Origin of the sequence: Bradyrhizobium sp. BRP23, assembly GCF_020194135.1 — a bacterium.
GTDB lineage: Bacteria > Pseudomonadota > Alphaproteobacteria > Rhizobiales > Xanthobacteraceae > Bradyrhizobium > Bradyrhizobium yuanmingense.
The window spans coordinates 1-56,104 of the sequence record NZ_JADYVW010000005.1 but is presented as its reverse complement, the minus strand read 5'-3'; the positions used below and the strand labels follow the sequence as shown (position 1 = coordinate 56,104).

Sequence of the window (56,104 nt, the reverse complement as noted above, 5' to 3'; positions counted from 1 at the left end):
CACAATCGGCGCTCGCGTTCCCGGCGGGATGGTCTATAAGGCCCTCCGATCCCGACGAAATTCATTCCTTCGGCCGATGGCTCCATCGCAACAGGCGAAATCGCTCAAATCTGTCCGTGGCTTGCTGGCAGGGCTGGCTGCTGGCCTTTGCCTGCTCGGCGGCCTCACCGAGGCGAACGCGCAAGCTCCCGCCAAGCGGCCTCCGGCTGCGCCACAGACCACCCCTCAGGCGGCGCCCCAGGCCGCCCCGCAGGCGGTGCCCGGGTTCTGGGACCCGCGCCGGCGCCCCGAACGGCCGGACCTGTCCCGCCTGACCGTGATCCGCTTCCTGACCGAGACCGACTATCCGCCGTTCAACTACACCGGTGCGGACGGCAATCCGGCCGGCTTCAACGTCGATTTCGCCCGCGCCCTGTGCGAGGAGATCAAGGTCACCTGCACGGTGCAGATGCGGCGTTTCGAGACGCTGGTCGATGCGCTCACCTCCAACCGGGGCGATGCCATCATCGCCTCCATGGCGGTGAGCCCGCAGCTGCGCGCCCGCGTCGACTTCACCGATCCCTATTATCGCGTGCCGGCGCGCTTCGTCTCGCGCAAGGATGCGGTGATGCCGGAGATCCGCCCCGAATATCTCGAGGGCAAGAAGGTCGGCGCCATCGCCGGCTCGGCGCACGAGGCGTATCTCAAGGCGATGTTCACCGACGCCGAGCTGCACGCCTACCCCAATGACGATGCGATGCGCGCAGCTCTGCGCAGAGGTGAGGTCGACTTCATCTTCGGCGACGCCATCTCGCTGGCGTTCTGGATCAACGGCACGGATTCGGCCGATTGCTGCGCCTTCTCCGGCGGCCCATTCGTCGAGAGCCGTTTCTTCGGCGAAGGCATCGGCATCGCCGTGCGCAAGGGTAACGACGTGCTGCGCCAGGCCCTGAACTGGGCGATGTTCCGGATCTGGGAAAAAGGCCGCTACACCGATCTCTGGCTACGGTATTTCTCGGTCAGTCCGTTCTGACCTTTCGCCTCTCCGCCTGCAGCGGGAGTGCGGACGATCGCAGAGATCATCACGCGCGCGTCATACCCATTCACCACGCCTGAAATTCCCGGTCCCGCCCGCCCGCGAATTCCGCTATTGAAGGACGCGGCAATCGTTCCGTCCTCTCCGCGAGCATTCCGCGTTCGTCGATCCGTCTCGCCGGTGCGCAGGTTCAATGCAGCTTTACCTCCCAATCGCCGATCTTCCGGTCAACGTCTTCCTGGTGCTCGCCATGGGCGCTGCGGTCGGCTTCGTCTCCGGCATGTTCGGCATCGGCGGCGGCTTCCTGATGACGCCGCTTTTGATCTTCATCGGCATCACGCCGGCGGTCGCGGTGGCCTCCGTGGCGAGCCACATCGCGGCCTCCTCCTTTTCCGGCGCCCTCTCCTATTGGCGGCGGCGCGCGATCGATCCGGCGCTGGCGAGCGTCTTGTTATGCGGCGGCGTGACCGGCACGACGCTCGGCGTCTGGACCTTCACCCAGCTGCGCGCGCTCGGCCAGCTCGATCTGATGATCGCGCTCTCCTACGTCGTGCTGCTCACCACGGTCGGCAGCCTGATGTTCTCGGAAGGATTGCGCGCCTTGATGCGGACTCGGCGCGGGGCGCTGCCGCCGCGCCGCACCCACAACTGGATCCACGGCCTGCCGCTGAAGATGCGGTTCAAGCGCTCGAAGATCTATCTCTCGGTCATCCCCGTGGTGATCGTCGGCATCGTGATCGGTTTCATCGGCGCCATCATGGGTATAGGCGGCGGCTTCATCCTGGTGCCGATCATGATCTATCTCTTGAGGGTGCCGACCTCGACGGTGATCGGGACCTCGATGGTTCTCACCGTCGTCACCATGCTGTTCGCGACCATGCTGCACGCGGCGACCAATCACCTCGTCGATGCCGTGCTGGCGCTGATCCTGATGGTCGGCGGCGTCACCGGCGCGCAGTTCGGCGCCCGTGCCGGCCAGAAGATCCGCGGCGAGCAGCTGCGGCTGCTGCTGGGCTTGCTCATCCTCTCGGTCGGAATCCGCTTCGCGATCGAGCTGGTGATCCAGCCCTCCGATCTCTTCACCATCCGTGAGCTCGGAGCGAGCCGATGAGGCGCATGCTTCTCGCGATCGTCCTCGTCCTGCTGCTCGGCGGCGCCGCGCGGGCCGAGCGGCTGATTGTGTCGGTCTCGAATCACCGGGTCACGGTGACGCCGAACTATTCCGGCGAGGAGCTGGTGCTGTTCGGCTCGGTCGAGAAGGATGCGACGACGCCCGCGGACCGCACGGCCTACGACCTCGTCGTCACCGTGATGGGCCCGCGCGCCGACATGGTGACGCGGCGGAAGGAGCGCACCTTCGGCATCTGGATCAACACCGACTACCGCCAATTCCTGCAGGTGCCGAGCTATCTCGCGCTGTTCGCCAACCGCCCGCTCGACGCCATCACCTCGCCCGAGATCGCGCGGCGGCAGCAGATCGGGCTCAACAACGTGCTGCTGACGCAGCGGGTCAGCGGCGACTTTGCCGACGTGGTGCCCAACGATGCGTTCCGCTCGGCCTTCATTCGCCTGCGCACCCAGCGCGGGCTCTACCGCGAAGACGGAAGCGTGGTCACGTTCCTGACGCCGACGCTGTTCCGCACCGGCATTCCGCTGCCTGCGGAGGTGCCGATCGGCACCTATGAGATCGAGATCAAGCTGTTCGCCAACGGCGCGTTCATCGGCAAGACCGAGACCGCGTTCGAGATCGTCAAGGTCGGCTTCGAGCAGTTCGTCGCCACCACTGCCCGCCAGAATGGCCTGATCTACGGCCTCGCCACCGTTGCGATGGCGCTGATGACGGGGTGGATGGCCTCGATCGTGTTCAGGAAGGACTAGCCCCCCGTCATTGCGAGCGCAGCGAAGCAATCCAGACTGCCTCCGCTGCGGCAGTCTGGATTGCTTCGTCGCAAGAGCTCCTCGCAATGACGATAGTGAACAGCGGGGCCTCCACCTACACCACCGCCTTCGCCGGCCGCGTCACCAGATAGATGCCGAGCGCGACCGGAATGATGCCAAGCAGGTCGCGCGCCTCGATGTGCTCGCCGAGGACGAGGAATGCGAACAGCATGCCGAGCGGCGGCATCAGGAAATGATAGGCGCTGGCGGCGGTGGCGCCACACGTCTTCAAGAGACGAAACCAGAGCCAAGAAGCGATGATCGAGCCGCCGAGCACGAGAAAGGCGAAGGCGCCGATCAGGCTCGGCGTATAGTCGATCGCGTCGACATCGGCGAAGGTGAGCGCGACCGGTGTCAGTACGATGCCGGCCGCGAGGTTCTGCACGCCATTGCCGATCCACAGGGATCCCTTCGGCGCCAGCAGCTTGAACAGGATGGTGCCGGCCACGATCGAAGCGAGCGAGGCCAGCGTGAAAACGATGCCGTGCAGCGAATCGGTGCCGACCGACAGGCGGTGCCAGACGATTGCGGTCACGCCGATGATGCCGAGCAAGAGGCCGCTCGCCTTGCGCCAGGTCATGCCTTCGCCGAGCAGCAGCGCGGCAAGGCCCGCGGTGAACACCGGATTGGCTGACACGATCAGGCCGCCGAGGCCGGCGGAGACCGATTGCAGGCCGGTGTAGCCGAGGCCGAGATAGAGCGCATTGTTGGCGATGCCGAGCAACGCGAAGATCGCGGCATCGCGCCACGACAACGACCAGGCTTCGCCGCGGATCAACGTGGCGCCCAGGATCAAGATACCCGCGAGCGAGAAGCGCGCGGCGAGCAGGATCAGCGGCGGGCAATGGGTGACGCCGATCTTGCCAGCGATGAAGGCGTAGCTCCAGAGCAGGCAGAACAGGCCGATCGCGAGCGGCAATGTGTTGAAGCGGCTGCGGGGGGCGGGAAGCGAGCTGGCGAGCGACATGAGGGGCATTCTCGGATGTTTTTTTCTGCCCTCGATCTAGGGAGGCCGCTTGCCATTTGGAAATTAAATGATTAACTCGCGCCCAGTGGATTTCTTAATGGAGGCGGCCGTGCTCGATCTCGAGCTGCTGCGCAGCTTCGTCTCGGTGGTCGAGGCCGGCGGCTTCACCCGCGCCGGCGAGCGCGTCCACCGCACGCAATCGACCGTGAGTCAGCAGATCAAGCGGCTGGAGGAGGATGTCGGTCAGGTGCTGCTGCACCGCGACGGCAAGGACGTGCGCCCGACCGAGGCCGGCGAGCGGCTGCTGTCCTATGCGCGGCGATTGCTCTCGCTGGCCGAGGAGGCGCGCGACGTGCTGCGCCAGCCTGATAGCGAAGGCGCGATCCGGCTCGGCATCCCCGAGGACTTTGCCGCGTACCGGCTGGCAAAACTGCTGGGCGCGTTCTCGCGCTCGCATCCGGGATTGCGGCTGGACGTGCGCGCCGACCAGAGCAAGCATCTCGCCCGCGATCTCCAACGCGGCGAGCTCGACCTTGCGCTCTACAAGCGCGAGGCTGGCGCGAAGGACGCGATCGCGGTGTGGCCGGAGCGGGTGCACTGGGTCACCAGCAAGAGCCACCCGGTCGACGTCAACGTGCCGTCGGTGCCGCTGATCGGCTTTCCGCTCGGCTGCATCTACCGCGCCGGCGCCATCCACGCGCTGGAAACGGCCGGCCGCGCTTGGCACACCGCCTACACCTCATCGAGCCTCGCCGGCATTCAGGCCGCGGTCGCCGCCGGCATGGGCCTTAGCATCCTGTCGGAGATGGCGATCCAGACCGACCACCGCGTGCTGACGGCGAAGGACGGCTTTGCGCCGATCAACAAGACCGAGGTTGCACTGATGGCTTCGCCGGATGCGAGCCCGGCGACGCTGCGGCTTGCGGACCGTCTCGCGGAGTTTTGCGATGCGGTGCAGAGCAAGGCGGCTTGAGCTCGCCAAAGCTCCTACGGCTCTCAATTCGCTGCGGATATCAGCTTGTCGCCGCACGCGCTTGCGTAGAACTTGCCGCCGCATTGGCGCTTGATCGCAGCGCAGCGGGCTGCGGGCGACGCCTTCTGCGGCGCTGTGAAGCCGCAGCTGAGGCCATCGGCGCTGCGACCGGTCGTGCCGGCGGCAAACGCCGCACTGGTGGCGCTGATGCAGACGACGAGCAGGGCCGCAGTGGCGATTTCGATCAGCAGTCTCACGGTCCGCTTCTCCACACTGATGGCTGAATCTTTCGTAATCTAGCACCGAATCTGGGTTTCTCCGTGCTCCTCCGGGTTCCCAATTCGGCCCATTCCTTGCATAAATTTGCGCCAGCGCAGTGCACGGCCACGCGGGCGACAGTTCCGGTGCAAGGGCAGACGCGTAGAGTTAAGAGTTGTTTCGACCTAGGAAGTAACGGCTTTGCAGGATTCATCGTTCCAGCCCAGTTATCCGGCCCCCGGGCAGCCCATCGACGAACTCGCGCTGGCCGAGATCAAGGGCGCAATCCTGGCGAAGCTGCGCCTTGCCATCGGCAAGGACGCTGGCATGGCGACCAGGCACGATTGGTACCAGGCCGCGGCGCTCGCGCTGCGCGACCGCATCGTGCATCGCTGGCTCACGGCCGAGAAGCACAGCTACGACGCGGGCCGCAAGCGGGTTTACTATCTCTCGCTCGAATTCCTGATCGGCCGGCTCTTCACCGACGCGCTCAACAACATGGGCCTGCTCAAGATCTTCGAGGTCGCGCTCGGCGATCTCGGCGTCTCGCTGCCGGAGCTGCGCAAATGCGAGCCGGATGCGGCGCTCGGCAATGGCGGCCTCGGCAGGCTCGCCGCCTGCTTCATGGAGAGCATGGCGACGCTGTCGATCCCCGCGATCGGCTACGGCATCCGCTACGATTACGGTCTGTTCCGCCAGATCATCAATCAGGGCTGGCAGCAGGAATATCCCGACGAATGGCTGAGCTTCGGCAATCCCTGGGAATTGCAACGGCCCGAGGTGATCTACGACGTCAATTTCGGCGGCGGCGTCGAGCATGTCGACGACAAGGGCCGCGACCGCTCGATCTGGCATCCTGCTGAAACCGTGCAGGCAATCGCCTATGACACGCCAATCGTCGGCTGGCGCGGCCACCACGTCAACGCGCTGCGGCTGTGGTCGGCGCGCTCGCCCGATCCGCTCAAGCTCGATGCCTTCAACAAAGGCGATTACGTCAGCGCCAGCGCCGAGCAGGCGCGCGCGGAGGCGATCTGCAAGTTCCTCTATCCGAACGACGAGAGCCCGGCGGGCCGCGAGCTGCGGCTGCGCCAGGAATATTTCTTCGTCTCCGCCTCGCTCCAGGACCTGGTGAAGCGGCATCTCGCCTCCGACGGCCAGCTGCGCAACCTCGCCGGCAAGGTCGCGGTGCAGCTCAACGACACCCATCCGAGCCTTGCCGTCACCGAGCTGATGCGGATCCTCGTCGACCTCCACAATTTCCGCTGGGACGAGGCCTGGAAGATCACGGTCGCCACCCTCTCCTACACCAACCACACGCTGCTGCCGGAGGCGCTGGAGACCTGGCCGGTCGAGCTGTTCGAGCGGCTGCTGCCGCGGCATCTGGAGATCATCTACCGCATCAACGTGCAGCATCTGGCGCTCGCCGAAGCGCGCTGCCCGGGCGACATCGACTTCCGCGCCTCAGTGTCGCTGATCGACGAGAAGAGCGGCCGCCGCGTGCGCATGGGCCAACTCGCCTTCGTCGGCTCGCACCGCATCAACGGGGTCTCGGCGATGCATTCGGACCTGATGCGCGAGACCGTGTTCCACGACCTCAACCATCTCTATCCCGGACGCATCACCAACAAGACCAACGGCATCACCTTCCGACGCTGGCTGATGCTGGCGAACCCGAAGCTGACGGATTTGTTGCGCGAGAGCTGCGGCGATGCCGTGCTCGACGATCCGACCCAGCTCTCGCTGATCGAGGCGCGCGCCAGCGACGTCGAGTTCCAGAAGAAGTTCCGCAGCGTCAAACACCACAACAAGGCCCAGCTCGCCCGCCTGATCGGCGAACGGCTCGGCATCAGGGTCGACCCGGGCGCATTGTTCGACGTGCAGATCAAGCGCATCCACGAATACAAGCGCCAGTTGCTCAATGTCATCGAAACGGTCGCGCTGTACCAGGCCATCAAGGACGAGCCCAACGGCAATTGGGTGCCGCGGGTGAAGATCTTCGCGGGCAAGGCGGCCGCGAGCTATCGCTACGCCAAGCTGATCATCAAGCTGATCAACGACGTCGCCGAGATCGTCAACAACGATCCGGCGATCGGCGGCAAGCTCAAGGTCGTGTTCCTGCCCGACTACAATGTCAGCCTCGCCGAGGTGATCATTCCCGCCGCCGATCTGTCCGAGCAGATCTCCACCGCGGGCATGGAAGCCTCCGGCACCGGCAACATGAAGCTGGCGCTGAACGGGGCCATCACCATCGGCACGCTCGACGGCGCCAATATCGAGATCCGCGACCATGTCGGCGCGGAGAATATCGCGATCTTCGGCATGGAAGCCGGCGACGTGATGATCCGGCGCAAGCAGGGGCTGGATGCTTCCGACGTGATCCGCCGGTCGCCGAAGCTGCAGCGTGCCATCAACGCGATCGGCGCCGGCGAGTTCTCGCCCGGCGACCCCGGCCGTTTCGAATCCATCGCGCACGCGCTGCGTTACCTCGACCATTACATGGTGAGCGCCGATTTCGATTCCTACTACGAGGCGCAGCGCGCGGTCGATGCGCGCTGGCAGGTGGCGCCGGCCTGGACCCGCGCCTCGATCCTCAATGTCGCGCGCATGGCCTGGTTCTCCTCGGACCGCACCATCCGCGAATATGCCGAGGAGATCTGGAACGTGCCGGTCAATCCGACCACGCCGCTGCTGCCGAACCTGCGCGACGCCGCGGGCTGATTTTCCGCGGCGTGGAAGCGGCCTTACCTGCGAGGTTATTGCATCCTTCGCGAGGGATGATGATATGATCGTCATCATCCCCTAAGCGGCGTTGTGACACGACGCCGCAACCTCAACCGCCGTCATTGCGAGCGCAGTGAAGAAATCCAGAATCTTTCCGCGGAGACAGTCTGGATTGCTTCGCTACGCTCAATGACGGCTGTGGAGGCATCGAGGACCAACAATGCACGCCAAGCTCCCGCATCCCTTCGACGAGGCCACGCGCGTCACCGCCGGTGACTCTAGCTGGCAGGGGCACACCAGCGACGATTACTGGGCCTTTGTCGGCCCGTTCGGCGGCGCCACCGCCGCGACCATTTTGCGGGCGCTGATCGAGCATCCGCAAGCCGCCGGCGATCCGCTCGCCCTCACCGTCAATTATTGCGCGCCGATCGCCAAGGGTCCGTTCGATCTCGACGTGCGCCTCGTCAAGGCCAACCGCTCCAGCCAGCACTGGAGCGTCGAGCTCAGCCAGGGCGGCGGCGAGGTCGCAACGCTCGCCACCGCCGTGTTCGCCGAACGCCGTCCGTCCTGGGAGCACAGGGTAGCGCAATATCCGGACGCCAAGCCGTTCGAGGAGACGCTGCCATTCCCGAAGATCTCGGCATCCTGGGCCAACCAGTACGAATTCCGCTTCGTCGAGGGCGAGATGCGGATCGGCCCGCCGCAGGCCGAGCCCGCCAGCACCTATTCGAAGATCTGGATCAGCGACCGCACGCCGCGCAAGCTCGACATGCTGTCGCTGATGTCGATGTCAGACGCCTTCTTCGGCCGCATTTTCCACGCAAGGCGCGAGCTGGTGCCATTCGGCACGGTGTCGCTGACGACCTATTTCCACACCGACGCCGAGGAGCTCGCGGCTGAAGACATCACGCGCGTGCTGGCGACGGCCGATTCGAAGATCATGCACAAGAGCTACGCCGACCAGAACGCCGAGCTGTGGTCGCCGAACGGCCGGCTGCTCGCGACCACGACGCAGATCGCGTATTTCAAGGCGTAGCTGCTTCCGCGAACTCGTCATTGCGAGCGCAGCGAAGCAATTCAGAGATCTTTCCGCGGAGGCGGTCTGGATTGCTTCGTCGCAAGGGCTCCTCGCAATGACGGTGGAGGGATCTCGCCACAAGCAAAAAAGGGCGGCCGCGAGGCCGCCCTCTTCGCATCCAAGACCGAGCGACCTTACTCCGCGGCCAGCTTCACGTCCGGGGCAGCCGCGCGCACCTCGGCGTCCACCTGTGCTTCGAACTTGGCAAAATTCTTCTGGAACATGCCGACCAGGGCGCGGGCGGTCTTGTCGAACTCGTCCTTGTCCTTCCAGGTGTTGACCGGGTTGAGGATCTCGGCCGGCACCCCCGGCAGCGCGGTCGGGACCGCAAAGCCGAAATACTTGTCGGTGCGGAATTCGACGTTGCGAAGCGAGCCGTCGAGCGCGGCGGTGAGCAGCGCGCGCGTCACCTTGATCGGCATGCGCGAGCCGACACCATACTTGCCGCCGGTCCACCCGGTGTTGACCAGCCAGCAATCGACATTGTGCTGGGCGATGAGGTCGCGCAGCATGTTGCCGTAGACGGATGGATCGAGCGGCAGGAAGGGCGAGCCGAAGCAGGTCGAGAATTCCGGCTGCGGCTCGTTGCCGAGGCCGCGCTCGGTGCCGGCGACCTTGGCGGTGTAGCCGGACAGGAAGTGATACATCGCCTGCGCCGGCGAGAGCTTGGCGATCGGCGGCAGCACGCCGAAGGCGTCGGCGGCCAGCATCACCACGTTCTTCGGCTGCGGCGCGCGGCCGGTGCGCGAGGCGTTCGGGATGAAGTCGAGCGGATAGGCCGAACGCGTGTTCTCGGTCTTGGAGCCGTCGTCGAAATCGACGACGCGGGTGTCCTCATCGAGCACGCAGTTCTCGAGCACCGCGCCGAAGCGGGTCGAGGCGGCATAGATCTCAGGTTCGGCTTCCTGCGACAGCTTGATGCACTTGGCGTAGCAGCCGCCTTCGAAATTGAAGACGCCGTTCGGGCCCCAGCCGTGCTCGTCGTCGCCGATCAGGGTGCGGTTGGGATCGGCCGACAGCGTCGTCTTGCCGGTGCCCGACAGGCCGAAGAAGATCGCGGTGTCGCCCTTGGCGCCGACATTTGCCGAGCAGTGCATCGGCATCACACCGCGCTCGGGCAGATAATAATTCAGGGTCGTGAAGACCGACTTCTTCATCTCGCCGGCATAATAAGACCCGCCGATCAGGACGATCTTGCGGGCGAAATCGATCGCGACCACGTTCTCCGAGCGGCAGCCATGGCGTTTAGGATCGGCGCGGAAGCTCGGCATGTCGATGATGGTGAGCTCCGGCACGAAGGTCGGCAGCTCGATCGCCTCGGGGCGGATCAGCAGCGTGCGGATGAACAGCGAGTGCCAGGCGAGCTCGGTGAAGACGCGCGTCTTGATCCGGTAGGCCGGGTCGGCGCCGCCATAGAGGTCCTGCGCGAACAGGCGCTTGCCTTCGGCGTGCTTGAGGAAGTCCTGGTAGAGCGTCTCGAATTGCTCTGCGGTGATCGACTGGTTGCCGGCCCACCACATCTTCTTGTCGGTGGTGGCGTCGCGCACCGTGAACTTGTCCTTCGGGCTGCGCCCGGTGAACTCGCCGGTGTCGGCGCAGAGCGCGCCGTCGGCGGAGAGCACCGCCTCACCCGCTGCCAGCGAGTATTGATAGAGTTGTGGCGCACCCAGATTCCAGTGAACCTGCTTGAGATTCTTTAAGCCGAATTTGTCGGCGCCGAAGGCACCGTTGCGCACGCCCGTCTCTTGCACGAAAAATCCCTCCTAGAACCCGCGACATCAAGCGCGGCCAAGTTTGGCGCCGTCGCGATCACCGTGAATATGGGCCGTTCGGCCTCGGCTGAACGACCTAATAATGATGAACGCAGGCGTTGCCAAGCTGATCCCGCAGGATTTGGTTTATTCAAGGACCGCGCCAAACGCCGCGCATGTCAGCTCTGTAAGGCCGCATCGAGAAAGTGCGGATGATCGCGCAACCAAATGCACATCTGCGCGTTATGTCCGGTTATTGCGACGCACAATCACTGCGTCAACACCCCTATCTTACCTCGCCCTCTCCGATCAACGCGAACGGTCCCCACATCGCGGGATAAGCGTTGCGCGGCGACGAGGCGTCGTCGAGATAGGTTAACATCGCGCGGCGCAAGGCTTCGGCGCGGCCGAGCTTTGGCTCGTTCTTCAGCAGCTCGAACGTCGACGTTGTCAAGCGGGTCGCAGCCTCCGAATCCACGGCCCAATGCGACACCAGGAGCGCGCGAGCACCTGCGTAGAAGAACGAGCGCGCCAATCCCGACAACGCCTCGGCACCGGGCTTGTCGCCCGCGATGGTGTTGCAGGCAGACAGCACAACCCAATCGGCATTGAGCTTGAGCTGGGCCACTTCGCTCGCGGTGAGAAGACCATCGTCGAGCTCCGTCGGCTGGTCGGGGATGGAGAGCGCCAGCGAGGGCTCCCCCAATCCCTTGACATCGCCGGCGACGAGGCCGTGGGTGGCAAAGTAGATGATGCCGTATTGGGCAAGCGCTGCACGCTTGAGCGTCGTTTCGCTGGCGTCGCGGCCGAGATGGATGTCAGCCTCGGCAGCGCCGACGTCCCTCGCCACCGCGTTCAATTCGTCGGCGGTATCGGGCAGCTGCGGCAGCGCCTGGGCCAGCCGCGCACGATCCACGCCCGCGCCGCGCCAGAAGTCGGCATAGGCGATCGTCGCGATGCTGCGTGCGGCGACCTTGCCGTTCGCGGCACGCCGGTCGGCAGGCCCTTCGGCTGCAGGGTTGAACACGGGATCGCCGAAACCGGTCATCGGCTTGACGCTTTGATCCCTGCGGGCAAAAGCGCGCAGCGATTTCAGGCTGATCACTGACGGCAGGACCGAAACGGCCTGACGCCGCAGCAGCCAGGCAGCACTGCGATAGCCCTCGAGCCGGTCCGGGATCGCAGCCTGTGGCTTCTCTGTGACCAGCAGATGAAACGGCAATGCGGTCAATGCCGCCGACGGCACGACCAGCAGGTTGCGCTTGTCCTTGGTCAGCGCCTCAACCGGGCCGAGCAGCGCGACATAGAGCTCGTTGGCAAGACCGAGGTCGAACAATCCCGATTTGCCGGATGCATCGCGCGCCTTGCCGACATCGAGCCCCCTGCGGAAGGCCGTGACCTTCTGTGCGACCGCGTCCGCTCCGAGCGGAATCTCCTTCCAGTCGACGCTCTCGCGCGTGATCGCGACGACATAGCTCCGCCTGTCGACGACGGAATAGACCACCATCGCCTCGTCGGACGCCAGCAGCGGCTGGATGTCCTTGACGGTCAGCGGCAGCGGGTTGGATAGCGAGGAATAGTCGGGAAACTCGACGGCGAGCGTCTTCTGCAATCCATTGCGCGCGCCCGCGATCGCCGCAATCCGCACGCGGCTGCGCTGCTCGGCCGCGACGTCGCGCTGCGCCGATGGCTTCGACACCGCAGCGATGATCGCCTTGTCGAGCGCTTCCGACTCGGCCGCGAGATCCTGATCCTTGCGCACGAGCTCGGCGAGCCGGTCGCTGCCGGCGGCGAGCCGCACCGCGAGCTTGTTCACGGCAGAAGCGGCAGAGGATTGCGTGCCGCGCTGGATCGCAGCAAGCGCATCGTCGAGCGCCTTCTCGCTCTCCAGCAGCGATTGCTGCCGTGCCGCGAACAGGATCGGCAGCACGACGCGCAGCTGCGCACGATTGGCCGCAAGCGTCTTCTGCGCCAACGGCAAGGCATCCGCCGTCCGCCCCGTCGCCTGCAGAAAGTCGGCAAGATTGCTCGTCGAAGTCGCAACATCAGGGTGATCCGGCCCGAGCGCGCGTTCGCGGATCGCCAGCGCGCGACGATACAGCGGCTCGGCATCGGCAAAACGCTGCTGGTGCTGGTAGAGCCCGGCGAGATTATTGAGCGAGCGCGCGACGTCGGGGTGTTCAGGCCCCAGCACCTTTTCGCGGATCGCGAGCGAGCGCTTGATCGGCGCTTCGGCACCGGCGTCGCGATTGAGGTCGCGCTCGACCTGTCCGATGTTGTTCAGGACCGTGGCGACCGCGGGATGCTCGGGACCGGCAGCCTTCTGATAGATCGCGAGCGCACGGCGGAACAGTGGCTCGGCATCGGCCGGACGCTGCTGCTTGGCGTAGAGCGTGGCGATATTGTTGAGGGATTGACCGACGTCGGGATGCTCGCGCGGCAGCGCCTTCTCGCGCACGGCAAGTGCACGCTTGAACAGCGGCTCGGCCTCTGCGAAGCGACCCTGCCGCTGATAGAGCGCGGCAAGATTGGTCAGCTCGGCCGCAACCAGGGCGTTGTCGGAGCCGAGCGATTTTTCCATGAGTGCGATCGCGCGCTTGTAGAGCGGCTCAGCCAGATCGTCCCGTCCCTGACCGGCATGGACCTGGCCGAGATTGTTCAACGCGCCCGAGAGATCGCGGCCGTTGTCCTTCTCCAGGCTGGCGACCATCGCCTGCGCCAACGGCAGCGCTTCCGAATATTTTCCGGCACCGATGAGCGCGGTGAGCCGCGCGCTCTCGGCGGCGAGACCTTTCTGCGCAAGGGCTGGCGTGGCGAGCAAGGTGGTGATGGCGAGCGCGAGAGCCGCCGTCCATGCCAAACGTTGACGCGTCATGACCCCTCTCGCTGCGAGCCCGAAAACCATCACGGTCATGGGTCGCGGCGATCGGTAGCCGCGTTCAAGCGGTTGCGCCCTGGTCCACCTTCGTGCGCGCTTCGCCAGCGAGACGGACCAGCATCTTGCGAAGCGCCGTGCCATCCGTCACCCGCTCCGGGAAGTCCAGCCGCAGCGTTGCCTGGCCGACCTGCATGTCGAGGCCTTCAGGATCACAGCCGGTACAGCGCCAGTCGCCCTCGGTGGCGCCGAGCAGCTTCGTGGCATAAAGATTGAGGGCGTCGCGATGGTCGGCGTTCATGTGCTCGACGGCGCCCTCCTCCGCCGCCAGCAGGTCCTCGGCGCCGGTGAGGTCCGTCAGGAATTGCTCCGGCTTGAGGTCGACGATCCGGCCAAAGCCGGCGACCAGATGTGTTCCCGTGGGCCGGATCCGGAAGAAGGAGAAATCCTTAAAGGAAACAAAGCCTTCTGCCGAGGGATGAGCACTCAGATACCGTCGCTGGAGCAGATCCTTGTTGGAATCGGCCTCCTCGGCCCGGCCGGACAGCATGATCCGGGCGCCTTCCAGGGGATCGCCGGCCGCGCGCTCGTCCAGCATCAGCGAGACCCTGGAGTCCGCGAGGACGTTCTTGGTGTGCACGGCGAGGCGCGAGATCAACAGGATCGGCGAGCCGTCGGGATGGCTGGCCAGATTGACCAGGGAACAATAGGGATCGCCGCTGCCGGCCATCAGCGTCGCCAGAGCCCCCTGCCGGGACCGCCTCAGCAGCGATTTGGCGAGCTTTGCGGGGTCGAAATCGGGGGTCGGTTGCATCGGCTTTCTCGGCTCAGGTGGTTGCAAGGAGGGTCTTTTTTCGGGTAAACGGGGGCCCGGTTATGGGTCGAGATGCGGCGAATCTGCCGTGTTTCGTGGAACTTGGTCACACTTCAGCCCAGCTTGCATTGCTCGGTGACAAGGTTCGAACGCCACTTCGGCACCCATGTATGCGGCGCATCACTGATTGCTCGCCGTTTCAAGCCACGACCCAAACGGAAAGCAGAAAGCAGAGAGGCTCATGCCCACAATCGCTTTGGTCGACGACGACCGCAACATTCTCACATCCGTCTCGATCGCGCTGGAAGCCGAAGGCTACCGTATCATGACCTACACCGACGGCGCTTCCGCGCTCGACGGTTTCCGTACCACCCAGCCCGATCTCGCCATCCTCGACATCAAGATGCCGCGCATGGACGGCATGGAGACGCTGCGCCGTCTCAGGCAAAAGTCCGACCTGCCGGTGATCTTCCTCACCTCCAAGGACGAGGAGATCGACGAGCTGTTCGGCCTCAAGATGGGCGCCGACGACTTCATCCGCAAACCGTTCTCGCAGCGTCTGCTGGTCGAGCGCGTCAAGGCGGTGCTGCGGCGCTCGGCGCCGAAGGATCCGACCGTTGCGCCGAAGGAGAACGACGCCAAGGCGCTCGACCGCGGTCTGCTGCGCATGGACCCCGAGCGCCATACCTGCACCTGGAAGAACGAGCCGGTGACGCTCACCGTGACCGAATTCCTCATCCTGCAGGCGCTCGCGACCCGGCCCGGCGTGGTGAAGAGCCGCAACGCGCTGATGGACGCCGCCTATGACGACCAGGTCTATGTCGACGACCGCACCATCGACAGCCACATCAAGCGGCTGCGCAAGAAGTTCAAGGTGGTCGACAACGAGTTCGAGATGATCGAGACGCTCTACGGCGTCGGCTACCGTTTCAAGGAAGCCTGAGGGCGCCTCCTCCACGGCGATCGAGAGCATCTCCGGTTCTCGTTCCATCGGGACGAGGATCGCTCTAGGATGCGGGGACCTTCGCACGGGCCGTCCTAACGCGGGCGTAAGCATTGCTTGACCGAACGCAGCCTGACCCTAACCAGAGCGCCGGGGATATCGCATCCGACGGCGTTCAGGAGCACGTTGCCGACAACAAGCCGCAGGGCTTCCGGCCGCTGAACTGGTTGAAACGCGCCGGGCAGTTCTTCTTCGCGCTGTCCTTCTCGAGCCTGACCCGCCGCATCGTCTCGCTCAACCTCGCCGGCCTCGTCGCGCTGGTGGCGAGCATCCTGTACCTGTCGCAATTCCGTGCCGGCCTGATCGATGCCCGCGCCCAGAGCCTCCTGGTCCAGGCCGAGATCATCGCCGGCGCGATCGCGGCCTCTGCCACGGTGCAGACCAACGCCATCACCATCGATCCCGACCGGCTGCTCGACCTCAAGCCGGGCGAGACCTATGGCGGCTCGGACGAGTATTCGCCGCTGGACTTCCCGATCAATCCGGAGCGCGTCGCGCCGGTGCTGCGCACGTTGATCTCGCCGACCAAGACGCGCGCCCGCATCTACGATCCGAACGGCAGCCTGCTGCTCGACAGCCGCAACCTGGAAAACGTGCTGCGCTTTCCGCTGCCGCCGCCGGCCGAGCAACCCGGCATCATCGAGCGCGGCAAGGTCGCGGTGCGCACCTGGCTGAACCGCGGCGACCTGCCGCTCTATCGCGAGCTCGGGCCCGAGAACGGCAACGGCTATGCCGAAGTGGGCGACGCCCTCCAGGGCCAGAAACGCTCGATGGTGCGGGTCAACGCACGCGGCGAGGTGATCGTCTCGGTCGCCGTCCCCGTGCTGCGCTCGCGTGCGATCCACGGCGCCTTGATGCTGTCGACGCAAGGCGACGACATCGACCAGATGGTCACCGCCGAGCGCCTCGCCATCCTGAAGGTCGGCGGCGTCGCCGCCGCCGTCATGATCATGCTGTCACTGCTGCTGGCGAGCACGATCGCAGGTCCGGTGCGCCGGCTCGCCGACAGCGCCGAACGCGTCCGCCGCCGCATCAAGGCCCGCATCGAGATTCCCGATTTCACCCGCCGCCGCGACGAGATCGGCCACCTCTCCGGCGCGCTGCGCGACATGACCAGCGCACTCTACAGCCGCATCGAGGCGATCGAGATGTTCGCTGCCGACGTTGCCCATGAATTGAAGAACCCGCTGACCTCGCTGCGCTCGGCGGTCGAGACGCTGCCGCTGGCGCGCAACGAGAACAGCCGCGCCCGCCTGCTCGAGGTGATCGAGCACGACGTCAAGCGGCTCGACCGGCTGATCTCCGACATCTCCGACGCCAGCCGCCTCGATGCCGAGCTGCAGCGCCAGGATGCGATCCCGGTCGATTTGCGCCGGCTGCTGACGACGCTGGTGTCCGTCGCCAACGAAACCAAGCTCGGCCACGACGTCGCGGTCGAAACGCGCTTCGAGGGCCGCAGCCCGACCGATACCTTCGCCGTGAGCGGCCACGATTCCCGGCTCGGACAGGTCGTCTCCAACCTGCTCTCCAACGCGCAATCCTTCTCCGATCGCGGCAGCAAGGTGCGCCTCACCTGCCGCCGCGTTCGCTCCGAGATCGAGATCGTGGTCGACGACGACGGCCCCGGCATTCGCGAGGACGCGCTCGAGCGCATCTTCGAGCGCTTCTACACCGACCGCCCGCATCAGGGCTTTGGCCAGAACTCCGGCCTCGGCCTGTCGATCTCCAAGCAGATCGTCGACGCCCATGGCGGACGGATCTGGGCGGAGAACCGCCCTGGCCCGCCGGACGCCGACGGCACTCCGACAATTGCCGGTGCGCGCTTCGTGGTCAGGCTGCCGGCGCTATGAACGAAGGCGGGCCCAGCGTTCACGCCTCTGCCGTCAAGGTCGGGCCTTACGCCGTGCTGATCCGCGGGCCCTCGGGGTCCGGCAAATCGCGGCTTGCCTTCGATCTAATCATGGCGGGGCGCTCAGGCGTCGTGGAAAGGGCCGTTCTGGTCGGTGACGACCGTGTCCATCTGGCGACACTCGGCCACGAAATTGAGGTCCGCCCCGCGCCTCGCTTGGCGGGCTTGATCGAGATCCGGGGCCTCGGAATCCGCCGCTGCGACTTCGTGGAGCATGCGACCGTCGGTCTCGTGGTCGATCTGGCTGCAGCCGACGCGGAGCGCCTGCCGCCGGCTGAAGCCCTGAAAACCAGCATTTTTGGTGTCGAAATACCGCGAATCCCTGTTGCCCGCGACTATTCGCCCCTTCCCCTGGTTGTTGCGGCCTTGACCACTACCAAGAGTTCATCTTCCGTTAACCCATCAGGCGATTGTTTGAAGGGAAATGGTAACCATATGAACCCCACTATCGCGACCGAATAGACCGGCGCAGCTCCCCTCATCCATCCGTCTAGATTCAGGGAGATACGCAACATCCCCTCTTGCGCGGGGGCTCTGGATGGTCAAAGTGGCGCGTTCGTGCGGTGCACCAAAAGCGCCCGCGAGGAGTTTTCCGATGATTGGTCTAGTACTTGTGACCCACGGGCGCCTTGCCGACGAATTCAAGGCAGCGCTTGAGCATGTCATGGGCCCACAAAAGCAAATCGAAGCGATCACGATCGGCGCCGAAGATGATTCCGATCTCTGCCGAAGCGACATCATCGAGGCGGTCAACCGCGTCGATTCCGGCGACGGCGTTGCGATCCTCACCGACATGTTCGGCGGCACGCCGTCGAACCTGGCAATATCCTGCATGAGCCGGCCCAAGGTCGAAGTGCTCGCGGGCATCAACCTGCCCATGCTGGTCAAGCTTGCCAAGGTGCGCGAGGAGCGACCGCTGCCCGACGCGATCGCGATGGCGCAGGAAGCTGGCCGCAAATACGTCACCATCGCCAGCCGGGTGCTCGCCGGCAAATGAGCGAGGAGGCGCCACAAGCCGCGACCGGCGTGCCCGCGGGCGCGATCTCCAAGGATCTCCTGATCATCAACAAGCGCGGCCTGCACGCCCGCGCCTCGGCGAAATTCGTCCAGGCGGTCGAGCGCTTCGATGCGCAGGTGTGGGTGACGCGCGGCGGCGAGACCGTCGGCGGCACCTCGATCATGGGCTTGATGATGCTCGCCGCGGGTCCCGGCACGACGATCACGGTGGCGGCGGCAGGGACCGACGCCGAAGCCGCGCTCGCGGCGATCACGGAGCTCGTTGAAAGCAAGTTCAACGAGGAAGGGGTTTAGGCCCTTCTCTCACCACGCGGCCAGGTGCGCTCCCTCGCCCCGTACTTGCGGGAGAGGTGACGAAATCATTTCCCCGGCGGCGCGAAGTAGATGTTCCAGCTCATCGACGGTCCGGCCTTGCCGTTGGTGAAGCGGCGCGTTGTCATCACGATGCGCTCGGCGTTGGGCGCGACGTCCGACACCCATTTCTCGAACGCGGGCAGGCGGCCGTCGGTCGGATCGAACACGCCAATGAAGCCGTACTTCCTGGCGTCGTCGCGCGAGGTCAGTCCGGAATCCCAAGCCTCCAACGGCAGCAGCGCGGACGGATGATCCGGGCTGTAGAACACCAGCGGCTGGATCTGCTCCATCGTGCCGGCAACGACGGCCCAGCGCGAGCCGAAGCGGGTGTGCCAGGCCTGGGTCAATTCGCGCGCGAGCTCCGAGCGCGCGCCATAGATCTGGGCATTGCCGGCATTGGCCGCCATCTCGCGCGCGGCGATCCAGGGCGAAGCGGCGAGCGTCGCGGCGCTGAGCACGAGCCAGATCGCGGCGATGTTGAACAGCGCGGCGCTCTGCACGCGCAGCGTCGGGATCGCGACCAGAGCGAGCGGCACCAGGAAGAACAGCGAGATGCCCCAATCCGTCTTCATGTAGATGCTGAAGGCGAGCGCGCCGAGCGGCGGGCCGACTGCGACGATGACCTGGACGATCCAGACATTCAGCGCCTGCGAGACATTGACCCCTGCATTGGCGCCGCGCGCCCAGGCGCGCGTGACGATGCGCAACGGCGCACGCAGCAGCAATCTGCCCCATGGCGGCACCAGCGCCATGGCCAGCGCCGCGAGCGCCACCGGCAATGCCAGCAGCGCGAAGTTGTGCAGCACATAGCCCGCGACGAGCTGATGCACCTGGGCCTTGTCCTGAAGGCTGTAGGTGTCGCCGGCATAGGTCAGCGGCACGAAATGCGCATCCGCCAGCCAGACGAGGTGCGGGATCATCGCCGCGACCATCGTGGCAATCGCGACCCACGGCGCGGGCGACGACAGGAAGCGCAACCGGTCGGGATGGATCAGCGCGGCGAGGCCGATCGCGCCGATCATGGTCAGCACCCAATATTTGGTCATCAGCGCCAGCGCGCCGGCAAGCCCGAGCAGGATTCCGGATTGCCAGCTCCGCTTCTCGAAGGCGTTGAGATAAGCGAGCACCAGGAGCGGCAGCGTGACGAGCTGCAGCAGGTCCGGGTTGTACTTGAAGCCCTTGAAATTGAAGATCGGGTAGAGCGCGATCATCACCACGACTAGGAACGCGCGGCGCGCATCCACCACGCGCAAGGCGATCAGCCAGCAGATCACCATGCCGACGCTCACCGTCGTCATCGCCAGCGCATAGGTCGCCCAGTCCGCCGCCGGGAGCGCCTTGAACCAGAGGCCGGCCACCCAGCCCGACAACGGCGGGTGCTTGCCATAGCCCCAGAGGAATTTCTGTCCCCAGCCCCAGGCTTCTGCGACGTCCATATGAACGTCCTGCGCCGTCTTAAGATTGATCAGGATGAAGGTCCAGAGCACTGCATGCAGGATGGCAAATTGGATCACCAGCCACAGGCGCGCCTCGGGGCGGACCGCACAGGCAACCAGGAAGGCCCGGAAGCGGTTGTAACTCAAGCGGGTCTTTGCCCGCGCTCCGGCAGTGGGAAGAGAGGTCGTGGACATGGCCGTGCGTAGCGCGTTTTGGCCCGTCATGGAATCAGCTTGGCGTCAACAAAGGCCCTGAAAATACAGCAATATGGTTGCCGCACGGGGATGTGAGTGGTATCCCGCGCCCATGACGACCGTCCCTATTTCCAACATCCGCAATTTCTCCATCGTCGCCCATATCGACCATGGCAAATCGACGCTGGCCGACCGCCTGATCCAGATGACCGGCGGCCTCTCCGACCGCGAGATGGCGGGCAAGGAACAGGTGCTCGATTCCATGGACATCGAGCGCGAGCGCGGCATCACGATCAAGGCGCAGACGGTGCGCCTCGCCTACCGCGCCAAGGACGGCAAGGACTACATCTTCAACCTGATGGACACGCCCGGCCATGTCGACTTCGCTTACGAGGTCTCGCGGTCGCTGGCGGCCTGCGAGGGTTCCCTGCTCGTGGTCGACGCCAGCCAGGGCGTCGAGGCGCAGACGCTCGCCAACGTCTACCAGGCGCTCGACAACAATCACGAGATCGTCCCGGTCCTGAACAAGGTCGACCTGCCCGCGGCGGAGCCCGAGAAGGTCAAGCAGCAGATCGAGGACGTCATCGGCATCGACGCCTCGGATGCGGTGATGATCTCGGCCAAGACCGGCCTCGGCGTGCCGGACGTGCTGGAAGCCATCGTCACCCGCCTGCCGCCGCCGAGGGGCGATCGCGACGCCACGCTGAAGGCGCTCTTGGTCGACAGCTGGTACGACGTCTATCTCGGCGTCGTCGTGCTGGTGCGCATCGTCGACGGCACGATGAAGAAGGGCCAGCGCGTGCGCATGATGGGCACGGGCGCGGCCTATGACGTCGAGCGCGTCGGCTTCTTCACGCCGAAGATGCAGCAGGTCGAGGAGCTCGGCCCCGGCGAAATCGGCTTCATCACCGCCGCGATCAAGGAAGTCGCCGACACCCGCGTCGGCGACACCATCACCGACGACAGGAAGCCGGTCGCCGAGATGCTGCCGGGCTTCAAGCCGGCGATCCCGGTGGTGTTCTGCGGCCTGTTCCCGGTCGACGCCGACGACTTCGAGACGCTGCGCGCCGCGATGGGCAAGCTGCGCCTCAACGACGCCAGCTTCTCGTTCGAGATGGAGACGTCGGCCGCGCTCGGCTTCGGATTCCGCTGCGGCTTCCTCGGGCTGCTGCACCTCGAGATCATCCAGGAGCGGCTGTCGCGCGAATTCGATCTCAACCTGATCGCGACCGCGCCGAGCGTCATCTACAAGATGAAGCTCACCGACGGCCAGGAGATCGAGATCCACAATCCCGTCGACATGCCTGATGTCGTCAAGATCGCCGAGATCGACGAGCCCTGGATCGAGGCGACGATCCTGACGCCCGACGAATATCTCGGCAGCGTCTTGAAGCTGTGCCAGGACCGCCGCGGCGCGCAGAAGGAGCTCACGTATGTCGGCTCCCGCGCCATGGTGAAATACGACCTGCCGCTCAACGAGGTCGTGTTCGACTTCTACGACCGCCTCAAATCGGTCTCCAAGGGCTACGCCTCGTTCGACTATCATCTCACCGACTACAAGCCGGCCGATCTCGTCAAGATGCAGATCCTGGTCAATGCCGAGCCGGTCGACGCGCTCTCGATGCTGGTCCACCGCACCCGCGCGGAAGGGCGCGGCCGCGCCATGGTCGAGAAGATGAAGGAGCTGATCCCGCCGCACATGTTCCAGATCCCGATCCAGGCGGCGATCGGCGGCAAGGTGATCGCGCGCGAGACGGTGCGCGCGCTGCGCAAGGACGTCACCGCGAAATGCTACGGCGGCGACATCACGCGTAAACGAAAACTTCTGGAGAAGCAGAAGGAGGGCAAGAAGAAGATGCGGCAGTTCGGCAAGGTCGACATCCCGCAGGAAGCTTTTATTGCCGCGCTGAAGGTCGACAGCTGAGGCGAGGCTCAGGACGGGCCAGCCGGGTCGCCGTGGCCGGCAAACAGGCGCTCTCCCGACGGCAAACAAAAAAGTGCGAAAACAACCCCATGCACAGTAGCCGCCCTCTTGGCGGCATTGTGCTTTTTCGATTTTACGAAGTCGGTTTGACCCGTCGGGCAAAACAGGGGTATGGTGGCATCATCGAACGCTTGCCTCTCAGCCGTGTATCTATTCCTCGCCCCTCTTCGCGATCCTGATGCCCTCGATGATCCGGTCGCTCGGGTGCAACACGACGCGATCACCTGCAGCTAGTCCGGAGAGAACTTCGGCCACGCGGTTATTCCGGTGGCCGATGCGGACCGGGACAGTTCTTGCACGGCCGTTCTCGTCGGCGAAAACCGCCCATTGGTCGCCTTTTCGGAACAAAGCGCTCACCGGCACGGTCAGCGACTCGGTCGCGCTCCATGTCGTCACGTGAACGATAACACGATAGTCGTGCCCGAGCGTGCCCCACTTCTCGGGCGGGTCGGTGAAATCGATGGTCACGCGGACCCGCTGCTCCTCGGTGCCGAGTGCGGAGACTTTCAGGAAACCGGCCGGGTCGACCCGGACCACCTTTCCCGCGATGGGCTGACCGCCCCAGCCATCGATCCGGACCGGCGCGCCGACCTTGATCTGGACCGCGTCAGTCGAGAGCAGGTCGGCCACGACCTCGAGATCGAACGGGTCGCCGATATCAACCAGCGGCGTCCCGGGCAGAACCGTCGTCTCGCTGTCCTGGATGATCTTCAATACCCGTCCGCTTGTCGGCGCCAGCACACGGATGCAGCAGGTCGGCTCCGCGGGAGGGATAGCGCTTGCCGGGTCCATCAGCCGGGCCGCCAGGCTGGTCCGCACTGCGCGGCGCATCTCGACCTGGGCCTTGGCACCTCTCAGGGCGGCCTCGTTGGTGGCGACCTCGAATTTCGCCTTGTCGTAGGCCTGGGCCGAGGTGGATTGCGTCCGCAACAGCGTCTGCACCCGCTGGAACTCGGTCCGCGAAAAATCCAGCGCGGCTTCGATCCGCTGCACTTCAGCTTCCTGCTGCTGGATCGCGGCGTCTGCGGCCAGGACCTCCGCCTGCAGCTGATCGCGCGATCGCGCATCGATGAAGCCGGGCAGCGTCGGTTGCATCAGGGCGACGGTCTGGTTAGCGACGACGTCGTCGCCGACATGGAGCGAAGGCCCCTGCTCGCCGAGCGGATGCGAGATTCTCAAGACCTTGCCCGCGATCGGCGCCGACACCGTGTAGACGTGGCGCACGCGGGTCTTGCCGTCGTCGTCCGCCGTGACCTCGATCGGCCCCTTCGCGACGGTCGCGAGATCGACCAGAACCGGTCGGGGCCAGGCGAACCAAGCGAGCCCTGCGAGGATCGCAGCAGCGAGCGCGGCGCCGATGATGCGTTTGGTCCAGTTGGCGGGCATGGCTAATCTCGCGTCTTGAGGACCGCAACAAGGTCCAATCTGTCGATGCGTTCTCGGATCACGGCGGCGGAAACGATGGCGGCCAGCACCACGACGGACGTGGCGATCACGTAAGTCGAGTGCTCGACGACGAGGCGGACGCGCATCAACTCGCCGGCAAGGTTCGTTTTCATTACCCAGGCGAGGCCGTAGCCCATCAGCCAACCGGGCGGTTGGGCGATCAGGGTGAGGATGGCGAGCTCAAGCAGCAGGATGCGCAGCACCTCGCCGCGCGTGAAGCCGAGCACGCGCAGGCTGGCCAGTTCGCGCGCCCGTTCGGACAGCGAAATGCGCGCATTGTTGTAGACGACGCCGAACGCGATCACGCCGGCAAGGCCCGTGTAGATACTCGCCATCGTGGTGACGAGCAGCGCGACGGTCTTGCGGAAGTTCGCCAGCGAAACGCGCTGCAGCGCCACGCCGCCGACCGTCGGTATGGACTTCACCGCCGTGTAGAAGTCCTCCGTCCGGTTCTCGTCGAGGCTGAGATTGACGCTAGTGACGACGGGCGCCTCGCGCATCAGCTTGTGCAACGCCTCGATCTCCATCATGCCCCTAATCCCGAAGTAGTCCTCGACGGTCGCGACGACCGGCACCGTCACGGATCGCCTGGCGCCCTCCAACAGATCGACCTCGACGCTATCGCCTGGTCCGACGCCGAGGATATGCGCGAGCATGCCGGAGATGGCGAGGCCCGTCTCCGGCAGGATGACCGGCCGAAGCTCGACGTCGATGATGCGCCTGAGGTGGGCAGCAGCCGGTCGGCCGCTGATGACGATGCGCCGTTCGACGTTGCCGTGGCGGATCCGGACCGGCACCTCGCGGAACGGCTCGGCGGCGAGAACGCCCGGAAGCCGGCTCACCTGCTCCACGACATTTGCGATCCGCTTCTCGGCAAAGCCGATGGTTGCGTCCTGCCGGTCGGCGAGGAAGTAGGTCACATCGGTCAGATGCTCCATGCTGTCCCGCGTGAACAGCGAGACGACTAGGATCGCGGTGGCCAGCGCCATGCCGAGCGCCGTGAAGAAGGCCCGTACCGGATGCCGGGCGATGTTGCGGATCATCATCAGCGTCGGCTGCGACACGATCCGGTCGAGCTGGATGCGCGCCGAAAGCAGCCGGCGATAGACCGGCGGGGCCGGCGCCTGCATGGCGACGGCCGGGGGCAGCTTCACCACCTCGCGCAACGCACGGAATGCGCCGATCGCCGCAGCCGCCGCGCTAAGCGCACCTGCCGTGAGATAAACGTCCGGTGCCCTCGCGAACACCAGGAACGGAAAGTGGAAGAAGTCGCCGAACAGCGCGGTGACGTGCAAACCGAGCCAGGTGCCCACGATGCCGCCCAACACGATGCCGACCACGACGATGAAGGCAACGAACTTGAAATAGTGCAGCACGATGCTGCCGTCTGAATAACCCAGCGCCTTCAGCAGGCCGATCTGCTCGCGCTCGAGCGCGACCAGCCGGGTCAAGGTGAGATTGACGAGGAAGGCCGCGACCAGCAGGAAGATCGGCGGCAGCGTGCGGCTCATGTTGTTGAGCATGTCGAGTTCATGATCGAGCCAGGCGTGCGAGGTCTGGTCCTTGCGGCCATGCGCCGCCTGCCCGCCATAAGGATCGAGCAGGGCGTCCAGTCGCCGGACCACATCGCGCTCGGAGGCGCCGGGCTGCAGCTTGACCGCGACCGCCGAGAAGGCGCCGTCGAGATCGTAGGCAGCGCTAAGCACCTTCTCCGACATCCAGACGATGGCATAGCGGCGATCGTCCGGCATCAGGTCGCCCGGTCCGACCGTGTAAACGAACTCGGGCGACAGCGCGATTCCGACGATGACGAGCTCGCGCTTCCTGCCGTTGAGGATGGCGGAGAACCGCGCCCCCTCGACGAAACCGTGCGCCCGAGCGAACGGCTCGTTGACGACGACCTCTTCAGTCCGTCCCGGCGCCGGGAACCGCCCGGAGCGCATGTAGAGCCGGTTGAGATGTTGCTCACCCGTGTCGGCCAGCGAAACGAACTGCGCGCTGGCCGGCGCGGAGAAACCGGGAATGTCGAGTAGCGCCGGCTTGGCGATACGGGTGTCGATGGCGGCGACTCCTGGGATCTCGCCGATCCTGTCGGTGAGCGCCTTCGGTGCCCGCTTCGCCTGCGCGAACACATCGGCAAAGCCGTAACGCTCGTAATAAGCGATCCGGGTCTCCTCCAGCGATCGGTGCGAGCCCACCGCGAGCACCAGCGTCGCAACCCCGCCGCCGACGACCAGCGCGACCGCGAGCACCTGCGCCCAGAGCCGTCTGACGTCACGAAGCAGCTTGATGTCTAGCACCTTCATGTCGTCACCAGGTGAGCTCGGCGGCCTCCCGCCGGGCCTCGTTGGTCCGGATGCGGAAGATGCGACCGTCGGCGAAGAACAGCACTCGGTCAGCGACCTCCTGGATGCTGGCGTTGTGGGTGATGATGACTGTAGTGGTCCCGAGCTGCCGGTTGACGCCAAGCAGCGCCTCGATGACGCGGATGCCGGTCTTCGAATCCAACGCCCCGGTCGGCTCGTCGCAGAGCAGCACCGCCGGCCGCTTCGCGATCGCGCGGGCGATGGCGACGCGCTGCTGCTCGCCGCCGGAGAGCTGGGCGGGAAAGTGATGCATCCTCGCTTCGAGTCCGACCAGCGCGAGGGCGTCGGCCGGCCGCATCGGATTCTTGGCGACTTCGGTGACCAGCGCGACGTTTTCGTAGGCCGTGAGGCTGGGCACCAGATTGTAGAACTGGAAGACGAAGCCGACGTGATCGCGGCGGTACTTCGTGAGTTCGCGGTCCTCCAGATCCGTTAGGTCCAGATCGCGGAAGAACAGCCGGCCGCTGGTCGGACGGTCGAGGCCGCCCATGATGTTGAGCAACGTCGTCTTGCCGCTGCCGGAGGGGCCGAGCAGCACGACCACTTCCTTCTCGGGAATGTCGAGGTCGACCTCGTTGAGGGCATGCACCATCACCTCGCCGGAGACATAGATCTTAGTCAGCGCCTTTGCGGTGAAGACGGGAACGCTCATTGACGTCCTTTAAAGCTAGCGCCGTTTGCAGGCATCTCCTCGCGAAGGTCAGCCGTGACGATAGCCGCCAGAAGAGCTATGACCGGATCGCCGGTTGAGATGGGGAATGAAGGCCGGCACCTGCGCGGCATACCGGGCATAGGCCTCGCCGAACTCGCTCCGGGCCTCACGCTCCTCGTCCCCGGCGAGCTTCACGTACATGACGGTCAACACCGGAAACATCGCCAAGGTCAGAATCGTCGGCCATTGCAACAGGAAGCCGAACATCACCAGCACGAAGCCGACATATTGCGGATGCCGGACGTAGCTGTAAGGACCGGTGGTGGCGAGGCTCCGGGTCTGCTGCGCCTCGTACAGCGTCCGCCAGGCGAGGGAGATCAGGATGAACCCGGCGCCGATGAAGATGAAGCTGAGGACATGGAACGGCCCCGTGTGGGGATTGGTCTTCCAGCCGAACATCATCTCGAGCAGATGACCGGCGTCGTGCGAGAACCAGTCGACGTTCGGGTAGCGCGACTGCAGCCAACCCGACAGGAAATAGATGGTGAGCGGAAAACCGTACATCTCCGCGAACAGCGCCACCAGGAACGCGCTGAAGGCGCCGAAGGAGCGCCAGTCGCGCGAGGTCTGCGGCTTGAAGAAGCTGTAGGAAAACAGGATGAACACCGCCGAGTTGACGGTGACGAGGCTCCAGAGGCCGTAAGCAGGCGGAATGTCGTGCATCACGCGCTCCTCGAATCGTTTGGCCGGCCGCCACCGTGACGGTGACCATGGTCGCCATGCATGAAGAAATGCATCAGCGGACAGGCAAGGAGCGGCAGCCAGACCAGGAGCCCCAGCACGTGAGCCCTGTGCTCGCTGAACAGCAGCACGCCGGCGATGGCCAGGAATCCGATCAGGACCAGGCCAGCCTTGGCTCTCATGGACATGCCCGCGGCATGCCGCTGTCGATAAGCGGAATGATCCTGCACCGGCATGGGCGCGCTCCTCTCGATCCGCGCAGCATAGGAGCACCGCCGCCATCGCTTTTGACGCAGATCAAAGGCTCGCGGGAGCTGAGCGCGCGAGACAATTAGCAACCGATCGTACCTTGAGATTCGTCAAGACCGACGTTGCGCCGATGCGTATCGTGGACCTTCGCAACCTGGAGGACCGAACATGATCACCAAGACGCTTCTCGCCACAATCGGCATTGTTTCCCTGCTGGCCGTACCCGCCACGGCTCAATCCACCGACAAGGAAAAGAACGGCCATCACTACAGCGGCGGACCCAAGACAGAAGTTCCGCACCACATGGGCAAGAAAGAAAAGACCGGCACCTCTGCCAACGCTCAATCAGGCGGTCATCACTACACGGGCGGCCCCGGCACGTCGTCGCCTCATCACATGGGCAACAAGAAATAGTTCGATCTTAGCGGCACGCGAAGGCAAGAAGAAGATGCGGCAATTCGGCAAGGTCGACATGCCGCAGGAAGCTTCATGGCCGCGCTGAAGCATGGCACCTGCATCGCAGCGTGTGCGATGCAGGCATCCACGTTCGCTGCTAATCGATCACGATTTCCTCTTTGCCTCGACGTATCGCGCAAAATTGTCGAGGATCGCCTGCCAGCCGCCCTGCTGCTGTTCGACCGAGTGCGTTGTTTCGGCGTCGAAGACGACACGGACGACAACACCCTTCGGGCCGGGCACGAACTCGACCTCGGCCTTTCGATCGCCGAACGCGTATTCGATCCGCTTGTGCTCGACGATCTTGGTGTAGATGCCGGCGAAGTCGAAGCCGATGCTGCCGTCCTTGGCCTCCATCCGCGACGAGAAGGCGCCGCCTTCCCGCAGGTCGACCGTCGCCCTGGTCGTATGCCAGTCGTCGGACGCGGCATTCCACTTCACGATGTCGGCTGGCGTCGTATAGGCACGCCAGACCTGATCGATCGGGGCGGCTACGCTGGCTTCGACGGTGATCCTCATGGGCATTGCTCCAGTTGCGACTTTGACGCTCGAATTGACGGAATCTCGCCACGTGTGCCGGGTCCATTTCCAGCACGTCCGGGACGTGTCGACCCGAGGACGATCGAGACCGGCCCATGCCGACATGGTCCGGCGTCAATGTGCAAAAAAGTTGGAGAAGTTGTGGTGTGGGCAAGCGAAGTGTGCCTGCGCGCACGCCTCGTCCTTCGAGACGACGCTGACGCGTCTCCTCAGGATGAGGCTCATTCGGCGTCGGTGCCTGTTGGAACTGCTGCCGCGGACTCCGCCCTCATCCTGAGGAGCCCGCTCAAGCGGGCGTCTCGAAGGATGGCGCAGGAAAAAACTCTCTAATGCGATAGCCCTGCCCGCCAGCTTCGCTCTTCGAGCTGTGGCGGCCAAGTCGCACTACCGTCCCGCGCTGGTCTTCAGATCGGCCTGGTCTTTCCTCGAATGGCCATTGACCGTTTCAGGACCTGCTGGGCATCGGCATAGCGGCCTTGATACTTGTAGAGACCGGCGAGGTTTTCCAGAACGCCGGCGAGATCCGGATGGTCAGGGCCGAGGGTTTTCTCGAAAGTGGCCGCCGACCGCTTGAACAGCCGCTCGGCCTCCGCGTTACGGCCCTGGCGCCCATAGAGCGCAGCCAGATTGTTCTGTGCCTGGGCGATGTCGGGATGATCCGGGCCGAACGCCTTCTCGGTCACCGCCATCGACCGCTTCAGCAGCCGCTCGGCATCGGCATAGCGATTGCGATTGATATAGGCGTCGGCCAAATTGTTCATCAGCACCGTGGCTTCGGGGTCGTCGGGACCGAGCGCCTTCTGCAGCACGGCGAGGCCTCGCTTGAACAGCGGTATAGCCTCATCGTATCGGCCCTGATGGCTGTAGACAGCGCCCAGATTGCTCAACGCCATCACGATCGATGGATCACCGCTTTTCTCGTGAATGGCGATCGACCGCTTGAGCACCGGCTCCGCTTCGGCGTAACGCTCTTCCGCACGGTAGAGATCGCCGAGATTGTTCAGCACCATCGCGACTTCGGCATGATTCGGACCGAGTGTCTTCTCGTCAATGGCCAGCGCGCGCTTGTACAGCGGTTCGGCAACGGCGTATTGGCCGAGATTGTAATGGATCGTGCCGAGGTCGTTCAGCGGCGTCGCGACCTGCGCATCATCAGGGCCGAACTCCTTCTCGCGAAGGGCCAGCGACTTCTGGGCCAGAGGCAGTGCTTCCATGTACTTCCCGGCCCGATAAAGCTGCTTCATCTGCCGGGCCAGCGTGCCCGCCTCGTCCTCTTCGGCATGGGACGGCACGCCGAACGACAGACTCAAGGCAAGCGCAGCAACTGCAACGCAGATCGATGCTGTCAAGGTCCTCATCGCGCCTTCCCTCGTCGCGGCTATTGGGACTTACGCGCCATTGGTGCTCCCGGCAGCCGGACAGGTTCAATGCAACCGCGGCTTTCCGACGCGACCGACCGCGCCAGCGCGGCTGTATGCCATTGGCAGGCATCAGCAATTGATCATTGCCCGAGCTGCTGCAGCACAGCAGACCACAACGCGAGCGGCTCCCTGAAGGCTCCGGGTTCGTTCGGCTTCTGGCGAACGGCCGTGTGCACCATGACGAGCTTGGAGGCGGGATCGACCAGGATGAGCTGACCGCGAATGCCGATGAGGGCAAATCGGCGCTGCTCGCCGGGGAGGAGCCACACCTGATAGCCGTAGCCGAAATAGCGCGTGGCCACGCGCGGAGCGAGATGACCCTCCTCTGGCCTGACGGTCGTGGCATCCAGCAGCCACTGCCGGGGGATCAGCTGCCGGCCTTCCCAGGCGCCGTCATGGGCGAGCAACCGGGCCAAGCGCGCATAATCGCGCAAGGTCGCGTTGAAGCAGCAATAGGCGATCTCCTGCCCGCTGCCGTCGATCACCCAGGAGGCGTCCGCCTCGGTGCCGATGGGGTCCCAGATCCGGTCGCGGAGATAGTCGGCGACCGGCGTGCCCGTGGCGGCGCGCAGGACCAAGCCGAGTATCTCCGTTTCAACGCTGGCATAGTGGAATTTGGTGCCTGGCGGCGCGGTCCGCGTGTTGAACTGCGCGACGATGGCGGCGGGATCTTTCGGCGGGCCGGCGAACAAGGCCCGCCCAAGCCGGGCGATGTCGTCGTTCCCGTCATAGACTTCCGAGAATTCGACGCCCGACGACATGTTCAACAAGGCGCGGATGGACGTGTTGCCATATTCCGTGCCTGCAAGGCCGTCGACATAGGTCGCGACGAGGTCGTCGATCGACTTGATCCGTCCCTCCGAGACCGCGATCCCGACCAGCATGGCTACCAGAGTCTTGGCCATGGACATCGAAACAAAGCGGTGGTGGTCGGTCCGTGCATATTGATAGTGCTCGTACAGGATGGTGTCGTCCCTGGCGATCAGGAGGCCCGTCGCCGGGTTGCGCTTGAGGTAGTCCGCAATGCCGAGCTTTTCGGTGCCAAGACTGTAGGTGACCTGTGGCTCCAGCGCGCGCTTGAATTGCCAGAGCGTCGTCGCGCGAGCGACCCGGCGCGAGGGATAGATCTCGCCGAAATGGCTGTAGCTGCCGACGAGCTTGTCGAGCGGGGGAGCGGCGCCGCGCGTGCCGACCGGATAGCCTTCAGCCGCGCCGTAGAGCTCGGCATCGGGACCGCTATCCGAAAAGACCGGCCCCGGCGCGGCGGGCGCGCTTCGGACGTCCTGCGCGCACGCCAGGGGCGACCAGATCGCGGAAACAAAAATGACGGGCAGGAAAAGCCGGCGGCACCCGCGCGGCCTAAACGACGCTCCCCAGTTCATTGCACTTGCCTCCCCGCACGTTGGTGGGTGTGCGCTTCACGAGAACAACATCGCAGGCTGGTGACGCGCGGCATGCTATCATTGCGGGCGGGCCGTGTCAGCCTGCGGTGGCAACCCGCCTTGCTCTCGCCCCGCGGATCAGTCACCATCCCTGCCGCGCACCATCAACAAGAGCAAAAGCGCCAAGGAAACGCATGAGCAAGCCGTCACGTTTCGACTATGGCTGGGTCGTTGTCGCCGCGGGGGCGCTGATGACCTGCATCGGGTTCGGCACGATGCTGTCGCTGGCGGTGTTCCTGCAGCCGATCTCGGAGGCGATGGGCTGGTCGCGCGCCGGGGTGTCGGCTGCCGCGACGCTGGATTTCCTCTTTATGGGATTCGCCGCATTCCTATGGGGCACGCTGTCGGACCGGTTCGGCACCCGCATCGTGGTGCTCTCGGGAAGCGTTCTGCTGGGACTAGGTCTCGTCACAGCGAGCCAGGCAGCAAGCCTGTGGCAATTCCAGCTTTGCTTCGGCGTGCTGATCGGGATCGCCGTGGGCAGCTTCTACGCACCGATGATGGCGCTCGCGAGCGCCTGGATCGAAAAGAACCGCAGCCTCGCGGTGGCGCTGGTCTCGGCCGGCATGGGCGTGTCCCCGGTGACGGTCGCGCCGGCCGCGAGCTGGCTGATCACGGCCTATGATTGGCGCACCGCGATGCTGACGATCGGCATCGCTTCGTGGGCGCTGTTGATCCCCGCCTGCTTCCTGGTACGTCCGGCGCCGCCAGCCGCGGGCTCCGCAACGACGGACGCGGCGCCAGAGGTCGAGATGGGCGCGGCGCAGGCGCTGCGCACGCCGCAATTCATCGCGCTCGCAGCGGCGCATTTCGCCTGCTGCGCGGCGCATTCCGGCCCGATCTTCCACATGGTGTCCTATGCGATGGTCTGCGGCATCGCTCCGCTCACGGCAGTGACGGTCTATAGCGTCGCCGGCGTCTCAGGCCTCGGCGGACGCCTGCTGCTGGGCGCGCTGGCCGATCGCATCGGCGCGAAACCGGTCCTTGTCGGCGGGCTGTTCGTGCAGGCGATGTGCATTGCGACCTATCTGGCGGTGGCGCAGCTCGGCGAGTTCTACGCGCTCTCGGTCGTGTTCGGCCTCGCCTATGGTGGGGTGATGCCGCTCTATGCGGTGCTGGTCCGCGAGTTCTTCGGCCCGCGCATTATGGGCACGGTGTTCGGTGCCGTGTCGGCCTTCGCCAGCCTCGGCATGGCGCTCGGGCCCTGGGCCGGCGGGATCGTGTTCGATACTTTCCAGCAATACACCTGGCTGCACGCCGGCTCCTTCGCGATCGGGCTTGCGGCGGTCGCGGTGGCGCTGAGTTTTCCGACGCGGCGCAGGCCATCGCTCGATCTTAGCCGCGCGACGGCGTGACACCGGACAGTGGCGAATACCGGATCTGACTTTGCATAAATGTAAGTTTGATGGATTTCGCCTCCCTCGGTCATCCTACTTCCTGCCTTCTGGCACCGATTATCTTCGTGTACCATTGCCCTTGTGATCAGATCGTTCTGGCATCGCGAGAGGCCAAATGAGGCGGCGGACGTTTCTGAGCTTCTTGGGAATGACGGCGATATCGGCGCGCGAAGCCTTGGCCCAAAAGCGCGTTCCGGTCGTGGGATTCGTCGGATTTGCCACGCCGGAAATCGACAATGCGGTGCTCGTTCCGTTCCGGAAGGCGCTGGCCGAGCTGGGTTACGTGGAGGGCCGCACCATCGTCATCGAGGCCCACTCGACGGCCGGCGATGTGTCGCGGGGCCTTGCATTGATCGACGACCTCGTGGCCAGACAGGTGGACGTGCTGCTTTCGCCCGGCCCGGCCGCAGCACGCGCGATCATCAGGAAAACCAATATTCCCGTCGTCGCCGTGGCGCTGCCTGCGGTGCAAAGCGACCCTGAATTGTTTCAGAGCCTCGCGCGGCCGGGCGGCAGTCTCACCGGCTTCGCCGCGTTCGGCGAGGAGATGTCGGCCAAGCGCATCGAGATGATCCGGGAGATCCTGCCCTCGCTGAAGCGGATCGGCGTCTTGAACAATGCGACGGACCCGACCTTCAGCGCCTGGGGCGCGCAAACCATCGAGGAAGCACGACGCGCCGGGCTGGAACCGGTGCGCCTCGGACTGACGAGCGCGTCGCCGGCGGCGGTTGCCGAGCAATTCAACGTGCTCGCGGGCGCCGGCAGCAACGCCGTGATTGTCATTCGCGACTACATGACCGCCGCGATGCAGGACGCAATTTGCCGTATCGGCATCGACATGAAGATCGCCGTCATCGGCCAGCAGAAGGAGTTCGCGCATGCCGGCGCTCTGATCAGCTATGGCGCCGACATCGGCGACCTGTTTCGTCGCGCCGCGGGCTATGTTGATCTGATCCTGAAGGGACAAAAGCCGGCAAATATGCCAATCCAGCTGCCAACCAAATTCGAACTGGCCGTCAATCTCAAGACCGCGCGGGCGCTTGGCGTGACGATCCCGCCCACCATCCTCGTGCTGACGGACGACGTGATCGAGTGACGGGTCGTTGAAAATCCGCCGATTGCCGCGCCGTGAGGCGGGCTCAAATCCAGTCATTCGCGAAGCTTCGGCGGAGCAGTTCATGGAATGCAGCATCCGGCCCGCGCTCGACGATGACGCCGCGGCCATCAGCGCGGTCATCTTGCGTGCGCTGCGCGAAACGAATGCGAAGGACTATACGGCGGAGATCATCGCGCGGATCGAGCCCAGCTTCGGCCCGGATGCCGTGCGCCGGCTGATCGGGCAGCGTACCGTTTTCGTCGCCACGATCGGCGGCCGCCTGGTCGGAACGGCAAGCCTCGACGGAAGCGTCGTCCGCACAGTCTTCGTTGCTCCGGACGTTCAGGCCCGCGGGATCGGCAAGCTGCTGATGGCCGAGATCGAGCGCACAGCGCGCGAGCGGAACATTTCGTCCTTGACGGTCCCTTCATCGGTCACTGCAGAGACCTTCTATGCGCGACTGGGGTTCAATGCCGTGCGCGACAGCTATTATGGGGACGAACGCACGATCATCATGGAGCGGGTGCTCATCGAGCGGACCTAGACCTGGTCCACACCATGGCAATCGCCGCGGAGAGCCCGACGCGTGGTGGTAGTTCGAGCTCTTGCGGAACCCATCGCCGACGGACGGGCGCGAGTATCTCGCAGTTCTTGCCAGTTCTGATTAGTAAGCACGAAGCCTGATGGTCCGGTCTCGATCTACCGATACGAGCTGAATTGCGCCAGTTGTGTTCGATGCGCGATTTGTAGCCGCAACGAAAGTCGAGTCGCGCTTCGAAAAGTGGAAATTAGTTTTGCGACATAATCGTAATGACTCCGACGCAAAAAAAGAAAATAGGGTGCAATCAACAAGAATATAATGGGAGGAGCAGATGGATACTGCGGGTCGCCTGCGCGCGATGGCATTATTGTGCCGTCAGACAGCCGCGCGTCATCCGGATCGAGGTTGGAAACTACTCGCGGAAGCTGAATATTGGGAGCACTTGGCCAATGATGCGCCGCTCGAGCATGTCGACCATTGCTCGGTTCGCTCACCGCTTCACCGTGAGCACGCTATGATACAATCGGCCACGGCCGACGCGAGGTGAGAGCGAAACAGAATAATTTGTTAGCTTCTGTGTGCCTAACCTGAAGAGTGCCGCCCACCGCCGATGCGGCACATTGGAATGGGAATGCCGGCCCCGGCTGTTACCCCATCCTGCGGCTGGGGCCGTTTTGAACTTTCGCAGCATCGTTCAAACCCGATCCACAACCATGCTCAGAAGCATCGCTATAGCGCTCTTCGGAAAAGGCATCTTGTCTCGGCTCGATCGAGCGCTCTCCCATGGTCGCAATACTGAGGCTGCGCCCAGCCTTGTGCGGGACATCGGCCGAGGCTTCGGGCTGTAGGGCGCCGTCCACGCGCCTCGTCGATCAGGCAGCGCCTGCCCTACCGGCGACTATTTCTTCAACAATATTCCTTTCGCTCGCGCCATTCGCCTGACTGATCCGGCGTGGCGGCCCAGTTCGGCGGCAATCTTCGATACCCCAATGCCCTGCCGGGCCAGCGTGACCAGCCGTCGAACCTCCTGCTCGGCCCATTGCTTCGGCTTCGGTGTCTTCATGGTGCGACCCCACGACCGCACGACTTAACGACGGCAGCTGACGGTCCGCACTTGGGAAATTTACGGGTGGCGCGCCCGGGCCATTATCCGTCCGAACCTCCAAACGGAAATTGACCGACGCCGCGCTGTCATGCGCCCCGGCCTTTGGCCTCGTTGTTGAGGCAGATCAAGGCTGCTGGCGCCGGGCAAGGCGGAGAGGCCGATGGGCGAAGCGGTACGTTCTTAGATATCGTGGAGGCGAGCGGTCACGCCACCAGCGCGGCGTCCTCGTTGCGGTCGATGCCGCGCTGTGCGGCCAGCAGGCTGACGATCTCCGCATTCGGCCGGGCCTTGCTGAACAGGAAGCCCTGGCCCTCATGGCAGCCTTCGGCGCGGAGGCAGCTGAGCTCGGCTTCGGTCTCGACGCCTTCGGCGGTGATGGTGACGCCAAGGCCCTTGCCGAGGCTGACGATCGAGCGGATGATCGCCTGGGCCTCGCGGTTGGCCGCGAGATCGCGCACGAAGGACTGGTCGATCTTGATCTTGTCGAACGGGAAGCTGCGTAGGTAGCTGAGGCTGGAATAGCCGGTGCCGAAATCGTCCATGGAGATGCGCACGCCGAGCGCGCGCAGCGCATGCAGTGTCGCCAGCACCTGCGCGCTCTTCTCCAGGAGCAGCGTCTCGGTGATCTCGAGCTCGAGCCGGCGCGGCGGCAGGCCGGAATGTTTCAGCGCGTCAGTGACCATCGAGAGCAGATTGCCGCTGCGGAACTGGAGCGGCGACAGGTTGACGGCGACGCGGACGTCGTCGGGCCAGGCCGCGGCGTCGAGGCAGGCCCGGCGCAGCATCAGCCCGCCGAGCGGATTGATCAGGCCGGTGTCTTCGGCGACCGGAATGAACTCGGCCGGCGACACCATGCCGCGCTCGGCATGCGGCCAACGCACCAGCGCCTCGAAGCCGGTGATGCGGCCGCTCGAGAGATCGATCAGGGGCTGGTAGTACGGCCGCAGCACGTCATTCTGGATCGCATCGCGCAGCTCGACCTCGATCTTGCGGCGGCTCTGCGCCTTCGCGTCGAGTGCGGCCTCGAAGAAGGCGAAGCTGCCGCGCGCGTCCAGCTTGGCGCGCGACAGCGCCATGTCGGCGCTCTTGAGCAGCTTTTCAGAATCCTCGCCGTCGCCCGGCGCCATCGCAATGCCGATCGAGGCGCCGATCACCACGGAATGACCGTTGAGCAGATAGGGATCGGCAATGGCCGCAAGGAGGCGCTTGGCCAGCATCACCGCGTCCTCGGGACGCGCCAGCCCGCTCTGCAGAACCGCGAACTCGTCGGAGTTGAGGCGGGCCAGCCCATCCTCGTCACGCAAGGTGGAGCGTAGTCGCTTGGCGACGCCGCGCAGCAGCTTGTCGCCGACCGCATGCCCCAGGGTGTCGTTGACCGCCTTGAAATTGTCGAGCCCTAGTATCAGCAGCGCGACCTTCTCGGAGCCGCGGCGCGTGTGCAGCAGCATCTCGTCCATCTGCTGCCGCAGCAGGTTGCGATTGGGCAGACCGGTCAGCCCGTCATGCTGGGCCATGAAGGCGAGTCGCGCCTCCGCGCGCTTGCGCTCGGTGATGTCCATCAGCGCGAGCAGCACCGCGGGCCGCTCGGCATAAGTCAATTCGCGGGAATAGATCGCAAGGTCGATCAGCGCGCCGTCGGCCTTGACGTGCTTCCAGGTGCGGCCGGCCTGATCCTCGCCGGTCCCATCGACGGTCCAGGGTGGCACGCTTTCGAACGCCTGCAAGGACCGGATCTTCAATCGCTCGAACTCGGCCCGGCTGTAGCCATAATGCGCGACCGCGGCATCGTTGACGCCGAGGATGCGCTCGTCGTCCAGCGCGCAGACGATCATGGGTACGGGATTGCCGTCGAACAGCAGGCGGAACGAGGCCTCGCGCTGCTTGAGCTCGGTGATATCGACGCGCAGGCCGACGACGCCGCCGTCATCGGTCAAGCGCTCGTCGATCAGGATGACGCGGCCGTCCGACAGCTTCTGCTCGTGGCGCGCGCCGGGCTTGTAGAGTTTTTGCAGGCGCTCTGCGATCCAGGCTTCTTCATTGCCGATGGCCTCGGGATAGTCGCCGCGGGCGACGCCGATGCGCAGCGTGTCCTCGAGCCGCGCGCCCTCCTCGAACAGATCGGCGGTCTTGCTGTAGATCTCGGCGTATTTCCTGTTCCAGAGGACGTAGCGGCCTTCGGCGTCGAGAAACACGATGCCCTGCGGCAGGATGTCGATGGCCTGGCGCAGGCGCTCATGCGACTTGCGCGCCTCCGCGATCGCGGCTTCCGCCTCGGCACGGCTGCGCAGGATTTCGTCGTGTTCGGAAAGGGCACGGTGCGCGCACGCGAAGCGCGGCTTGCGCGCCTTTTGGCCGGCGCGGGCAAGCGTGCTTTGCTTTCGCTTTCTTGTTTTTCGAGACCCCAAACTCAACTTCACTCGTCCCAGTCGCGTCCAGCGGTCGCAAGTTTTGAGGCAAGTGTCTGAAAAAAAAGTAATCTTAGCCAGCCGCGGTCCGCGCGCGGCGCGCTTACTGCCTGTTTGCGCGGCGTGGCGGGCGGCGGCAGGCGCCATCAGACTGAGTGCGGCGCCGCAATCAATGAGCGATCTGGCGCAAAATTGCGCGCGCGCCTGAATCGGTTCCGAAATTGCGCGCGATTGCATGCGAACCGCAAAATTTTCTGCGCGCTGCGCACGAATTTTGGTCAATGCAGGATACGGTTATTACACCCTTAAGAAACGGCGGGTCGAGACGCGATTCGGGGCGCGCTGCGATGAGCCGGCGGCGGGCTCGTCGCCTCGTTCTTAACCCTGGTGCAGCATTGGGTTATAAGAGCGTCAGCATGAGTCGCCGCGGCATCACCCTCCTCCTGCTCTCGTTCGTCTGCCTGGGCGCCGGTGGCGCGCTGGCCCAGGACCGTGGCAGCATCAACCCGAAGCCGCTGCCGCCGCTCGCCAATCCCAACGACCCCGATCTCGCCGCCAAGGAATTGTTCGCGCGCAAGCTGCTGCCATCGAAGGGGCCGGCCCACGTCATCGGCTCCTACACCAGGGGCTGCATCGGCGGCGCCGCGCAGATGCCGGTCAACGGCGACAATTGGCAGGTGATGCGGCTGTCGCGCAATCGCAGCTACGGTCATCCCGACATGATCGCGCTGATCAGGCGGCTTGCCGCGAAGGCGCACAAGGACGCAGGCTGGCCCGGCATCCTGGTCGGCGACATCGCCCAGCCGCGCGGCGGGCCGGCGCTGTCAGGCCATGCCAGCCACCAGATCGGTCTCGACGCCGACATCTGGCTGACGCCGATGCCGGACCGCCGGCTCTCGCGCGAGGAGCGCGAGGAAATGTCGGCGGTGATGATGGTGCGCCAGGACCGGCTCGACATCGACCCCAAGGTGTTCACGCCAGGCCACGTCCTGGTGCTGCGCGCCGCGGCGCGAGAGCCCGCCGTGCAGCGCATCTTCGTCAACGCCGCGATCAAGAAGGCGCTGTGCCGCGAGGCCAAGGGCGACCGCGCCTGGCTGTCGAAGATCCGCCCCTGGTGGGGCCATGACTACCACTTCCACATCCGCATGCACTGCCCGGCCGGGGCCGGCGAATGCGAGGGCCAGCCGTCACAGGCCGAGGACGAAGGCTGCAAGCCCGCCGATCTCGCCTACTGGTTCTCCGATGCGGTGCTGCACCCCAAGCCGCCGCCCGAGCCGCCCAAGCCGAAGCCGCCGATGACGCTTGCGCAGATGCCGGCAGCCTGCAAGGCGGTGCTGCATGCAGGGGATGTGAAGCCGTAAGGGCTCGCCCACGGACGTCGTCCCGGGGCGCGAAGCGAGCCCGGGACCCATAACCACAGGGAGTGATACTTGCGCGAAGCAGGTCACTCCGAGTCTTCGCCCAACGCAATCCTGTGGTTATGGATCCCGGGCTCGCGCTACGCGCGCCCCGGGATGACGAACTCGCCGGCCCGATAGAAGCTGGCCGACAAACGGCCGGCTTTGACCTGCGGCCACGGCCTGCTATGTTTGCACTGCGATATCCCCGCCGGCCGTAAGCCGTCGCCAGGGACCGTGGAACAGCGCTTCCGCCCGTCGCATCTGACCAGCCAACGCCAGATTTCGCGCGTGCAACCTTGCGCGCGCGAGCCCGCACGGAGCGCATCCATGTTTCGTCTGTCAGGACTTTTCACCGCCTTCGTCATTCTCGCCGGCACGGCCGTCGCGCCCGCCGCGGCCGAGGACAAGACCATCACCGTGTTCGCCGCCGCCTCGATGAAGAACGCGCTGGACGAGATCGACGCCGCCTACACCGCCAGGACCGGGGTCAAGTTCAGCGTCAGCTATGCCGCTAGCTCGGTGCTGGCCAAGCAGATCGAGCAGGGCGCGCCGGCCGACGTGTTCGTCTCGGCCGACACCGACTGGATGGACTACGCGATCGCCAAGAAGACCATCAACGAGCCTTCCAGAGTGAATCTGCTCGGCAACAGCATCGTGCTGATCGCGCCGAAGGATTCCAAGATCGACAGCGTGACGATCGCGCCAGGTTTCGATCTCGCCAAGCTCGCCGGCGACGGCAGGATCGCGACCGGTGACGTCAGGTCGGTACCGGCAGGCAAATACGCCAAGGCAGCGCTGGAAAAGCTCGGGGCCTGGCAGGCGGCAGAGCCGAAATTCGCCATGGCCGAGAGCGTGCGCGCGGCGCTGACACTGGTCGCCCGCGGCGAGGCCGTGCTCGGCATTGTCTATTCGACCGACGCCAAGATCGAGCCGGGCGTGAAGATCGTCGGCACCTTCCCGGCGGATTCGCATCCTGCGATTATCTATCCGGTCGCGGCGACCAGCATCGCCAAGCCGGAGGCGAACGGCTATCTCGCCTTCCTGCGCACGGCGGCGGCCAAGGCCATCTTGGAAAAATACGGCTTCAAGTTCCTCATCAGCCCCACAACCTGATTGTTGCGACCTGATTCCTGCAAACCTGATTTTGCAACCTGTTTCTGCGACCTGATATGACGGCTTGATGTTCGACATCTCTCCCGCCGAATGGACGGCGATCCTGCTTTCGCTCAGGGTCGCCGTCATTGCCACGCTGGTCGCGACGCCGTTCGGCATTGCGCTGGCGTGGCTGCTCGCGCGGCGTGATTTCTGGGGCAAGTCGGTGCTCGACGCACTCGTGCATCTGCCCCTGGTGCTACCGCCCGTCGTCACCGGTTATCTGCTGCTGCTCAGCTTCGGTCGCAAAGGCCTCATTGGCAGCTTTCTCGCCGACCATCTCGGCATCGTCTTCGCGTTCCGCTGGACCGGTGCTGCGCTCGCCTGCGGCGTGATGGCGTTTCCGCTGCTGGTGCGGCCGATGCGACTGTCGATCGAGGCGATCGACCGCCGGCTTGAGCAGGCTGCGGAGACCCTCGGCGCAGCGCCGTGGAAAGTGTTCTTCACGGTGACGCTGCCGCTGGCGCTGCCGGGCGTGCTCGCCGGCATGGTGCTGGGCTTTGCCAAGGCGATCGGCGAGTTCGGCGCCACCATCACCTTCGTCTCCAACATTCCAGGAGAGACCCAGACGATTTCGTCCGCGATCTATTCGCTGATCCAGACGCCGGACGGCGATGCCGCTGCGGGAAGGCTCGTGATCGTCTCGATCGTGCTCGCGATCGGTGCGCTGATCGCGGCCGAATGGTTCGCCCGCCGCGCCACGCAGCGGCTGCACGGGAATTGACCATGCTGCGCGTCGAGGTCGAAAAACAGCTCGGTGAATTCTCGCTGTCCGCTTCCTTCAGCAGTGAGGGGCGCGTCATCGGGCTGTTCGGCGCCTCGGGCGCCGGCAAGAGCTCGCTGGTCAACATGATCGCCGGCCTGCTGCGGCCTGATCGCGGCACCATCGCGATCGACGGCGAGATCGTCGACGACACCGCGGCCGGCATTCACGTGCCCACTTACCGCCGCCGCATCGGCTACGTGTTCCAGGATGCGCGGCTATTTCCGCATCTGAGCGTGGCGCAGAACCTCGACTACGGACGGCGAATGAACGGGCTTGCGCCCGATCCGGCGCAGCACAAGCGCATCATCGACCTGCTCGACATCGGCGCGCTCAGGGATCGCCGTCCCGGGAAGCTGTCCGGCGGCGAGCGCCAGCGCGTCGCGCTCGGCCGCGCGCTGCTGTCGAAGCCGCGCCTCCTGCTGCTCGACGAGCCGCTCGGCGCGCTCGACGAGGGCCGCAAGCTCGAGATCCTGCCCTACCTGGTGCGACTGCGCGACGAGGCCAATGTGCCGATGGTCTATGTCAGCCACGACGTCGCCGAGCTGCGCCAGCTCGCGACGCAGATCGTGATGCTGAAGCAGGGACGGGTGACGTCGTTCGGCGGGGTGAAGGTGCTGACGTGATCGGGCCAACCCCCGCTACCAGCCGCGGTCGACGTTTCGCACTTCGCCGGTCCGGGCATCCACATCGACCTCGATCCAGCGGCCGGCGCGGTCGCGGCCCTCAATCTGCCATTCGTCGCCGAGGAAGTTCGTGTGCGACACCGTCGCAACGCCAAGATCGGTCGCGACGTCAAGCGCAACCTGCATCGAGATCTGATCGCCGGTGTCGTAGGCCATAGCCGGCGCCGCTGCGCCCAGCACGAGGACAGTCGCGATCGGAAGGGCGAACTTTCGCATTGGCGTACTCCTGTCAGTCCAAAGTTCTATACAGCTTAGAACGAGAGGCAATGCGGAGCGTTCCGGATCCGGATGTCACGAAGCCGCGCAAAACTTCGGCGGTTGCGGCGATTTGGTGGCAGTTCCTCTTCGCAAGTCAAACTCCGGCGACCGAAGTCCAGACATCGGCGAGCTTCTTTCTCACCGCCTGCGCGCGGGTCAGCGGCGGCGGCGTTTCGTCTTCTTCCGGCAGACGCAGGCCGACGACGTTGACGCGGCCGCCGGAGATTGATCGTGCGACCAGCACGATCTCGTCCAGCGGCAGCTCGGCGCCCTCTTTCGGCGCGTGGTCGAGATGGACGTCGAAATAATCTGCCAGGGTCAGCTTGCCGTCGTCCTCGCCGACCTTCACACCGTAGATCGCGGCGAGCTCGGCGAGCGTGTGCTCGCCGGAGACCATGAAGTCGCCGAGCAGATGCGGATCGGGCGCGGTGCTCGGCTGCATGTCGACGAAGAAACGGTCGAGCGCTTCGGCCTTTTCCGGCGGCGCCAGCAGATAGATGTAGTCGCCCGGTGCGATCGGATCGGCCTCCGTCGGCGTCAGGATGTGCTCGTTGCGGATCACCAGTGTCGGCTTGGACCAGGACGGGATCAGGCCGCGACGGAAATACAGGCTCTTGGGCCGCACCGGATAGCCGACCAGCTGCTGCTCGAGCTGGCCGGGCAGATCGAGCTCGACGCGGCGGGGGCCGCGGTCGGCGCGGGGCAGCGCCACGTGCAGCTTGCGCGCGGCCGGCGCCAGGGTCCAGCCTTGCAGCAGAAGCGAGATGATGACGACGACAAAGGCCACGTCGAAATAGAGATAGGCCTTGGGCAGCCCGACCAGCATCGGGATCGAGGCCAGGAAGATCGCGACCGCACCGCGGAGTCCGGTCCAGGCGATGAAGATCTTCTCACGCCAGTTGAAGCGGAACGGCGACAGGCACACGAACACCGCGAGCGGGCGCGCCACCAGCATCAAGACCAACGCGACGGCGACCGCCGGCAGCACGCTGGAACCCAACCGGCTCGGCGAAACCAGAAGGCCGAGCAGCACGAACATCACGATCTGCGCCAGCCAGGTCGCGGCGTCGAGGAACGTCACCACCGAATTATGCGCGCGGGTCGGCCGGTTGCCGATGATGATGCCGGCAAGATAAACGGCGAGGAAGCCGGAGGCGTGCATGATCTGCGAGCCGCCGAAGATGACGAGCGCGGCCGTGGTCACGAAGGGCGCATGCAGGCCTTGCGGTAGGGCGACCTTGTTGAGCGCGATGACGACGAGGCGGCCGCCGATGACGCCGACGACGGCGCCCAGCACCGCCTCCTGGATGAACTCCATCAGCACATGGCCGGGCGAGCTGGTACCGACCGAGATGTATTCGACCAGCATCAAGGTGAGGAAGATCGCGAAGGGATCGTTGGTGCCGGATTCGGCCTCCAGCGTCGCGCCGACGCGCGGGCGCAGACGCAGGCCCTGGGTGTGCACCAAGAGGAATACAGCGGCCGCGTCGGTCGAGGCCACCACCGCCCCGACCAGCAGCGACTCCGACCAGTTGAGGTCGAGCGCGTATTTGGCGAACGGCGCCGTGACCAGCGCGGTCAGCAGCACGCCTGCGGTCGCGAGCACCACGGACGGCGCAAGCACGGTGCGGATGCTGGCAAAGCGCGTGCGCAGGCCGCCGTCGAACAGGATCAAAGCGAGCGCGACGGAGCCGACCAGATAGGTGGTGCGGACGTCGTCGAACTGGAGCTGACCTGGGCCGGAATCGCCGGCGAGCATGCCGATGATGAGGAAGACGAGCAGCAAGGGCGCGCCGAAGCGCAGCGCAAGCAGGCTGGAGAGGATGCCGGCCATGACGAGGACGGCGCCGAGCAATATGGCGAGACTGACGGAGTCGAGGGAAGCCATCCACCTTCCGGGTAAGAAATCGCTGGAATTTCATCCTTATCGTTGGTGGACTCGCGCGCCAACCCATTTTCGCGCTTCGCGGCAATCTGCCCGTGTTTTACGGCCTTAACGCGCTTCACTTCACGGTGTATCGATGGCCCGGCCGCGTCCTTTGTGGGATTGTCCGGCGCCCTCGAATCAATTCCTCCCCGCTTGCCGACGAGACCCGATGGACATGGACCTCAAAGACTTCATGGAGCTCGTGCAGACCACCGCACGCAGCGTCGGGGCAGAATTCTCCTCACCCTGGTTCTACCTGCAATTCGGCCTCATCCTGGCCGCCGCCGGCATCGCCTATGCCGCGGAGGCCGCCATTCGCAGCCGTGTCGACCTGACCTCGCTGGCGATGCGCTGGCCGCTGCCGCTCCGGCATTTCGTCCGGGTCATGGTCGCCAGCGCCTCGACGGCGGTGTTCACGCTGCTCGTGATCGTCTCGCGCGTGGTGATGTATCACGCGACCTGGCCGAGCCGTTCCTATCTCCTGATGGTCGCAGCCAAGCTTGGTTTCGCATGGCTCGTGATCCGGCTCGTGACCTCGGTGCTGCGCAACGCCTTCATCGTCAAGCTGGTGTCGATCACGGCATGGTTCATCGCCGCGCTCTCCATCGTCGGCCAGCTCGATGCGACGGTCGACCTATTGGATTCCTTTGCGATCGTGCTCGGCGGCCTCAGGCTGACCCCGCTCCTGGCGCTCAAGGCCGGCGCACTGCTGCTGATCGCACTCTGGCTCACCAACATCGCCAGCAATTTCGCCGAGAGCCGGATCAATTCGACCACCGACCTGACGCCATCGGTGCAGGTGCTGCTGGTCAAGATCATCCGCATCGGGCTGCTCACGGTCGCCATCGTGATCGCGCTCGGCGCGGTCGGAATCGACCTGTCGGCGCTCGCGGTGTTCTCCGGCGCGGTCGGCGTCGGCATCGGTATCGGCCTGCAGAAGATCGTCGCCAATTTCATCTCTGGCATCATCCTGCTCGCCGACAAATCGGTGAAGCCCGGCGATCTCGTCACCATCGGCGACAACACCGGCCGCATCAGCGCGATGAAGACGCGCTATATTTCCGTCGCTGCCGGCGACGGGCGCGAATTCCTGGTCCCGAACGAGGATCTGGTGACGCAGAAGGTCGTTAACTGGACCTATACCGACAAGAACACGCTGGTGAAGATCGCCTTCGGCACCAATTACGACGCCGACCCGAAGCTGGTTTGTACGCTCGCCGCCGAGACCGCCGCCGCTCATCCGCGCGCGCAGAAGGGCAAGCCCCCGACCTGTCTCCTGAGCGAGTTCGCGGAAGCCGGGATGAAGTTCTCGCTGACCTTCTGGATCGCCGACCCCGACGGCATGGACAAGGTCAAGAGCGACGTGATGCTGGAGCTGTGGGACGCCTTCAAGCGTGAGGGCATCCGAGTTCCCTATCCCGTCCGCGAAATCCGCATCCGCGGCGGCGCCCTGCCGGTGGAAACCGCCGTGGAAGTGCCGAATTAGGTCACTTTCACCCCCCAAGCAGGCCCTTCGGCTTGCATGAAGCCTGCCAATCATTAGATTGGGGCCTGAAATCAAGCCTTTCCACCGACATCGAGATCAGCCCGAGAAGACCTGACACGCATGAGCTACGTCGACGCCACCGAGACCTCCCTGCGCAAGACCGGACAGATCAAGCTGCACGGGCCTGCCGCCTTTGCCGGCATGCGCAAGGCGGGCGCGCTGGTGGCCAGGTGCCTGGACGAGCTCACCGACATCGTCGGGCCGGGCGTGCCGACCTCCAGAATCGACGAATTCGTCCGCGACTTCGCCTTCAGCCATGGTGCCTATCCGGCGACGCTGATGTATCGCGGCTACCGCTACTCGACCTGCACCTCGCTCAACCATGTTGTCTGCCACGGCATGCCCGGCGACCGTCCGCTGAAGGAGGGTGACATCGTCAACATCGACGTCACCTTCATCGTCGACGGCTGGTATGGCGATTCCAGCCGGATGTATGCGATCGGCCCAATCGCCCGCAAGGCCGAGCGGCTGATCGAGGTGACCTATGAAGCCATGATGCGCGGCATTGCCGCGGTGAAGCCCGGCGCCACCACCGGCGACATCGGCCACGCCATCCAGAGCTTCGTCGAGCCGCAGGGCATGAGCGTGGTGCGCGATTTCTGCGGCCATGGTTTGGGGCGCATGTTCCACGACGAGCCGAACATCATCCATATCGGCCGGCCCGGCGAGGGCGTGCAGCTCAAGCCCGGCATGTTCTTCACCATCGAGCCGATGATCAATCTCGGCAAGCCGCACGTGAAGATCCTGTCCGACGGCTGGACCGCGGTGACCCGCGACCGCTCGCTGTCGGCGCAGTTCGAGCACTCGGTCGGCGTGACGGCGACCGGCGTCGAGATCTTCACGCTATCGGCGCGGCACGGCGAGAAGCAGATCGGGTGAGCCCGGTGCGTCGGCTATTGCTATCGGCGGCCCCCTTTGGCGGGTGGCGATTCTGCCTTTGCGCACCAACGCGTCGAGGACGCGCTTACTGACCTAGGCCCGAGTCCGGGTCTCGGTTGATCGTCCCAGATCTTGCCTTCGCCAGAAGGCCCCCCACAACAGCGCTAAGACGCACGCGACGGGCAACAGGCGGCCGACGTCGAGGTGAAAGCACGTGCATGATAGGAAAAGCATGACCACAATCACGTCGGTTTCGCTGAGTGCGCAGGGAGTCGCACCTTTCCATGATCCGCCTCCGGTGTTCTAATGCAGGCGTCTTGACTGGGCATGGAGATATGGTCATGGCGGGTTCTGTCGAGCGGTGGCGGACGACATGAAGATCTACCTGCCGGACAACGAGCAGGCGCGGCAGCAAGCCCTCGAAACCTATCGCATTCTCGATACGCCGCCGGAGATCGCCTATGATGAACTGGCGGACTTGGCGGCGCAGATCTGCGGCTGCAGCGCCGGGCTGCTGACCTTCCTCGACGACAAGCGACAATGGCTCAAGGCCAAGTGCGGCCTGCCGCCTGACCTTACGCACGTGCCCAAGGAGATCTCGATCTGCCAGGCGACGATCTGCCATGACGATCTCATGTATGTGCCTGACCTCACGAAGGATCCGAGGTTCAGCGATTCGCCGTTGGTCGCCGGCGAGTTCGGGCTGCGCTTCTATTGCGGCATGCCGCTGATCAGCGAGGAGGGATACGCGCTCGGAACGCTGTGCGTCATCGATTTCGAGCCGCGCGAGCTCAGCTTCGAGCAGCAAGAAGCAGTGCGGCGGATCTCGCGTCAGGCCGTGGCTCAGCTCGAGCTCAGACGTAGACTCCGCGAGCGCGACGAGATGCTGGCCGAGCTCGACAAGGCGCGCGCAATGGCGGAGGCGGAGCGGAGCAAATCAGATGCGCTCCTGCTCAACATCCTCCCCCCTGCGATCGCCGAGGAGCTCAAGGCCAACGCGAAGGTGCGGCCGCGCTTCTACCAGTCGGTCAGCATCCTCTTCGTCGATTTCGCCGACTTCACCCGGCACGTCGAGGCGATCGAGCCGGCGCAGGTCGTGCACCAGCTCGACGAGTACTACAGCACGTTCGACGAGATCATTGCGCGCCATCGGCGCGAAAAGATAAAGACCATCGGCGATGCCTATCTCTGTGCCGGCGGCCTGCCCGAGATCAACCGGACGCACGCTGTCGATGCCGCGCTGGCGGCGCTCGAGATTCAGGACCTGCTCGCCAAGGCGAACCGTCAGCGCGAACGGCTGAGGCTGCCGCTCTGGATGGCGCGAATCGGCATCAACACCGGCCCGGTCATCGCTGGCGTCGTCGGAACGCGCAAGTTCAGCTACGATATCTGGGGCAACGCGGTGAACGTCGCCGCGCGTCTGCAGGCGGCCGCCGATCCCGGACGGATCAACATTGCCGAGGCGACCTGGAACGTGGTCAAGCGCGCTTCATCTGCGAACCGCGCGGCAGCATCGAGGTGAAGGGCAAGGGGCCCACCCCGATGTACTTCCTCGATCGTATCAGGCCGGACCTGGCTGCCGATCCCGCAGGCGTCGTGCCCAACGATAGCTTCTGGCGTCACCAGGGCCCATGATCGCCAGCTGAGACGAAGGGCGGGAAAAACGGTCGGCTGATCATCATCCGCTTCATGCCGGAAGCGCACCTATGCAAGGCGCGCGCAATTGACGGTTGCAAAAACCACCATCCCCGGCAATGCTGGCGGCCGATGCCCGCCAAGCCGGACCACGACAAGAGCAGACCTGACGACACGCCGCATTATCTTGGCCATCGCGAGCGGCTGCGCGAGCGCTTCTATAGCGCGGGCGCGGATGCGCTCAGCGATTACGAGCTGCTCGAGATGGCGCTGTTTGCCGCGCTGCCGCGGCGCGACACCAAGCCGCTGGCGAAGACGCTGATCAAGACCTTCGGCTCGTTCGCCGAGGTCGTTCATGCCCCGGTGGCGCGCCTGCGCGAGGTCGACGGGGTCGGCGAGGCCGCGGTCAACCAGCTCAAGCTGATCGCAGCTGCCGCGCATCGCGTCGCCAAGGGCGAGGTCAACAGCCGCAACGCGCTGTCATCCTGGAACGAGGTGATCGCCTATTGCCGCACCAGCATGGCGTTTGCCGACAAGGAGCAATTCCGCCTGCTGTTCCTGGACAAGCGCAACCAGCTGATCGCCGACGAGGTGCAGCAGACCGGCACGGTCGACCACACCCCGGTCTATCCGCGCGAGGTGATCAAGCGCGCGCTGGAACTATCGGCGACCGCGCTGATCCTAGTGCACAACCACCCCTCCGGCGATCCCTCGCCCTCGCAGGCCGACATCCAGATGACCAAGGCGATCATCGACATCGCAAAACCGCTCGGGATTGCCGTGCACGACCACATCATCGTGGGCAAGAGTGGGCATGCGAGCCTGCGCGGAATGCGGTTGATCTAGGCCAATCAGAACGCCTGGTTCTTGGCGGCTTTCAAGTGGTTTTCCGCGGCTGTGATGCCGGCGAATGCCTTCAGCGTCAGGGCGGTCGGTTGCGGCTTCCATTCGGCAACCATTTTCTCGGCCTTCTCGAGCTCAGGCTTGGACAACAGGGAAGCCATCTCGTTCACGTTCTTGGCCGGCGCCACCTTCGAGAGCTTGAAATAGGCATACGACAGGGACAGGTCCCTCGGCGTGCCCTTTCCTGCGGAATATGCGCGGGACAGGCTGAAGAGGGCGCTGGGGAGACCCTGGTCGCCGGCCATCTTCCACCACTTCAGCGCTTCTTCCCTATTCCCTTGCCGGTCATACATGAGAGCGACATCGTGCTGGGCACGCGCGTAGCCGGCCTTGGCGGACACAAGCTTGTACTTCAATGCCTGATCCGGATCCGTTGCGACGACGCCCACGCCTTGCCCGTCATAATAGCAGCCGAGCTTATAGGCTCCGAGCGGATCGTTGGCCGCGGCCGATTTTTGAAACCACTCGAATGCCTGGCTGCGATCCTGCTGTGTGCCGATGCCGTTATTGTGCATCATGCCGACATGATATTGCGCCTCCGCATCTCCGCGATTGGCCAACGCGACCATCGCATTGAAGGTGCGGCTGTCATTCGCGCTGGCGGGCGTCGCGACAAGCAGAAGGCACGAAAAGGCCAGGGCAACGAATTTCATGTCAAAGCCCGATCGAGTTTGAACGATTCCTTGTCTTGGTCTCTCCAGATGCGAGAAAAGTTCGAGCCGGCAATATTCCGGGGTCAAGGCGATTTTTGGCCCATCCGAGTTCGTCCCGTCAGGGCACGACCAAACGCCGCGCGGCCTTAGCGGTCTCGGCCGACGCCCTACTGCCGCAGCATGATCAGGGGATCGGCGGTGTCGGGGACGCGGCGCCATTGCGCGTTGTCGTCGGCCTCGAACTGCCAGGCTTCGCCGGATTTCGACATCAGGATGATCTGGCCGCGCTCGAGGCGCCATTGCGTCGGGTTGAACTGCGCGATCGTGGCGTCGCATCTCGGCTTGAGGAAAACCTGGAAATTGTCCGCATCAGCCTCGGTGTTGGTCAGCGTCAGCCCGCACACCGGCTGGCCGTTGCGGCGCACCATCGACCAATCGCCGATCATCTGGTCCATCGACTTCGCCATCGAGCGCGCGGCGGCGAGATCCTGCAGGATGTAGACGCCCTCGCCCTGGCGCAGGCCCTCGAAGATGCCGGCCTCGACCTCGGTGAAGTCGATCACGGCTTCGCCGGTCGCATCCTGCAGGCGCACGATGTCGAGGCCCCTCACGCTCCAGGCCACGATGTCCTTGGTGAAGGGCAGCGCGGTCTTGCAGGACGGCTCCAGCTCCAGCTTGAAACCCTGGCCTGCGGCGTCAGCCTTCAGCGTGACGACGCAGGTCTTGCTGCGCTCGGTGGTCGAGAGCTCCCACTGTCCTGGCATCTGCTTCTTCAGGCTCGCCGCATCCTGCGCATGCGCGATGCCGATCGCGGCCAAGGAGGCCGCGACGGCGCCGATCGCGGCCAGGCAGGCCGCAACGACATATGCGAGAAGGCGACGAGCGATCATCAGCGTCCCTTGACCGGCGTTTCCGCAACCGGCGTCAGCGGCGCCTTGCCGGCGAACCAGGCCTTGAGATTGTCGACCACGAGCTGGTCCATGGCGTTGCGCGTCACCACCGAGGCCGAGCCGATATGCGGCAGCAGCACGACGTTCTGCATGGTCTTGAGCTCGTCGGGCACGTTCGGCTCGGCCGCGAACACGTCGAGCCCGGCGGCGAGAATGGTGCCGGATTTCAGCGCCTGGATCAGCGCCGGCTCGTCGATCACCGAGCCGCGGGCGACGTTGACCAGCACGCCGCGCGGGCCGAGCGCCTTGAGTACCTCTTCATTGATCATCTTGTTGGTGCTGGCACCGCCGGGCACGATCACAACAAGCGTGTCGACCGCTTTCGCCATCTCGATCAGGTCAGGATAGTGCTTGTACGAGACGTCCTTGGAGGGATTGCGGGAGTGGTAGACCACCGGCACCAGCGAGGCATCTAACCGGCGCGCGATGGCCTGGCCGATCCGGCCCATGCCGACGATGCCGACCTTGCGGTCGCGCAGCGAGCCGACGCTGAGCGGATAGTTCTGGGTCTGCCAGAGCCCGGAGCGGACATAGCGGTCGGCCTTGATGAACTCGCGCAAGGTGGAGATCAGAAGGCCCATCGCGACGTCGGCGACCTCCTCGGTCAAGACGTCGGGCGTGTTGGTCACGATAATGCCGTGCTCGGCCGCATATTTGGCATCGATGTGGTCGTAGCCGACGCCGAAGCTCGCCACCATCTCCAGCTTCGGCAGCTGCGACAGCGAGTCCTTGTCCGCGCGCACGGTGTGGTAGGTCACCGCGACGCCGCGGATCTTGTCGCGCACCGCGGGCGTCAGCCGCTCGAGATCGCCGCGCGTCTCGGCCTTGTGCACGACGAAATGATCGGAAAACCCGTTCTCGAGGATCGGCCGCACCGGCCCATAGATCAGAAGGTCGATCTTTTCGGACGAAATCGAACCGGCAGCCATCAGTTTTCCTTTCCAAGCGCGCTCTCATGCCAGCGCCGTAAAACGAGGTGGGAAACTAGCGCCAGCACCCCATAGATGACAATCCCGGCCAGCGACAACAGAAGCAGCGCGGCGAACATGCGGGGTATGTTCAAGCGATAGCCTGACTCGGCGATCCTGTAGGCGAGCCCGGAGCCGGCGCCGGCCGTTCCGGCCGCGATCTCGGCCACGACCGCGCCGATCAGCGACAGGCCGCCGGCGATGCGCAGGCCGCCGAGGATGTAGGGCAGCGCCGCCGGCAGCTTGAGGAAGCGCAGGGTTTGCGGCTTCGATGCGCCATAGAGCTGGAACAGGCCGGCGAGGTTGCGGTCCACCGAGTTTAGCCCGAGCGTGGTGTTCGACAGCACCGGGAAGAAGGCGACGATGAAGGCGCAGACGACCACCGCGGTCTGCTGCTCCAGATAGATCAGCAAGAGCGGCGCGATCGCGATGACAGGCGTCACCTGCAGCACGATTGCATAGGGGAACAGCGAATATTCCACCCATTTCGACTGGTTGAACAGCAGCGCCAGTGCGATGCCGCCGATGCTGGCGGCGACAAAACCTTCGAGCGTGGTGACAAGCGTGGTCGCCAGCGATTGTGACAGCACCGCCCAGTCCTTGATCAGTGTCAGCACGATGACGGAGGGCGCCGGCAGCACGTAAGGCGGGATCTCCCTGATGCGGACCACGAGTTCCCAGGCAAAGAGGCCGGCTGCGAAGACGATGACGGGCAGCACGAAGCGCATCGCGCGTTGCGCGCCGGACGATTTTGCGGGCACGGGAGCTTGAGCGTTCATAGCGTCGACTGCCCCGAATAGGACGGCGCCAGCGCGGCCGACACGCGTCGGCAATAATCGGAATAGGCCGTCGAGGTGCGAAACTCCTCGCCCCGCGGCTCGACCGTCTCGATGCGGATGTCGGCCTGGATGCGGCCGGGGCGCGCCGTCATGACGACGACGCGCTGCGACAGATAGACGGATTCGAACACCGAATGGGTGACGAAGATGACGGTCTTGCGTAAGCCTCGCCACAGCGCCAGCAGATCGTTGTTGAGGCGGAAGCGCGTGATCTCGTCGAGCGCGGCGAACGGCTCGTCCATCAGGAGGATATCGGGATCGGTGACAAGCGCACGCGCCAGCGACACCCGCATCTTCATGCCGCCGGAGAGCTCGCGCGGAAAGGCATCGGCGAAATCAGCAAGGCCGACGCTGGCCAGCGCCGCGTCGGCACGCGCGCGCCCCTCCGCCTTCGGCACGCCGCCGAGCTTCAGCGGCAGGCGCACGTTCTCGCGGACATTGGCCCAGGGCATCAGGGTCGGCTCCTGAAACACGAAGCCGATGCCGTGACCTGGCTGTGGCACGCCCTCGTGCCGTGCCACTCGCACCGTGCCCGACGACGGCGCGCTGAGCTCGGCGATCAGCCGCAACACCGTCGACTTGCCGCAGCCGGAGGGTCCCAGCAGCGAGATGAACTCGCCCTTGCGGACGGCAAGGTCGAACGGGCCGAGCGCCATCACGCCGTTGTCGTAAGTTTTCGTCACGCCACGCAGGCTGACGGCGAGATGCGTCAGGCTGGCCTCGACGGCGGGCGCGGTTCTGCTCTCTGTCATCACGCGCTGAACATGGCGGGGCACGTCACCTCCCCCCAGCGGGGAGAGGTCGGCGCGCAGCGCCGGGTGAGGGGCCTCAGGTCCAACGAGGGAGCGTTACCCCTCACCCGCACCGCATCTGGCGATGCGATGCGACCTCTCCCTTCGGGAGAGGTGGGCGCCAGCCTCACCGGCGTGCCTGATCTCAACATTTACGGCTTGTTCGGGCGCAGCTCGACGCCGACGCCCTTGTTGACGAAGCGCAGCGTGTAGGATTTGCGGTAGTCGAGATCCGCCTTCACGACCCCGGCCTTGACCATCTTGTTGAAGAAGGAGGCATAGCGCTCGTCGCTCATTGCGCCGATGCCGTTCTTCAAGCTGTCGCCGGAATCGACGATGCCGTGCTCCTTCATCTTGACGACGGAATAGGCCAGGAGATCGTCGGTCATCTCCGGGTTGAGCTGCTTGATCAGGGCGTTGCCGGCGGAATTGTCCCGGTAGAGGTAATTGTACCAGCCGATCATGGAGGCATCGACGAAGCGCTGCACGAGGTCGGGCTTCTTCTCGACGATCTCGCGGCGGGTTTCGATCAGCGTCGAATAGGTGTTGAAGCCGTAATCGGCGAGCAACAGCACATTGGGCTTGAAGCCGGCGGCCTTCTCCACCGCAAACGGCTCGGAGGTCACGTAACCCTGCATCGCGCTCTTCGCGTTGGCGATGAAGGGCTGCGGATTGAAATTATAGGGGCGGACGTTCTTGTCGCTGAAGCCGTATTCGGATTTCAGCCACTGGAAGTAGCTGGTCATGCCTTCCTTGGAGACGAACAGCGTCAGCGGCTTGAGGTCCTCGAGCTTGGCGACCTTGGCATCAGGCTGCGTCAGCATCACCTGCGGATCCTTCTGGAAAATCGCGGCGATGGTGATGACGGGAACGTTGTTGGCGACGGCATCGAACGACATCAGCGTGTTCGCGGCCATGAAGAAATCGATCTTGCCGGCGATCAGCAGCATCCGGTTGTTCTCGTTCGGGCCGCCGGGGACGATGGTGACGTCGAGGCCGTATTTCTTGTAGGTGCCGTCGGCGACCGCCTGGAAGAAGCCGCCATGCTCGGCCTCGGCGACCCAGTTGGTGCCGAAGGTGACCTTGTCCAGCGTTTGGGCGCGCGCCGGCGCAAAGGAGGCGAGAGCGGCCAACAAGCCCGCAATTAACGCTCGCCGCAGATGAAAGGGGGTCATAATGGCACTCCGTCGATCGTGGCTGGCCCAATCGCGTCTGGTCCGGGTGAAGGCAACGCGATAGAACCGCATGACATCAGGGGATGCGAGCCGCCCGGGCCCGCATCCCCTCAAACCGCAAATTACGTGACAAATTCGGGCAAGGAAACCTCGATGACGCCCTCCCGCGACTGGATCGACATCGACTGGGCTGATGCGAGCCCCGGCGAGGTGTCGCGCTGGATCGCGGTTTTGCCGCTGGCGGCAACCGAGCAGCACGGCCCGCATCTGCCGCTGACGACGGACGTGCTGATCGCGGACGCCTACCTCGCACGTGTGCGCGAACTGTTGCCCGCCAGCATTCCGGCGAGCTTCCTCCCGGTCGAACGGGTCGGGATTTCGACCGAACATATCGACTATCCGGGCACGCAGACGCTGCCGACTGAAATCGCGCTGAGGAAATGGGCAGCGATCGGCGCGGACGTTGCACGCCGCGGCGTGAGGAAGCTCGTCATCGTCACCAGCCATGGCGGCAACAGCGCGGCGATGATGCTGGTCGCGCAGGATCTGCGTGCGCATCACAAGCTGTTCGTGGTGACGACGTCGTGGTCACGGCTCTCAGGCGTCGACAAATTGTTCCCGGCCGATGAAGTGCGGCACGGCATTCACGGCGGCGCGGTCGAAACCTCGATCATGCTGGCGCGCTATCCGGATCAGGTGCACAAGGATGCGATCGCCGATTTTCCCGCGAGCAGCATCGCGATCGAGCAGCAGTATCGCTGGCTGTCGACGCAGCGGCCGGCGCCGTTCGCCTGGCAGGCGCAGGATCTCAACACCAGCGGTGCCGTCGGCAACGCGACGCTGGCGCAGCCAGAGAAGGGCGAGCAGCTGCTCGATCAGGGCGCGACGGCGTTCTGCGAGCTGCTGGGTGAGGTCGATAACTTCGACGTGAACAGGCTTGCCAAGGGTCCCCTCGGCTAGGGGGCATCTTCCTGGATTCATTCAGGAAAGATCTATTCTTCGCGAGCGCATTTGCAGTCTTCGAACCGGACGCGAGCAGCCTCCGTCCAACTGGGCACGCGGGCCACAACGGACCGCCTCAACCCCGGATGGAGTTTTCACATGTCGATTAAGACCAAGATTGCCGCCGCAGCTCTCGCTGCTCTCACTGTTGCCGGCAGCATCGCGTCCACCACCAATTCGGCCGAAGCCAAGCAGCCGAAGTGGGTCTGGGGTGTCGGCGCCGGCATCGCTACCGCCGCCGTCGTCGGCTCCGCGATCGCTGCTACCAACGATCCCTATTACCACGGCTATTACCGCTGCGGCTGGGTCGCCCAGTACAACGCCTTCGGCCAGTACATCGGCCGCGTTCGCACCTGCTACTGATCTGAGTATCTGAGGCCGATCTCCACGTGGATCCCGCGTCCGACACGGGCGCCTCATCCACCCCGTGTC

Annotated in this window: 50 protein-coding genes; 26 read left to right on the top strand and 24 right to left on the bottom strand. The window is 64.8% G+C overall.

Features of this window, described 5'->3' with window-relative positions; all coding sequences use genetic code 11:
* Nucleotides 1–76 precede the first annotated feature (76 nt).
* The 3 genes from I6F24_RS15110 to I6F24_RS15100 all read left to right on the top strand — a co-directional run bounded on the left by I6F24_RS15110 (nucleotide 77) and on the right by I6F24_RS15100 (nucleotide 2,893).
* The gene (locus I6F24_RS15110; protein ID WP_036014158.1) at nucleotides 77–1,012 is read left to right on the top strand and encodes a transporter substrate-binding domain-containing protein; all 936 of its coding nucleotides are present in this window, start codon (nucleotides 77–79) and stop codon (nucleotides 1,010–1,012) included.
* Nucleotides 1,013–1,208: 196 nt separating this feature from the next.
* Nucleotides 1,209–2,126, top strand: a complete 918-nt coding sequence (locus I6F24_RS15105; protein WP_057027507.1) for a sulfite exporter TauE/SafE family protein — start codon at nucleotides 1,209–1,211, stop codon at nucleotides 2,124–2,126.
* The gene (locus tag I6F24_RS15100) at nucleotides 2,123–2,893 is read left to right on the top strand and encodes a TIGR02186 family protein (protein ID WP_225150827.1); all 771 of its coding nucleotides are present in this window, start codon (nucleotides 2,123–2,125) and stop codon (nucleotides 2,891–2,893) included. Before I6F24_RS15105 ends, I6F24_RS15100 begins: the two co-directional genes overlap by 4 nt.
* 115 nt (nucleotides 2,894–3,008) lie before the next feature.
* Here the strand turns inward: I6F24_RS15100 and I6F24_RS15095 are convergent, their stop codons facing one another.
* Complete coding sequence (locus I6F24_RS15095) at nucleotides 3,009–3,920, bottom strand: DMT family transporter (protein ID WP_036014164.1); 912 nt, start codon at nucleotides 3,918–3,920, stop codon at nucleotides 3,009–3,011.
* 109 nt (nucleotides 3,921–4,029) lie between these two features.
* Here I6F24_RS15095 and I6F24_RS15090 point away from each other — a divergent pair, with 109 nt between their 5' ends.
* Nucleotides 4,030–4,893, top strand: a complete 864-nt coding sequence (locus I6F24_RS15090) for a LysR substrate-binding domain-containing protein (RefSeq protein ID WP_036041864.1) — start codon at nucleotides 4,030–4,032, stop codon at nucleotides 4,891–4,893.
* Nucleotides 4,894–4,916: 23 nt separating this feature from the next.
* Here the strand turns inward: I6F24_RS15090 and I6F24_RS15085 are convergent, their stop codons facing one another.
* Complete coding sequence (locus I6F24_RS15085) at nucleotides 4,917–5,150, bottom strand: hypothetical protein (protein ID WP_057027807.1); 234 nt, start codon at nucleotides 5,148–5,150, stop codon at nucleotides 4,917–4,919.
* A gap of 202 nt (nucleotides 5,151–5,352) precedes the next feature.
* On the opposite strand from I6F24_RS15085, the gene I6F24_RS15080 reads away from it, so the two are divergent.
* Both I6F24_RS15080 and I6F24_RS15075 read left to right on the top strand, forming a co-directional pair.
* Nucleotides 5,353–7,869, top strand: coding sequence for a glycogen/starch/alpha-glucan phosphorylase (locus I6F24_RS15080; protein ID WP_109145472.1), 2,517 nt, complete (start codon nucleotides 5,353–5,355; stop codon nucleotides 7,867–7,869).
* Between the two features lie 223 nt (nucleotides 7,870–8,092).
* Nucleotides 8,093–8,908 (top strand): thioesterase family protein, encoded by an 816-nt coding sequence (locus I6F24_RS15075; protein WP_036041827.1) that lies wholly within the window; start codon nucleotides 8,093–8,095, stop codon nucleotides 8,906–8,908.
* 176 nt (nucleotides 8,909–9,084) lie between these two features.
* Here I6F24_RS15075 and I6F24_RS15070 read toward each other — a convergent pair whose 3' ends face one another.
* From I6F24_RS15070 to I6F24_RS15060, 3 genes are all read right to left on the bottom strand, one after another.
* Complete coding sequence (locus I6F24_RS15070; RefSeq protein ID WP_109145474.1) at nucleotides 9,085–10,701, bottom strand: phosphoenolpyruvate carboxykinase; 1,617 nt, start codon at nucleotides 10,699–10,701, stop codon at nucleotides 9,085–9,087.
* A 286-nt stretch (nucleotides 10,702–10,987) separates the two neighbouring features.
* Nucleotides 10,988–13,576, bottom strand: a complete 2,589-nt coding sequence (locus I6F24_RS15065) for a CHAT domain-containing tetratricopeptide repeat protein (protein WP_225150825.1) — start codon at nucleotides 13,574–13,576, stop codon at nucleotides 10,988–10,990.
* Between the two features lie 64 nt (nucleotides 13,577–13,640).
* Nucleotides 13,641–14,390 (bottom strand): DUF2470 domain-containing protein, encoded by a 750-nt coding sequence (locus tag I6F24_RS15060; RefSeq protein WP_225134029.1) that lies wholly within the window; start codon nucleotides 14,388–14,390, stop codon nucleotides 13,641–13,643.
* A gap of 241 nt (nucleotides 14,391–14,631) precedes the next feature.
* Between I6F24_RS15060 and I6F24_RS15055 the strand changes: the two genes are divergently transcribed.
* From I6F24_RS15055 to I6F24_RS15035, 5 genes are all read left to right on the top strand, one after another.
* Nucleotides 14,632–15,333, top strand: a complete 702-nt coding sequence (locus I6F24_RS15055) for a response regulator transcription factor (RefSeq protein WP_008542552.1) — start codon at nucleotides 14,632–14,634, stop codon at nucleotides 15,331–15,333.
* Between the two features lie 113 nt (nucleotides 15,334–15,446).
* Complete coding sequence (locus I6F24_RS15050) at nucleotides 15,447–17,243, top strand: sensor histidine kinase (RefSeq protein ID WP_225150823.1); 1,797 nt, start codon at nucleotides 15,447–15,449, stop codon at nucleotides 17,241–17,243.
* On the top strand, nucleotides 17,240–17,764 hold the full coding sequence (locus tag I6F24_RS15045; RefSeq protein WP_036026439.1) for an HPr kinase/phosphatase C-terminal domain-containing protein: 525 nt from the start codon (nucleotides 17,240–17,242) through the stop codon (nucleotides 17,762–17,764). The genes I6F24_RS15050 and I6F24_RS15045 overlap by 4 nt, the downstream gene beginning before the upstream one ends.
* A 133-nt stretch (nucleotides 17,765–17,897) precedes the next feature.
* Entirely contained in the window at nucleotides 17,898–18,299 is a 402-nt protein-coding gene (locus I6F24_RS15040; RefSeq protein WP_007597752.1) for a PTS sugar transporter subunit IIA, read from the top strand.
* Nucleotides 18,296–18,613, top strand: a complete 318-nt coding sequence (locus I6F24_RS15035; RefSeq protein WP_036014186.1) for an HPr family phosphocarrier protein — start codon at nucleotides 18,296–18,298, stop codon at nucleotides 18,611–18,613. Before I6F24_RS15040 ends, I6F24_RS15035 begins: the two co-directional genes overlap by 4 nt.
* A gap of 65 nt (nucleotides 18,614–18,678) precedes the next feature.
* Here I6F24_RS15035 and I6F24_RS15030 read toward each other — a convergent pair whose 3' ends face one another.
* Nucleotides 18,679–20,304, bottom strand: a complete 1,626-nt coding sequence (locus I6F24_RS15030; RefSeq protein WP_225150821.1) for a glycosyltransferase family 39 protein — start codon at nucleotides 20,302–20,304, stop codon at nucleotides 18,679–18,681.
* 112 nt (nucleotides 20,305–20,416) lie between these two features.
* On the opposite strand from I6F24_RS15030, the gene lepA reads away from it, so the two are divergent.
* Nucleotides 20,417–22,228, top strand: coding sequence for a translation elongation factor 4 (gene lepA, locus I6F24_RS15025; protein WP_225150819.1), 1,812 nt, complete (start codon nucleotides 20,417–20,419; stop codon nucleotides 22,226–22,228).
* A 210-nt stretch (nucleotides 22,229–22,438) separates the two neighbouring features.
* Here the strand turns inward: lepA and I6F24_RS15020 are convergent, their stop codons facing one another.
* Genes I6F24_RS15020 through I6F24_RS15000 form a run of 5 tightly spaced genes read right to left on the bottom strand, consistent with a single transcriptional unit; the run spans nucleotide 22,439 to nucleotide 27,729 of the window.
* A complete protein-coding gene (locus I6F24_RS15020) occupies nucleotides 22,439–23,674 on the bottom strand; it encodes an HlyD family efflux transporter periplasmic adaptor subunit (protein WP_036026436.1) in 1,236 nt (411 codons plus the stop codon).
* A gap of 2 nt (nucleotides 23,675–23,676) precedes the next feature.
* Nucleotides 23,677–26,040 carry an FtsX-like permease family protein gene (locus tag I6F24_RS15015; RefSeq protein ID WP_225150817.1) on the bottom strand — a complete coding sequence of 788 codons (2,364 nt, stop codon included), beginning with the start codon at nucleotides 26,038–26,040 and terminating at the stop codon, nucleotides 23,677–23,679.
* Nucleotides 26,041–26,044: 4 nt separating this feature from the next.
* Entirely contained in the window at nucleotides 26,045–26,752 is a 708-nt protein-coding gene (locus tag I6F24_RS15010; protein WP_225150814.1) for an ABC transporter ATP-binding protein, read from the bottom strand.
* A 48-nt stretch (nucleotides 26,753–26,800) separates the two neighbouring features.
* Nucleotides 26,801–27,475: an isoprenylcysteine carboxylmethyltransferase family protein gene (locus I6F24_RS15005; protein ID WP_225150812.1), complete on the bottom strand. Its 675-nt coding sequence runs from the start codon at nucleotides 27,473–27,475 to the stop codon at nucleotides 26,801–26,803.
* Nucleotides 27,475–27,729: a DUF2933 domain-containing protein gene (locus I6F24_RS15000; RefSeq protein ID WP_036014201.1), complete on the bottom strand. Its 255-nt coding sequence runs from the start codon at nucleotides 27,727–27,729 to the stop codon at nucleotides 27,475–27,477. Before I6F24_RS15000 ends, I6F24_RS15005 begins: the two co-directional genes overlap by 1 nt.
* A 181-nt stretch (nucleotides 27,730–27,910) precedes the next feature.
* Between I6F24_RS15000 and I6F24_RS14995 the strand changes: the two genes are divergently transcribed.
* Nucleotides 27,911–28,156, top strand: a complete 246-nt coding sequence (locus I6F24_RS14995; RefSeq protein ID WP_036014203.1) for a hypothetical protein — start codon at nucleotides 27,911–27,913, stop codon at nucleotides 28,154–28,156.
* A 147-nt stretch (nucleotides 28,157–28,303) separates the two neighbouring features.
* Here I6F24_RS14995 and I6F24_RS14990 read toward each other — a convergent pair whose 3' ends face one another.
* The 3 genes from I6F24_RS14990 to I6F24_RS14980 all read right to left on the bottom strand — a co-directional run bounded on the left by I6F24_RS14990 (nucleotide 28,304) and on the right by I6F24_RS14980 (nucleotide 31,541).
* Nucleotides 28,304–28,717: an SRPBCC family protein gene (locus tag I6F24_RS14990; protein ID WP_225150810.1), complete on the bottom strand. Its 414-nt coding sequence runs from the start codon at nucleotides 28,715–28,717 to the stop codon at nucleotides 28,304–28,306.
* A 425-nt stretch (nucleotides 28,718–29,142) separates the two neighbouring features.
* Nucleotides 29,143–30,096: a tetratricopeptide repeat protein gene (locus I6F24_RS14985; RefSeq protein WP_225150808.1), complete on the bottom strand. Its 954-nt coding sequence runs from the start codon at nucleotides 30,094–30,096 to the stop codon at nucleotides 29,143–29,145.
* Between the two features lie 143 nt (nucleotides 30,097–30,239).
* Nucleotides 30,240–31,541 carry a serine hydrolase gene (locus tag I6F24_RS14980; RefSeq protein ID WP_225150806.1) on the bottom strand — a complete coding sequence of 434 codons (1,302 nt, stop codon included), beginning with the start codon at nucleotides 31,539–31,541 and terminating at the stop codon, nucleotides 30,240–30,242.
* A 194-nt stretch (nucleotides 31,542–31,735) separates the two neighbouring features.
* Here I6F24_RS14980 and I6F24_RS14975 point away from each other — a divergent pair, with 194 nt between their 5' ends.
* From I6F24_RS14975 to I6F24_RS14965, 3 genes are all read left to right on the top strand, one after another.
* Entirely contained in the window at nucleotides 31,736–32,956 is a 1,221-nt protein-coding gene (locus I6F24_RS14975; protein ID WP_225150804.1) for an MFS transporter, read from the top strand.
* Nucleotides 32,957–33,146: 190 nt separating this feature from the next.
* Nucleotides 33,147–34,094 carry an ABC transporter substrate-binding protein gene (locus I6F24_RS14970; protein ID WP_225150802.1) on the top strand — a complete coding sequence of 316 codons (948 nt, stop codon included), beginning with the start codon at nucleotides 33,147–33,149 and terminating at the stop codon, nucleotides 34,092–34,094.
* An 82-nt stretch (nucleotides 34,095–34,176) separates the two neighbouring features.
* Nucleotides 34,177–34,638: a GNAT family N-acetyltransferase gene (locus tag I6F24_RS14965; protein ID WP_225150800.1), complete on the top strand. Its 462-nt coding sequence runs from the start codon at nucleotides 34,177–34,179 to the stop codon at nucleotides 34,636–34,638.
* A gap of 895 nt (nucleotides 34,639–35,533) precedes the next feature.
* Here the strand turns inward: I6F24_RS14965 and I6F24_RS14960 are convergent.
* Together I6F24_RS14960 and I6F24_RS14955 are read right to left on the bottom strand one after the other, a co-directional pair.
* Complete coding sequence (locus I6F24_RS14960) at nucleotides 35,534–35,698, bottom strand: helix-turn-helix domain-containing protein (RefSeq protein ID WP_162130849.1); 165 nt, start codon at nucleotides 35,696–35,698, stop codon at nucleotides 35,534–35,536.
* 245 nt (nucleotides 35,699–35,943) lie between these two features.
* A complete protein-coding gene (locus tag I6F24_RS14955) occupies nucleotides 35,944–38,145 on the bottom strand; it encodes an EAL domain-containing protein (protein ID WP_225150798.1) in 2,202 nt (733 codons plus the stop codon).
* A gap of 416 nt (nucleotides 38,146–38,561) precedes the next feature.
* On the opposite strand from I6F24_RS14955, the gene mepA reads away from it, so the two are divergent.
* The 4 genes from mepA to modC all read left to right on the top strand — a co-directional run bounded on the left by mepA (nucleotide 38,562) and on the right by modC (nucleotide 42,086).
* Nucleotides 38,562–39,506 (top strand): penicillin-insensitive murein endopeptidase, encoded by a 945-nt coding sequence (gene mepA / locus I6F24_RS14950; protein ID WP_225147220.1) that lies wholly within the window; start codon nucleotides 38,562–38,564, stop codon nucleotides 39,504–39,506.
* Between the two features lie 366 nt (nucleotides 39,507–39,872).
* A complete protein-coding gene (modA, locus tag I6F24_RS14945; RefSeq protein WP_225145591.1) occupies nucleotides 39,873–40,658 on the top strand; it encodes a molybdate ABC transporter substrate-binding protein in 786 nt (261 codons plus the stop codon).
* A 67-nt stretch (nucleotides 40,659–40,725) separates the two neighbouring features.
* Nucleotides 40,726–41,421, top strand: a complete 696-nt coding sequence (modB, locus tag I6F24_RS14940; RefSeq protein WP_225114603.1) for a molybdate ABC transporter permease subunit — start codon at nucleotides 40,726–40,728, stop codon at nucleotides 41,419–41,421.
* A gap of 2 nt (nucleotides 41,422–41,423) precedes the next feature.
* Nucleotides 41,424–42,086, top strand: a complete 663-nt coding sequence (modC, locus tag I6F24_RS14935) for a molybdenum ABC transporter ATP-binding protein (protein ID WP_225150795.1) — start codon at nucleotides 41,424–41,426, stop codon at nucleotides 42,084–42,086.
* 15 nt (nucleotides 42,087–42,101) lie between these two features.
* Here modC and I6F24_RS14930 read toward each other — a convergent pair whose 3' ends face one another.
* Nucleotides 42,102–42,362 (bottom strand): PepSY domain-containing protein, encoded by a 261-nt coding sequence (locus I6F24_RS14930; protein WP_036014215.1) that lies wholly within the window; start codon nucleotides 42,360–42,362, stop codon nucleotides 42,102–42,104.
* 136 nt (nucleotides 42,363–42,498) lie between these two features.
* Nucleotides 42,499–44,292: a potassium/proton antiporter gene (locus tag I6F24_RS14925; RefSeq protein ID WP_036026415.1), complete on the bottom strand. Its 1,794-nt coding sequence runs from the start codon at nucleotides 44,290–44,292 to the stop codon at nucleotides 42,499–42,501.
* A 208-nt stretch (nucleotides 44,293–44,500) separates the two neighbouring features.
* Here I6F24_RS14925 and I6F24_RS14920 point away from each other — a divergent pair, with 208 nt between their 5' ends.
* The 4 genes from I6F24_RS14920 to radC all read left to right on the top strand — a co-directional run bounded on the left by I6F24_RS14920 (nucleotide 44,501) and on the right by radC (nucleotide 49,237).
* Entirely contained in the window at nucleotides 44,501–45,817 is a 1,317-nt protein-coding gene (locus I6F24_RS14920) for a mechanosensitive ion channel domain-containing protein (protein ID WP_225145590.1), read from the top strand.
* Nucleotides 45,818–45,937: 120 nt separating this feature from the next.
* Entirely contained in the window at nucleotides 45,938–46,756 is an 819-nt protein-coding gene (map, locus tag I6F24_RS14915; RefSeq protein WP_036014218.1) for a type I methionyl aminopeptidase, read from the top strand.
* Between the two features lie 373 nt (nucleotides 46,757–47,129).
* Nucleotides 47,130–48,278 (top strand): adenylate/guanylate cyclase domain-containing protein, encoded by a 1,149-nt coding sequence (locus I6F24_RS14910; RefSeq protein WP_225150793.1) that lies wholly within the window; start codon nucleotides 47,130–47,132, stop codon nucleotides 48,276–48,278.
* Between the two features lie 245 nt (nucleotides 48,279–48,523).
* Entirely contained in the window at nucleotides 48,524–49,237 is a 714-nt protein-coding gene (gene radC, locus I6F24_RS14905) for a DNA repair protein RadC (RefSeq protein ID WP_225150791.1), read from the top strand.
* Nucleotides 49,238–49,242: 5 nt separating this feature from the next.
* Here radC and I6F24_RS14900 read toward each other — a convergent pair whose 3' ends face one another.
* From I6F24_RS14900 to I6F24_RS14875, 6 genes are all read right to left on the bottom strand, one after another.
* A complete protein-coding gene (locus tag I6F24_RS14900; RefSeq protein ID WP_225156436.1) occupies nucleotides 49,243–49,947 on the bottom strand; it encodes a tetratricopeptide repeat protein in 705 nt (234 codons plus the stop codon).
* A 167-nt stretch (nucleotides 49,948–50,114) separates the two neighbouring features.
* A complete protein-coding gene (locus I6F24_RS14895; RefSeq protein WP_036014220.1) occupies nucleotides 50,115–50,837 on the bottom strand; it encodes an AprI/Inh family metalloprotease inhibitor in 723 nt (240 codons plus the stop codon).
* A complete protein-coding gene (locus tag I6F24_RS14890; protein WP_057027479.1) occupies nucleotides 50,837–51,826 on the bottom strand; it encodes a 2-hydroxyacid dehydrogenase in 990 nt (329 codons plus the stop codon). The genes I6F24_RS14895 and I6F24_RS14890 overlap by 1 nt, the downstream gene beginning before the upstream one ends.
* Nucleotides 51,826–52,644 carry an ABC transporter permease gene (locus I6F24_RS14885; protein WP_057027478.1) on the bottom strand — a complete coding sequence of 273 codons (819 nt, stop codon included), beginning with the start codon at nucleotides 52,642–52,644 and terminating at the stop codon, nucleotides 51,826–51,828. The genes I6F24_RS14890 and I6F24_RS14885 overlap by 1 nt, the downstream gene beginning before the upstream one ends.
* Entirely contained in the window at nucleotides 52,641–53,456 is an 816-nt protein-coding gene (locus I6F24_RS14880) for an ABC transporter ATP-binding protein (RefSeq protein ID WP_225150788.1), read from the bottom strand. The genes I6F24_RS14885 and I6F24_RS14880 overlap by 4 nt, the downstream gene beginning before the upstream one ends.
* A 191-nt stretch (nucleotides 53,457–53,647) precedes the next feature.
* Nucleotides 53,648–54,670 (bottom strand): ABC transporter substrate-binding protein, encoded by a 1,023-nt coding sequence (locus I6F24_RS14875; protein WP_225150786.1) that lies wholly within the window; start codon nucleotides 54,668–54,670, stop codon nucleotides 53,648–53,650.
* Between the two features lie 153 nt (nucleotides 54,671–54,823).
* Between I6F24_RS14875 and I6F24_RS14870 the strand changes: the two genes are divergently transcribed.
* Nucleotides 54,824–55,630 carry a creatininase family protein gene (locus I6F24_RS14870; RefSeq protein WP_225156433.1) on the top strand — a complete coding sequence of 269 codons (807 nt, stop codon included), beginning with the start codon at nucleotides 54,824–54,826 and terminating at the stop codon, nucleotides 55,628–55,630.
* Nucleotides 55,631–55,771: 141 nt separating this feature from the next.
* Entirely contained in the window at nucleotides 55,772–56,035 is a 264-nt protein-coding gene (locus tag I6F24_RS14865) for a hypothetical protein (RefSeq protein WP_225150782.1), read from the top strand.
* Nucleotides 56,036–56,104: the final 69 nt, after the last annotated feature.

What these genes read in the sequence shown, in the direction of transcription:
- I6F24_RS15110 (WP_036014158.1), top strand. Translation starts at nt 77, where the DNA reads ATGGCTCCATCGCAACAGGCGAAATCGCTCAAATCTGTCCGTGGCTTG.
- I6F24_RS15105 (WP_057027507.1), top strand. Translation starts at nt 1,209, where the DNA reads ATGCAGCTTTACCTCCCAATCGCCGATCTTCCGGTCAACGTCTTCCTG.
- I6F24_RS15100 (WP_225150827.1), top strand. Translation starts at nt 2,123, where the DNA reads ATGAGGCGCATGCTTCTCGCGATCGTCCTCGTCCTGCTGCTCGGCGGC.
- I6F24_RS15095 (WP_036014164.1), bottom strand. Translation starts at nt 3,920, where the DNA reads ATGTCGCTCGCCAGCTCGCTTCCCGCCCCCCGCAGCCGCTTCAACACA.
- I6F24_RS15075 (WP_036041827.1), top strand. Translation starts at nt 8,093, where the DNA reads ATGCACGCCAAGCTCCCGCATCCCTTCGACGAGGCCACGCGCGTCACC.
- I6F24_RS15065 (WP_225150825.1), bottom strand. Translation starts at nt 13,576, where the DNA reads ATGACGCGTCAACGTTTGGCATGGACGGCGGCTCTCGCGCTCGCCATC.
- I6F24_RS15060 (WP_225134029.1), bottom strand. Translation starts at nt 14,390, where the DNA reads ATGCAACCGACCCCCGATTTCGACCCCGCAAAGCTCGCCAAATCGCTG.
- I6F24_RS15055 (WP_008542552.1), top strand. Translation starts at nt 14,632, where the DNA reads ATGCCCACAATCGCTTTGGTCGACGACGACCGCAACATTCTCACATCC.
- I6F24_RS15045 (WP_036026439.1), top strand. Translation starts at nt 17,240, where the DNA reads ATGAACGAAGGCGGGCCCAGCGTTCACGCCTCTGCCGTCAAGGTCGGG.
- I6F24_RS15040 (WP_007597752.1), top strand. Translation starts at nt 17,898, where the DNA reads ATGATTGGTCTAGTACTTGTGACCCACGGGCGCCTTGCCGACGAATTC.
- I6F24_RS15035 (WP_036014186.1), top strand. Translation starts at nt 18,296, where the DNA reads ATGAGCGAGGAGGCGCCACAAGCCGCGACCGGCGTGCCCGCGGGCGCG.
- I6F24_RS15030 (WP_225150821.1), bottom strand. Translation starts at nt 20,304, where the DNA reads ATGTCCACGACCTCTCTTCCCACTGCCGGAGCGCGGGCAAAGACCCGC.
- lepA (WP_225150819.1), top strand. Translation starts at nt 20,417, where the DNA reads ATGACGACCGTCCCTATTTCCAACATCCGCAATTTCTCCATCGTCGCC.
- I6F24_RS15020 (WP_036026436.1), bottom strand. Translation starts at nt 23,674, where the DNA reads ATGCCCGCCAACTGGACCAAACGCATCATCGGCGCCGCGCTCGCTGCT.
- I6F24_RS15015 (WP_225150817.1), bottom strand. Translation starts at nt 26,040, where the DNA reads ATGAAGGTGCTAGACATCAAGCTGCTTCGTGACGTCAGACGGCTCTGG.
- I6F24_RS15010 (WP_225150814.1), bottom strand. Translation starts at nt 26,752, where the DNA reads ATGAGCGTTCCCGTCTTCACCGCAAAGGCGCTGACTAAGATCTATGTC.
- I6F24_RS15005 (WP_225150812.1), bottom strand. Translation starts at nt 27,475, where the DNA reads ATGCACGACATTCCGCCTGCTTACGGCCTCTGGAGCCTCGTCACCGTC.
- I6F24_RS15000 (WP_036014201.1), bottom strand. Translation starts at nt 27,729, where the DNA reads ATGCCGGTGCAGGATCATTCCGCTTATCGACAGCGGCATGCCGCGGGC.
- I6F24_RS14995 (WP_036014203.1), top strand. Translation starts at nt 27,911, where the DNA reads ATGATCACCAAGACGCTTCTCGCCACAATCGGCATTGTTTCCCTGCTG.
- I6F24_RS14990 (WP_225150810.1), bottom strand. Translation starts at nt 28,717, where the DNA reads ATGAGGATCACCGTCGAAGCCAGCGTAGCCGCCCCGATCGATCAGGTC.
- I6F24_RS14985 (WP_225150808.1), bottom strand. Translation starts at nt 30,096, where the DNA reads ATGAGGACCTTGACAGCATCGATCTGCGTTGCAGTTGCTGCGCTTGCC.
- I6F24_RS14980 (WP_225150806.1), bottom strand. Translation starts at nt 31,541, where the DNA reads ATGAACTGGGGAGCGTCGTTTAGGCCGCGCGGGTGCCGCCGGCTTTTC.
- I6F24_RS14975 (WP_225150804.1), top strand. Translation starts at nt 31,736, where the DNA reads ATGAGCAAGCCGTCACGTTTCGACTATGGCTGGGTCGTTGTCGCCGCG.
- I6F24_RS14970 (WP_225150802.1), top strand. Translation starts at nt 33,147, where the DNA reads ATGACGGCGATATCGGCGCGCGAAGCCTTGGCCCAAAAGCGCGTTCCG.
- I6F24_RS14965 (WP_225150800.1), top strand. Translation starts at nt 34,177, where the DNA reads ATGGAATGCAGCATCCGGCCCGCGCTCGACGATGACGCCGCGGCCATC.
- I6F24_RS14960 (WP_162130849.1), bottom strand. Translation starts at nt 35,698, where the DNA reads ATGAAGACACCGAAGCCGAAGCAATGGGCCGAGCAGGAGGTTCGACGG.
- mepA (WP_225147220.1), top strand. Translation starts at nt 38,562, where the DNA reads ATGAGTCGCCGCGGCATCACCCTCCTCCTGCTCTCGTTCGTCTGCCTG.
- modA (WP_225145591.1), top strand. Translation starts at nt 39,873, where the DNA reads ATGTTTCGTCTGTCAGGACTTTTCACCGCCTTCGTCATTCTCGCCGGC.
- modB (WP_225114603.1), top strand. Translation starts at nt 40,726, where the DNA reads ATGTTCGACATCTCTCCCGCCGAATGGACGGCGATCCTGCTTTCGCTC.
- modC (WP_225150795.1), top strand. Translation starts at nt 41,424, where the DNA reads ATGCTGCGCGTCGAGGTCGAAAAACAGCTCGGTGAATTCTCGCTGTCC.
- I6F24_RS14930 (WP_036014215.1), bottom strand. Translation starts at nt 42,362, where the DNA reads ATGCGAAAGTTCGCCCTTCCGATCGCGACTGTCCTCGTGCTGGGCGCA.
- I6F24_RS14925 (WP_036026415.1), bottom strand. Translation starts at nt 44,292, where the DNA reads ATGGCTTCCCTCGACTCCGTCAGTCTCGCCATATTGCTCGGCGCCGTC.
- I6F24_RS14920 (WP_225145590.1), top strand. Translation starts at nt 44,501, where the DNA reads ATGGACATGGACCTCAAAGACTTCATGGAGCTCGTGCAGACCACCGCA.
- map (WP_036014218.1), top strand. Translation starts at nt 45,938, where the DNA reads ATGAGCTACGTCGACGCCACCGAGACCTCCCTGCGCAAGACCGGACAG.
- I6F24_RS14910 (WP_225150793.1), top strand. Translation starts at nt 47,130, where the DNA reads ATGAAGATCTACCTGCCGGACAACGAGCAGGCGCGGCAGCAAGCCCTC.
- radC (WP_225150791.1), top strand. Translation starts at nt 48,524, where the DNA reads ATGCCCGCCAAGCCGGACCACGACAAGAGCAGACCTGACGACACGCCG.
- I6F24_RS14900 (WP_225156436.1), bottom strand. Translation starts at nt 49,947, where the DNA reads ATGAAATTCGTTGCCCTGGCCTTTTCGTGCCTTCTGCTTGTCGCGACG.
- I6F24_RS14895 (WP_036014220.1), bottom strand. Translation starts at nt 50,837, where the DNA reads ATGATCGCTCGTCGCCTTCTCGCATATGTCGTTGCGGCCTGCCTGGCC.
- I6F24_RS14890 (WP_057027479.1), bottom strand. Translation starts at nt 51,826, where the DNA reads ATGGCTGCCGGTTCGATTTCGTCCGAAAAGATCGACCTTCTGATCTAT.
- I6F24_RS14885 (WP_057027478.1), bottom strand. Translation starts at nt 52,644, where the DNA reads ATGAACGCTCAAGCTCCCGTGCCCGCAAAATCGTCCGGCGCGCAACGC.
- I6F24_RS14880 (WP_225150788.1), bottom strand. Translation starts at nt 53,456, where the DNA reads ATGACAGAGAGCAGAACCGCGCCCGCCGTCGAGGCCAGCCTGACGCAT.
- I6F24_RS14875 (WP_225150786.1), bottom strand. Translation starts at nt 54,670, where the DNA reads ATGACCCCCTTTCATCTGCGGCGAGCGTTAATTGCGGGCTTGTTGGCC.
- I6F24_RS14870 (WP_225156433.1), top strand. Translation starts at nt 54,824, where the DNA reads ATGACGCCCTCCCGCGACTGGATCGACATCGACTGGGCTGATGCGAGC.
- I6F24_RS14865 (WP_225150782.1), top strand. Translation starts at nt 55,772, where the DNA reads ATGTCGATTAAGACCAAGATTGCCGCCGCAGCTCTCGCTGCTCTCACT.